The sequence below is a fragment of the Streptococcus panodentis genome (genome assembly GCF_017884005.1).
Lineage (GTDB): Bacteria > Bacillota > Bacilli > Lactobacillales > Streptococcaceae > Streptococcus > Streptococcus panodentis.
The window spans coordinates 1-57,671 of sequence record NZ_QFAY01000002.1 but is presented as its reverse complement, the minus strand read 5'-3'; the positions used below and the strand labels follow the sequence as shown (position 1 = coordinate 57,671).

The following is a 57,671-nucleotide window of genomic DNA, read 5'->3' as shown; positions in this document are numbered from 1 at the left end:
CCTACGGCGCAACCACTGCCTACAATCTGGATGGCGGCGGATCTTCTACCCTTTACTTTAATGGTCAGGTCATTAACAAGCCTACGACCAATGGAAATACTATCTCAGAAAGGTCGGTGAGTGACATTGTCTACATCGGTTACTAATCCCAGCAAAAAACGTTTCAGAAAAACAGCCATCGTTTACATCATTCTAAGCATTTTCTTCTTTGCTTTCAGCAGGATTTACGAATCCTTTAGCTTTGGCGAAACTTCTGTCCACATGCACTATCTCTTTGCAGTACCTGTGATTGGCGGCACCGTCCTGCTCCTGCTGCTGAAGCTGATTCCCAATCTGTCCCGTCTCAGCCTCAACCTCTGGAATTCAGCCGTAGCGGTCATTACAGCCGGCGTGCTCTTCCGCGGCATTGTCAACCTGTCCGGCCGCTCCACTACTCTGGACATGCCCTACTGGTATGTCGGTATCGCCTTTGCAGCTCTGGCCCTGCTAAGCATGCTCTTTACGCGCAGCGTGTGGAATGCAGAAGTACCTGCCCAGCCGGCTCCCAGCAAAAAAGAAGGTGAAAGACTAAGCCGGCGTGAAAGCTACAGTCAAGTATAAAGCAAAAAACCTCAGATTTTTTCTCTGAGGTTTTTAATGTAATGGTAATCCTTCTGACCATTCATTACTCTGAACAGTTAGGAAGATTTGCTTCTTCATTCACACTCATAGACACTGCCCGTCAGGGGATCGATGACCTGGACCAGCTTGAAATGGCCTTGATCATACTGGTAATGACAGATGGCACAGTTGCCAAAGCGGACCTTGGAATCCAGAGCCTGAGCCGCAACTTTGAGATAGAATGCCCACATGGCCCCGCCGTGGCTGACGACCAGAGTCGGCTCCTGCCGGTCGGCCTTGTCCATGACCTGAGTCAGAGTAAGCAGCATGCGCTCGCCAACCTGCTCTGCATCTTCTCCGCCGTAGGGGACAAAGAGATCTTCAAAGGACACCGCTCCCGGCCGAAATGTTGGCTGCAGGCGCTCAGGCTGGGCCTCAAAAAGGCCGAAATGCCATTCCTTGACCCCCTTGAGCCGGGTGTAGTCCGTCCGGCCCGAGACCAGCTCCAAAGTATCGCAGGCCCGCTCTTGGGTCGAAGAATAGAGCCGGCCAAAGCAAATACCGGCCTGCTCAAAGTAAGTCCGCGCTTGCTGTGCCTGCTCCGCTCCCAGCTCCGTCAGGGGCGAATCACAGGCCCCCTGCACCAAGCCTTCCTGATTGAAAAAAGTCTGGCCGTGCCGCATTAAATAAAGATCTTTCATTTTTCCTCCCAGCCGCTGAAATCATGGCCAATGGCCTCTACTAGATAAAACTGATTGTCTTCAAAAATAAACTTTAAAATACCGCAGTTGGTCATATGACCCAGACTGTCCAGCCGCCAGTTTTCCTGCCAGGCCCGGGCAAAATTGGCCATAGCCCCGCCGTGCGAGACCATGAGGACTGACTGACCGGGGGTCTCCTGCATAAGTTTCAAAATGGTGGCAGCCATCCGCTCCCGGACCTGAGTCTGAGACTCTCCGCCGTAAGTCACAAAGAAATCTTCGTAGGGCAGGGGCGGATTAAGGTCTTCGCTCTCGCCTTCAAAGGTACCGAAATTCCATTCTTTCAGCCCCTTGACCCGCTTGTAAGGCAGCTTGCCATCGGTCACCAGCTCCAAAGTATCGCAGGCCCGCTCCGAGGTCGAGCTGTAAGCATCGTCAAAAGTGATGCCAGCATCCTTGAAATACCGGCCGGCTACCTGAGCCTGATAGATGCCAAAAGGTGTCAGCGGCGCATCGCACCAGCCCTGAACCTTGTGCCTCAGATTGAAGAGTGTCTGACCGTGTCGCATCAGATAAAGTGTTTTTGCCATAGCGATTCCCTCTTATAACAGTTGTAGTTTTTCAAAAGCCTTGTACAGTCCGTCCTCAGTCACATCATCGGTCACCATATCGGCCATAGCCAGAATTTCCGGACCGCCATTGCCCATGGCCACACCGATCTGGCAGTAGTCCAGCATGGGAATATCGACCTTGGCATCGCCGAAGGCCAGAGTATCTTCCCGCTCGGCCCCCAAATGCTCCAGCAGCACATCAATGGCATGCGCCTTGTCAATATCCTTGACCCCCAAATCGCCAAAGAGAGCGTGCTCCCCCTTGCCGCCCCAGGTACCGGCCTTGAGATCCGGAAAGGCTTCCTTGGAGTCCAGATGGTCCTGATAGGAAGACAGGATAAAGCTGATTTTATTGAGATCGTCGCGATAGAGTTCTGCTCCGAAGACCAGACCGTGAAAGGCATCCTCCACTTTCAGATGAGCCGCTTCCTCCTGACTGGCTCCCTTGCCCAAGGCATAGGCTCGCATAGCCGGACCTGCCGCTTCACGAAAATTACGGCTGGCAAAGAGCCCGTTATTGCTTTCCAAATAAAATTCCAGCCCACGCGCCTCCAGCCAGTCCACCACCCGCTTTTCTAACTCGAAAGGAATCAGCTGGTGCATAATGATCTGACCGTCATGCTCCACATAGGAGCCGTTGCCGCCTATCATACCGTCAAAGCCAATATTCCAGATTTCCTCAGGCATTTCAGCCTTGCTGCGGCCGGTACAGACATAGACCAGATGGCCCTTTTCCCGCGCTCTGCGGATAGCCCTTACGGCCGATGCCGGAATGTGTCCTTCATAGTCCACAATGGTCCCATCCACATCTAAAAAGACTAGTTTCCTGCTCATTCTTGCTCTGCTCCTTTTTCATTCAACACAGATGCGCCATTGCTCTCAATGACTTCCTGATACCAATAGAAAGAATCCTTGCGGGAGCGGTCATAGGTGCCGTGCCCCTCATCATCCGCATCCACATAGATGAAGCCATAGCGCTTGCTCATTTCAGAAGTCGATGCGGACACCAGATCAATACAGCCCCAAGGCGTGTAGCCCATGAGCTCCACTCCGTCCTCAATGGCCTCATACATCTGCTCAATGTGGGCTTTCATATAGTCGATGCGGTAGCTGTCATGGATCGACCCGTCTGCTTCTACCTTGTCCAGCGCACCGAGGCCGTTTTCCACGATAAAGAGCGGTACCTGATAACGGTCATAGAGGTTGTTGAGCGTGATGCGCAGACCCACCGGATCAATCTGCCAGCCCCAGTCAGAGGCTTCTAGGTAAGGATTTTTCTCACCCAAAGAGAAGTTGCCGGCTGTCTTTTCGCCGGAGCCTTCAGAGGCCCTTGCCACTGAGCTCATATAATAGCTGAAGGACATGAAATCAACTGGATATTGAGCCAGCAGCTCCAAGTCGCCGTCCGCAATCTCCAGCTCAATGCCCTTTTCTTTAAAGAAACGCTTGGCATAGGCAGGGTATTTGCCTCTTACCTGCACATCGGAGAAGAAGAGGTTTTCATGGTCTTTTTTGATCTCTTCCATGACATCCAGCGGATTGCAGGTGGCAGGATAAGCCTGCATACGGGCCAGCATCATGCCGACCTGAAACTGAGGATTGATCTCCCGCGCAGCCTTGACTGCGAGGCTTGACGCCACAAACTGATGATGGGCCGCCTGATAGAGGTCTTGGAAATTCTGTTTGCCGTCTTCAAAGAGAAGGCCGCCGCCGACATAGCCCGAAATGCCCATAATATTGATTTCGTTAAAAGTCAGCCAGTATTTGACCTTGTCCTGATAGCGCTCAAAGACTGTCCGGGCGTACTTTTCAAAGAAGGCAATCACTCTTCGGTCTTTCCAGCCGCCGTATTCCAAAGCTAGATGAATCGGCGTTTCATAGTGGGAGAGGGTCACCAAGGGTTCAATGCCGTATTTGCCCAGCTCATCAAAAACCGCATCATAGAAGGCCAGACCTTCTTCATTGGGCTGGGCATCATCGCCATTTGGGAAAATCCGGCTCCAGGCAATCGAGAGGCGGAAGGTCTTAAAGCCCATTTCCGCAAAGAGGGCAATGTCTTCCTTGTAGCGGTGGTAAAAGTCCGTTCCCCAGCGCTTGGGATAGAGCCCCTCCTTGTCATGAAGGGCAAACTCGACTTTTTCCCGGGTCATCGCCGCTGAAAATCCTTCTAAGTTCTGACGTTCTTCAGGCCGGACTGCCTTGGCGGTATCCGATGTTGCCGGACCGCGGCCGCCCAGATCCCAGCCGCCTTCGTACTGGTTGGCTGCCGTAGCCCCGCCCCAGAGAAAGCCTTTTGGAAATTGTTTTTCTGCCATCAGCTTTACCTCACTTCTTTGCATTTTATACTATTATACTACTTTTTGAAAGCCTTTTCGTGTAGGATAATGAGAAATAATGATACTATTCTAACACAGAAAAATCCCCAATTTCTTGAGGATTTTATTTTTCTTATTGATTTACATTTTCCCATTTCCAGTTTTGAACTTCTGGAATGTCATCGCCGTTTTCACGGATATAGGCCGTGTGGTAAGCCACAGTTTCATCCATTTTTGCAGAAAAGTCCGCAGCTGCAGCGCCCAGAACAGCCTGAGCTGCATCCTGGGCCAGATGGAAGCGGTCCAGCTCAGACATGACCCGCATGTCAAATGGCGTGGTAATGTCTCCATTTTCACGGTAGCCGTGAGCCCGGAGCTGGTGATTGTGACGGTTAAAGAAGATGTCACGAATCATCCCTTCATAGCCGTGGAAGGCAAAGATGACTGGCTTGTCTGTTGTGAAGACTTTGTCAAACTCTTCATCGGAAAGGCCGCGCGCATCGACAGACGGATGGCGGAGTTTGAGGATGTCCACTACGTTGACAAAGCGGATTTTCAGCTCTGGAAAGGCCTTATGAAGAATGGATACTGCAGCCAATGCTTCTAAGTTTGGCTCCGTTCCTGCTGCCGCAAAGACAACATCCGGTTCTTCGTCCTTCGATACAGTGGAAGCCCAGTCGATGACTTTGTAGCCCTCACGGACCAGCTCCTCTGCTTCAGCTACAGAGTAGAATTGCGGCCGCGGATGCTTGGAAGCGACAATCAGATTGATCTTATCCTCTGCTTTGAAGGCCTTGTCCATCACAGCCAGCAGGCTGTTGGTATCAGCCGGCAGGTACTCCCGGATATACTCGGGAGTTTTCTCTGCCAAGTGGGTCAGGATCCCCGGATCTTGGTGGGTATAGCCATTATGGTCCTGCTGGAATACGGTCGAAGTCGCCAGCAGGTTCAGGGCCGGATAGTTCTTGCGCCAAGTTGTATGCGTCTTAGACTTGCGCAGCCATTTGAAATGCTGGGTTACCATCGAGTCCACTACCCGCAGGAATGACTCGTAGGAAGCAAAGAAGCCATGGCGGCCGGTCAGAACATAGCCTTCCAAGAGACCTTCTGCCTGGTGCTCAGATAATTGTGAGTCAATGACACGGCCTGCAGGACTCAGAGCCTCATCATAGTCGGGCTTCATGCGGCCCAGCCACTGACGGTTGGTACGGGTAAAGACTTCCTGCAGGCGGTTGGACTTGGTTTCATCCGGACCAAAGATACGGAAATTATCCGGATTGGCCTCTACCAAATCAGCCGCATACTTCCCAAACTCAATCATGTCCTGAGCCATAATGGCACCTGGACTTTCAATGGCAAAAGCATGCTTCTTCCAGTCTGCGGTATCCATTGGCTTAATGACACCCGCATTGGTGATTGGGTTCATGGCCATCCGACGGTCGCCCTGAGGCGCGATAGCCGCGATTTCCGGCAGAATCCTGCCATTTTCGTCAAAGAGTTCCTCTGGACGGTAGGACTGCAGCCAGTCCAGCAGAGCATCGACATGTTCCATGTGATGGGCATCTACCGGAATTGGGACTTGGTGAGCCCGGAAGCCGCCTTCAATCGGCGTCCCTTCCCAAGACTTCGGCCCCGTCCATCCCTTAGGAATGCGGGCAACCAAGACAGGGAAGAAAGCCTGACTGGCTTCTTCAGCCCGGCCCTTGCGCGCCTTAGCCTGCACAGCCTTGATTTCCTCAATGGCTTCATCCAATTTGGCCGCAAAGAGAGCATGAGCTGCTTCATGATTTTCAGACAGGGCCGTCACATCTGCAAAAATCGGCTTCCAGCCCAGCCCCTCAAAGAAGAGGGTTAATTCTTCGTCTGTTTTGCGCTCGAAAATGGTCGGATTATGGATCTTGCCGCCGTTGAGATAGAAAATCGGCAGGACAGCTCCGTCATTGACCGGATTGATAAAGGTATTGGACAGCCAGCCCGCCATCAAAGGACCCGTCTCCCCTTCACCGTCACCGATGACGGTCGCCGCAATGACATTCGGATTGTCCAAGACAGCTCCGGCAGCATGAGACAGCGCATAGCCCAGCTCACCGCCCTCATGGATAGAGCCCGGAGTTTCAGGCGCTGCGTGGGAGGCAATGCCGCCTGGGAAGGAGAAAATCTTACAGAGCTGCTTAAAGCCTTCTTCATTTTGCGGAATGTCTGGATTGAGCTCAGTATAGGAACCGTCAAGGTAAGAGTTGGATACCATGACCTGACCGCCGTGGCCCGGCCCTTCGATGTAAAACATATCCAAATCATACTTGTTTATCGCCCGGTTGAGGTGGGCATAGATAAAGTTCTGACCCGGAACGGTCCCCCAGTGGCCAATCGGATGGGCCTTGAGGTCATGCTCTGCTACTGAGCGTCTGAGCAGGGGATTGTCCTTCAGGTACATCTGTGCTGCTGAAATATAGTTAGCTGCCCGCCACCAGGCATCTACCTTGTCCAAATAAGCTTTTGAGCTGTAATCACTTGTCATATCTTCCTCACTTTACTATTGCGAAAGGGCAGACCGCCCTGGCGCTGATATCGTCATTTAGTTTATCTTTTATTACTTTGTTAGCTCGCCTTGCCGTACGCCAGTACTGTCTGCAGCTCGCTGCCTCGTACTAAAAGCAAACTAAAAGACTGTATTGCACTTCTATTATAACTTTCCTGTCCAGCCCCTAAAAGAGCAAATTTCACACAAAGGGGTGTTCATGCTTGGGCTGCTTAGGAAAATGGATGCCCTGCCAAAAGCAGAAAATCATCCTCTTTCCCAAAGAAAAATCAAAGGGTAATAAAACAGCTGCGATTTATTACTTTTTATATTTTATCATACTTTTCTGAGAATGCCGGCCTACCGGCTCAAAAAAGCAAAGAAAATCAGCAAGACAGGCCGCTCCCCTCCTGCTCTGATGAATCTTATACGGTATCTTCCAAAAGATCCATCCCTCTGTGGGTGAGGACACAGCCATCATGGGAGTCTGTCCCACCGCCTTTCACAATCTTCAGCAGCTTTCCAGCCGATTGGGACTGACCCAGTTTGCAGAGATTTTCCAAGAGCAGAAAGCTATAAGGAGGCACACTAGGCGCAAAAACCCCGAACAGCTGCAGCCGTTCGGAGCTTCCCTTATTTGTCAAAAAAGGTATGAGTCGCCTGATAGATATGGCGGGCGGTAGCCGAGTTATTCATGGTATAGAGATGAATGCCGGCCGCATCGTGAGTGACCAGGTCCACGATTTGATCGATGGCATAAGCCAGACCGGCCGCTCTGAGGGATTCTGGATCATGCTCATATTTATCCAGAATGGCCCGAAACTTTCTGGGCAGCTTGATATTCTCACAGGTCTTGAGCAGACGCAGGGCCTGATTGCGGTTGAGAATGGGCATAATCCCAGCATGAATCGGCACCTCAATCCCAGCCAAGGTGCACTTATCCTGAAAATCATAGAAGCGCTCATTGTCAAAGAAGAGCTGGGTCACAAGGCTGGAACAGCCGGCATCCACCTTCTTTTTCAGATTCTGAATATCAGAAATCTGATTGGGCGAATCCGGATGGCCTTCCGGATAGCAGGCACCGATAATGTCAAAATGCGGCGCTTCTTCCTTGATATAGGCAATCAAATCCGTCGCATATCGGAAGTCATCCTTAGGCGCCACATCAGGGAAAATATCTCCCCGCAGGGCCAAGACACTGTGAACGCCGACCCGATCCAGAGCCTGCAGCGTATGGGACACCCTGTCCTTGGTCAGATAAACCGCAGGCAGATGGGCAATGGTCGGAATCTTCAAATCATTGTAAATAAAGTCGGCCAAACGGACCGTGGTCTCCTCGATATTAAACTTATTATTGCTGGCCGTCACACTGATAAAATGGGGCGCAATATCCTGCATTTCCTTCAATGCCTGAAGAATTTTTTCATTGCCTACTGCCGGATTGGGAGGAAATACTTCAAATGAGAGACTGGGCGTTTGGCGATTCACCATTGCTTACAATTCCTTTCAAGCTCATTATTCAGGGCCGCAACCATCCTGCAAATGCAAATCTGCAGGATGGTTGGCTCTGATTGTTGGTTTTTATTTAGAAGGCGGTGGACAGCCTCTTTCAAAGCTTAGCGAAGACCCTGTCTTGCTGCCTTAGCCGCTTCTACCAAGCGGCTAAGGCTGGCCTTGGTTTCGCTGATACCGCGGGTCTTGAGTCCGCAGTCAGGGTTGATCCAGACCTTGCTGCTTGGCACCTTGGCCAAGATGGCTTCGATGGTATGGTCGATTTCCCCTTCATTTGGGACGCGCGGTGAGTGGATATCATAGACACCAGGACCGACTTCTGTCTGGAAGTTCTGTGCCTTGAGCTCGTCCAGGATTTCCAAGTTTGAGCGGCTGGCTTCAAAGGAAATCACGTCGGCATCCATGTTGTCGATAGCCGGGATGATATCGGTAAATTCTGAGTAGCACATGTGGGTATGGATCTGGGTATCTGGCGCCACAGTTGAGTGCACCAGACGGAAGGCCGGAATGGCCCAGTCCAGATAGTCTTCATACCAGTCGCTGCGGCGGAGCGGCAGTTTTTCCCGCAGAGCCGCTTCGTCAATCTGAATGATCTTGATTCCAGCTGCTTCCAGATCCAGCACCTCATCCTTGATGGCAAGGGCAATCTGCAGAGTAGAGTCTTTGATAGAGATGTCTTCACGCGGGAAGGACCAGTTGAGAATGGTCACCGGACCGGTCAGCATACCCTTCACCGGCTTGTCGGTGCGGCTTTGGGCATAGCTGGACCATTTGACTGTGATTGGATTGAGACGGGTGACATCACCCCAGATGATCGGCGGTTTTACCCCACGCATACCATAGGACTGCACCCAGCCGTTCTTGCTGAAGAGGTAGCCTGACAAGTTTTGACCAAAGTACTCTACCATGTCATTGCGCTCAAACTCGCCGTGCACCAGCACGTCAAAGCCGACTTCCTCCTGCCACTTGATCCAGTCGTCAATCTGCTCCGCCAAGAACTGGTCATAGTCTTCCTGAGACAGCTCGCCCTTGCGGAAGGCCAAGCGCTTGGCACGGACTTCCTTGGTCTGCGGGAAGGAGCCGATAGTGGTTGTTGGCAACGGCGGCAGATTGAGTGCCTTGTGCTGGATCTCTTCACGCTCTGCAAAGGCTGGCAGGCGGATGTAGTCTGCATCCGTCAGACCCGCCAGACGGGCTGCCAGTTCTGCATTTTGACCGACACGCTCTGCTGCAAAGAGAGCTTTATTGGCCGCCAAGGCTTCTGCACCGCCGCCCTTGCGGATAGCGTCCAGGTCACGGATTTCGTCCAATTTCTCCACCGCAAAGGCAAAGTGGTTCAAGATTGCTGGTTCAAATGCTTCATTAGCCGTTGTAAATGGCACATGGAGAAGGGAACATGAGCTTGTCAAAACAACATTTTCAGCTGAGACTTGCTCAAGCACTGCCAAGCTCTTTTCGTAGTTGTTGCGCCAGATGTTCTTCCCATTGACAATACCAGCATAAAGAGTCTTGTCAGCTGGGAAACCGCCTTTGACAAGTTCAAGTGTTTTCTTGCCTTCGACAAAGTCCAGACCGATGGCATCAACCGGCAGCTCAATCAGCTCTGCATAGATGTCACGCACATCCCCGAAGTAGGTCTGAATCAGGACTTCCAGGCCCTTCTTATCCGCCAGCAGCTTCTTGTAAAGGTCCAAGAAGAGTGCTTTTTCTGCTGCAGACAGGTCCTTGACCAGACTTGGCTCGTCCAGCTGGATACGCTCCGCGCCCAACTCGGCCAATTTGGCAAAGACTTCCTGATAGGCCGCAGCCAAGCTGTCAACAAAGTCAGCCGGTGCTACACCATCTTCAAAGTCAGAAACCTGTAAGAGTGTGAATGGGCCGACCACCACTGGGCGGGTTACCAAGCCCAGCTCCTTGGCTTCGGCAAATTCATCAAAAATTTTGCGGCCGGCCAGTTTGACCTCTGTCTCTTTTTCAAATTTGGGAACGATATAGTGGTAGTTGGTGTTGAACCATTTCTTCATCGGAAGCGCACGGACATCGCCTTTTTCGCCCTGATAGCCGCGAGCCAAGGCAAAGTAGCGCTCCAGATCAGTCAGATCCAGCCCCTGCACAGATGATGGCACCACGTTAAAGAGGAAAGCCGCATCCAAGACATTGTCATAGTGGGAAAAGTCATTTGACGGAATCTCAGTGATGCCTTTTTCCTTGACGATATTCCAGTGCTTGGCGCGCAGCTCCTTGGCTGCAGCCAGCAGCTCTTCTGCTGAGATTTCATGTCTAAAATACTTTTCCGTTGTAAATTTCAACTCGCGGAATTCACCCAAACGCGGGAAACCAATGATTGTCGTTGACATAATCGTCCTCCAAAAAAACTTGTTGACACTATCTTATCAGAAAATCTCACCCCTGTATAATTGGAATTTTTCAGAGTTTGTTATAGTCTAAAACTATAACCCATCTCGTCAACCAAGCCAAAATCCCCATTCTAGCAGCACCATTGCCTGAAAATATGGTTTGCTATAGGCGAAAGTTATGACCTTGGAAAGAAAAAAACAGCGAGAGGAAACTCGCTGGCAGCTATGATGATTTCACTTTCTCACTCTGTTTCATGATACAGCTTTCTAGCCCTTTCAATATCATAGTATTGATCAAATTCTTCTTTGGAACTGACTGTGTGTTCTTGTCCATCCATCGAAAGCTCTTTAGGTATCTTAGAATCTTTATAAAGATTATAATCGTTTGGTAAAAACTTTGAATAAACTGATGTAGCTCTATCAACGCTATCAAAGCTATTTTCGTTTAGTAAAACGATAACCTGTGAATCCTTTTTCTCTAAAATGCTCATTGCCTTTTTATCTGAACTTATTGGGGTATCTGCCCAATTCTCTGACTTGATTGTAAAATGATAACCCCATACATCGCTCTTTATTCCAAAGTTAGATATATTACCAAAATCCATAGTAGGATAGGGAAGACTTATATTTTCAATGGACTTCACTTCTTCAATTTTTCTTGTTTGGAGATTTAAAAATACTTTCTTCTTTTTCTCATTCTCATAGTCTTCCAAAGGTCTAATGTAAAGCGCCAACAAATCTTTCCCTTTATAAGAATAGACTGGACCAATATCATTTGAAATATAACCCTTTTTATATTCGTCTACGATAGCCAATAAGTCTATTTCAGGTTCTTCTTTCAACCTGTCTCCCTCTACTTTATAAAGCGATAAAGTCCAATAGGCGTCCCTTCTGACTGGTTCATATATTGCCGAAGGATGCTTGGGAAGCTTCATATTCTCTCTAAGAATATAGTTTTGAGAGGTGGGATTGCGCCATTCTGTAAACAATTGCTTGTTATACTTGCGCAGTTCTGTTTCTTCAGCCCGATCTACATCCCAATGTACAACAACCCCTTTGCCATCCGCAATAATTTGATAAGAATCTATTTTTCCTTTTCCAGTGTAATACTGGTAGCCTGTATATTTCTTAATCAAATACTCCTGATAAAGATAAAAACCTATACCAACTACTAAACCGATTCCTAAGAGAATAAGCGAAACACGAAAAAATTTCTTTCTAGTCATCTTCATTCTTTACCTCGTTACTGTTTGCTGTGAGCTCATGTCTTCAAGTTTAAATTTGTTTCCTTTATATTTCTCTCCTTTGCCGGGTATGGTTCCAGCGCATCCTTCTTGCCGCTGCGCTCCTCCTGGCCGTAGGTCAGCTGATAGGAGGTCGGCACCTGCCCCAGACCCAGACGGTAAGTTAGAAAGTCAAAGTACTAAAAGGAAAATGTCCTTGTTCTATTATACCATATGAGAACTAGGCTGGGGAAGGGGCATGAAGAATAAGAACGGAGAACAAAAGAAAACCACCTGAAAATGATTTCAGGTGGAATAACATAAAGCCATTTATTATTGACTTTTCTAGTCTATTCTTATCCGCGCCGGGAAGTGCGCTATCATATTTGCCTGGTTGGCTTGACGCTTCATTTCCAGCACTGGCATCCATAGGCGGTTGAGTATACATCTTATCCTTACCAATTGGCTTAACTTGTGTTTTAGTTGCTTGTGCTGGTCCAACCATCCCGTCTTCACGGTTCAAACGTTGTGCGATTCCTGTTGCAATAGCCGTATCCATCTCTACAAACGTGTCCGCTACACTATTGAGGTAAACATCCAAAGACTGCACTGTTTCTGTCAAAGATTCCATTGAACTTTTAACTTTTTCCGTTGCGGCCTGAAAATTTGCGGTCACTGGTGCTTCAATCAAGCTGTTTTCCGTACTTGTTGGAATTGTATCTGTATAAGCTTTAAAGGAGGCTTCAACACCTTTAATCGTTTGGGCGCTGATTCGTTTTTCACCCTCTTTGTTACTTGCCATCTTTTTCTCCTTTCTTACTCTGTTTCATGATACAGCTTTTTAGCCTTTTCAATATCATAGTATCGGTCAAACTCTTCTTTGGAGTTGACAATGTGTTCCTGGCTGTCAACAGACAGTTCTGGGGGAATCGTTGTATTTTTAAACGGATTAATACTTGGTAAAAATAAACTATAAATTCTTGCTTCTTTACTGTACTTCTCTGCACTATTTTGAGCGGTTAAAATATATGTCAATGTCTCTTTTTTGTCTAATAGCCTGTAAGCAGAAGTATTTTCCTCAAATTGAGAATTATCAAGAACCTTTTTATTTATAGAAAATTGATTACTACCAGGTATTGTATTAATACCACTCTCATTACTATACCAGTAGTTAAAGAGACTAACTTTTGGTAAAGGAAACTCGTCAGTCAAGCTTTTTATTTCCTCAATTTTTCTTGTTTTCAAATCAAGAAAAATAGTTTTTCTCCCTTGTCTATCATTTATATGGTGAACGTCTATTCCTAAGTATTCCTTACTATTCCAACGATAAAACCCTCTTAACTCTCTAGGGAGATAATCAGAATCATAGTTCTCTACAGTATCATAAAGATCTAGTTCATCCTCTTTTTGAAGCTTATTGCCATCAATATGATAAACACTGAGAGTCCAATAAGAACCGTCAGACTCGTGTACTTAAATACTTAGGATCGTCTTTTAATTTTACATTATGGTGCAAAATATAATTTGAACTTTTAGGATCCCCCCTCAGATAGGTAGTATAATTGCCAAACTCATTCATCTTTTTGTCTTCTTCCGGAGTCATTGAAGTCCAATGGACAATAGCGCCCGCACCATCCGCAATGATTTCATAATCATCAATCTTTGCTTTACCCGTATACTTATGGAATTGTCCGTAATATTGTTTATTGCAGTAGAGGTAGAGGGTCCAAGACAGCAAAGATGAGAGCAATACTACTCCCAAGGTAATAACTGTTTTTGTTTTAGTCCATTTCATAATCGGTCTCCTATTTCCGATTTGCCCTTTTCAGCTTTGCCTTCTTCCTTCTCCTCCACAAATTCCCGGAGCAGCCTGTATATCACCGCAAAGACAGGGGTGAAAAAGATCATGCCGACCAAGCCAAATAGGTTGCCGCCAATCAGGGCCGCAGCCAGGGTAAAGAGAGTCGGCAGGCCGACGGACTGGCCGACCACGCGCGGATAGATGACATTGCCCTCAATCAGCTGCACCGCCTGAAAAACGACAATGGACAGCAGAGCCTTCCAGGGGCTGTCGGTAAAGATAAAGATGGCGCCCAACGCACAGGCTGAGAAAGGCCCGATATAGGGGATGAAAGAGAGGACCCCTGTCAGAACGCCGGTCAGTGCTGCATAGGGCAGGCCCGTCAGGGAGTAAGCCGCAAAGACCAGCAGGCCGACGATAACCGCCTCAATCAGCTGGCCCATGAGAAATCTGTCATAGGTTTCCACAATGACCGTCCCGACATAGGAAAGCTTGCGAACGGCCTTTTCCGGCAGGAGCACCCGCATCAGTCGGCCCGTAATCCTCTGCAGATGCTCCTTGCTGGCCAAAATAGCAAACATGAGGAAAATAGACATAATGACTGAGAAGAAATTGCCGAAGACGGCGGAGATATTGCCGGTCAGACTGCCTAAAAGGGAAATAGCCCGATTGACAATATCACTGTTCTGCAGCTGCTTGGTCAGGTCTTGCAGCTGGCTGGAAGAAAGGAGACCTGACTGCTGCAGCCACTTGGCGACCTGCGGGGCCACCTTGCCGACCGTGCTGCTGAGCTGATTGACCGCTGTGGTCAGGGTCGGCACCACAATAGAGACAATGCCCGCCAGAATCAGAAGCAAAATCAGCACTTCTAAGAGCAGGGCCAAGGGCCGGTGCAGCTTTTGGGGCACCCGGCATTTGGTCAGCAGATTTTCCAGCTTTTTCATCGGGACATTGAAGACAAAGGCCAGAGCACCGCCCAGAATAATGGGAAAAAAGACTGCCGCCAGACTCTGCAGACCGGACCAGATACGCCCGATATAGAGCACCAGAGCCAGAGCAAGCGCCGCAAAGACGATCAGTTTATAGGATTCATTTATTTTTTTCATACAAGTTCCTTTACGCTTTTGTCATTTCCTTATTTTATCATACTTTTCCCGCTCTTTCGAGCAGGGAAAGTCCTCTATCCATTCTATTTGGCTTCCACAGTCTTTCTCTCAAGAGGAGTCTGTCCCACCGCCATACTGCTCGCTTTTAGCCAAAATATACTATTGATTATCCCGCCGCTGCTCCTGAAAATACAGTTTTCCCATCACTGTGCCGACTCCTTTCGCCAAGGTCTGTCATAGCGGTACCAGCGGTTGACACTGGGATTGGCCAGCTTGCTGAAAGGATAGACTGGCCTGCCTTCCCTAATCAGCATATCCTCCAGATAGTCCCGCAGCATCCAGACATGAGCCGGGTCGGGCCCCTGCATGTCAAGGACTGCTGCCAGCTCTTTGGCAGAAAGGCCCAGGTCAGCCCGCACCCGCTCCTCTGGATAGCCCAGCCGGCGGTAATTTTCCTGCAGTTCTGCAGCGGTATGCTGCCGCTCACTTCTATTTAGTATTCGTCTTCCTCACTTTCTGGATTTATTATAACAAAAGCAGCGGAACCTGTCTCCGATATGCTATACTGTTAGTATGCACAAGAAAACGGTTATTGATTTTAAGCAGTTGGGCAGACGCCTGATTTTTACAAATCCTGTCAAGGAGCTGAAAACGCGCCGCTTGGACCAAGTGAGGCCGCTCCTGAAAGAGATAGAGGACTGGCAGGAAAAAGGATACTATGCTGTCGGCTATGTCAGCTATGAGGCGGCGCCAGCCTTTGAGAGCAAATTTCAGGTTCATCCGGCTCCGCTCCTGAGCGAATACCTGCTCTACTTCAGCATTCACGACCGGGCGGAGGAAGCAGACTTTCCGCTGGACTATGAGGAGGCGGAGATGCCGGCAGCTTGGCAGAGCCTGACTTCTGAGAAAGAGTACCAGCAGGCCATCGAGACCATTCACCATCATATCCGCCAGGGCGATACCTATCAGGTCAACTACACGGTGCAGCTGGGCGCCGAGCTCAATCCTCAGGACAGCTGGGCCATTTACAGCCGGCTGGTCGTGGAGCAAAATGCCGCCTACAATGCCTGTGTCCAGCATGATGATCTGGCCGTCCTCTCCATCAGCCCCGAGCTCTTTTTTGAGGAGGAGCTGGGACATCTGCGGACCCGGCCTATGAAGGGCACGACCCAGCGGGGACTGACCTTGGAGCAGGATCGAGAGCAGGCCGCATGGCTGGCTCAGGACAGCAAGAATCGGGCGGAAAATATGATGATTGTCGATCTGCTGCGCAATGATATGAACCGCATCTCTCAGACCGGCAGCGAGCGGGTGGAGCGTCTCTGCAGCGTCGAGCAGTATTCGACGGTCTGGCAGATGACCTCGACCATTGAGAGCCGATTGCGGCCAGAGATTGGCCTCTGGGACATCTTTCAAGCCCTCTTTCCCTGCGGCTCCATCACCGGCGCCCCTAAGATTTCGACCATGGCCATCATCAGGCAGACGGAAAAAGCCGCCCGCGGGATCTACTGCGGGACAGTGGGGATCTGCCTGCCGGACCGGAGGCGGATTTTCAATGTTGCCATTCGTACCATTCAGCTGCGGGGCAGCCAGGCCATCTACGGAGTCGGCGGCGGCATCACCTGGGACAGCACTTGGGAGGGCGAATACCGGGAAACCCAGCAAAAATCTGCTGTCCTCTACCGCAAAAATCCCCGATTTGACTTGATTTCGACTGGCAGGGTGACGGATGGCAAACTGACCTTTCACGAGCAGCATCTGCAGAGACTGGCTGAAGCAGCCAGCTACTTTGCCTATCCCTTTGATGAAGAAAAACTGCGCAGACAGCTGACAGAAACACTAGCAGAGCTGGATCCGCAAATCGACTGCCGCCTGCGAATAAGCCTGAGCAGGGGCGGCCAAATTCAGCTGGAAAGGGCCGAGCTGGCCCCGCTGCCAGCCAGCTTCACCCAGGCCCGGCTGACCCTGCAGACGGCCGATTTGAAACAGCCTTTCACCTACTTCAAGACCAGCTATCGCCCCCACCTGACTGTGGAAGGACAGGAGCAGATTTACTATAACCCCCAAGGTCAGCTGCTGGAAACTTCTATCGGCAATCTGCTGCTGCAGCTGGACGGTCAGCTCTACACTCCGCCGGCAGAACTGGGACTTTTAAACGGCCTTTACAGGCAGGAATTGCTCGCAGCCAAGCAGGTTCAGGAAAAAATCCTGACCTTGGAAGACTTAGAAAAAGCCGAAAAAGTCTACGCCTGCAATGCAGTGAGAGGGATATATGAGCTGCAGCTGGAGGAGAAGAGATAGTCATTTAGTTTCTTTTTGACGTTGGCAGCCGGCCCTGATCAGCTCATCACAGAATCTCTGTTCAGTCTCGGGTTTCCCTATTATATAGGAGCGTTTTCTCAAAAACTTTAGAAATATTTTAGAAATTCTTGAGAAACATTTGAAGATTTTCCGCTATACTTAATAGTGAAAAGAGGATTCCTTGATGAGTCCTTCAGCATGCTGCCTGAAAAAGGCAAAGGAGTATCAACCATGGAAAATGTTTTGATTTTGCAGCAAGTCAGCAAGAAATTCGGCCGCCAGTACGCCCTGAGCGATGTCAGCCTGACCATCAAAAAAGGGGAGATTTACGGCCTGATCGGCCAGAACGGGGCCGGCAAGACGACCCTGATCAAGGTCATCACCCAGCTGCTGGAAGCAAGCAGCGGCAGCATCTCCCTCTTTGGCTCCAGCAGCCATGCGGAGTGGACTCAGGCCCTCAAGCGGGTCGGATCGGTCATCGAAACACCGGTCGCTCACAACCACCTGACGGCCTATGAAAATCTCAGTTACTACTGCAAGCTCCGCCATATCCCCCATGCGGACCAGGTCATCCGAGAAACCTTGGAGTACGTGGATCTGCAGGATACCGGCAAAAAGAAATTCCGAAACTTCTCACTGGGGATGAAACAGCGGATGGGGCTGGCCATTGCCCTCCTGTCCAAGCCCGATCTGATGATTCTGGATGAGCCCATCAATGGATTGGATCCGGTCGGCATCAAAGAATTCCGCCAGCTGATTCTGCGTCTCAATGAAGAGCTGGGCGTGACTTTTATCATCTCCAGCCATATCCTGTCTGAGCTTTATCTGGTAGGCACCAAGTTTGGCATTATCGAGCGCGGACGGCTGATCAAGGAAATTTCCAAGACGGAGTTTGAAGAGCAGAGCGAGGACTATATCGTCCTCAAAACCAGCAGCTTAGAGCAGGCCAGCCAGCTGATCCAAGACCAGCTGGGCTATCGGATCAAGGTGGTCAATGCGGACAATGAGATTCATATCTTTACCCACTCGCACGAGATCAACAGGATCGTGCAGGAAATGGCCGCTTCCAAGCTGGTCGTGCAGGAGATTTACTATGCACGACAAAACCTAGAAAACTTCTTTACAGATTTGGTCGATGAAGACCAGGGAGGCTTATCATGATGGATTTCATTCGAGCCGATTTTTACCGGCTCATGCGCTCAAAAGGCTTTTGGATTACTGAGTTTTTATTATTCTGTGTGATTATCTCAACAACCTTCTTCCATGCAAATATTCATTTTGGAGCAAATATCTCCAGAAATGCGGCTGCTAGTCAATCTCTAGGAAAATTAACCGGCCTTCAAGCTCTGGACTATTTTGCAGGCAATACAGACAGTCTGCTCTTTTTCACCATCATTGGTATCAGTATGGTCCTAGGAGTGGACCTGTCTCGGAAACTTTATAAAAACTGCCTGAGCTACGGCATCTCTAAGCTCAGCTATTATTTCTCTAAATTCTTTGTCTGCGTTAGCATCGCAGCCTTTCACTTCCTGCTGGTTTTATCTATCTCCTTTGTGACTGCTAGTCTGTCCAACGGAATTGGCAGCGCCCCCAGTTCTTTTTTGCCTCAGCTGGGAGCTGCTCTCTTCGTTCAATTTCTCAGCACGGTTTCATGGATTGCCATCATTTCTTTTGTACTCTATGCCAGCCACTCGATTGTATCTAGCTTTCTGACCTATTTCCTTTGCGGTACCTTACTGACTATTCCCCTCATCTTTTATCCGGACAATGAATGGCTGATCTATCTGACCCTGCGCTTTAACACAAATAGGGCAGCAGATGGCGGAGCTGTTATCAAGGCTATCCTGACAGTTGTAACGGTCACCCTAGTCTTTCTGATTAGCGGGCTGATGGTTTTCAAAAAGAAAAATTTATAAAAAGCAGAAATAATCTTAATCATTCAGAGGAGATTTCATGTTACATACCATTCAGGCGGAGCTCTACCAGCTTGTCCGCTCTAAGCTTTTTTGGCTAATAGAAGGGCTGCTCTTTTTTCTCATTTTCATCAACTCTCTTGGTGAACGCAATTTTAATTTTTATATCTCTACATCTTCTGATCCAGAAGAAATAGTCATCCAAGGTTGGACAGGATTTGAAGCTCTCGGGCAGCTTGCTAAAGAGTTCCTGCCCTTTGTCATGATTACTGTCCTTGTGCTCATCATCTCTCTGTTAGGTCGTGACCTGACTAGAAAACTATACAACAATATATTAGCTGGCGGGATTTCTCGGAAAGAATTTTACCTATCCAAAATAGCTGTTCTTATCACAATTATCATCTTGCAAATGGCGGCAGCCTTTGCTGTAGCCTTTATCTTTGGAAGCCTCTTCCACGGACTTGGGACTATGCCAAAGAACTTTTTATGGAGCTTTTCCTTGTCTTTCTTTCGCTCCTTTCTCTTTATTATGACCTGCAGTTCTGTAGTTACCTGTCTCCTCTACCTGACCCGCTCCACCCTAGCCAGCTATCTCGTCTTTTTCGCCCTGATCATGCTTCAGTCTAGCCTCGTCATCGTTTTCCCTCAGATAAATTCTGAACTATTTTTACTCTTTATCCTAGCTGGTTCTCTCTTAGGTGGTTACCAAGCCTTCCATCGCAAAGACTTATAAATCTAAGCAGTCAGCTCTTTGGCTGCTTTTTTATTGCTTTTGGATTGGTTCTGCATTTCTTTAGAAATATTTTAGAATTTCTTGAGAAATATTTGAAATTTAGTTTGTATACTAAAAGTATAAACAAAGGAATTAAAGGAGAAACAGCATGCAAAATGTTTTAGAAGTGAAAGGACTCACTAAAAAATACAGTGATCAATATGCTCTGAAAGATGTCAGTCTTTCCATCAAGAAAGGAGAGATCTACGGTCTCATTGGTAAAAACGGCGCTGGTAAGACCACGCTGATCAAAATCATCACGCAAGTCATCTATCCTAGCGGAGGGACCGTTTCGGTCCTAGGCTCTCAGAGCCAGCGCGAATGGACAGCTGCCCTCAGCCAGACAGGCTCAGTCATCGAGACACCGGTAGCCCACGCCCACATGTCAGCCTATGAAAACCTGCACTTTTACTGCACGGACCGCGGCATTGCCCATGCGGACAAGGTCATCCCGGAAACCCTGGCCTATGTCGGCCTGTCAGATACCAGCAAGAAGAAATTTCGCGACTTTTCTCTGGGTATGAAGCAGCGGCTGGGCATTGCCATCGCCATTCTGGCCCGGCCGGACCTGCTCATCCTAGACGAGCCCATCAATGGCCTGGACCCGCTGGGTATCCAGGAGTTCCGGACCATGGTCCAGCGGCTCAATCAAGAGCTGGATATGACCATCATCATTTCCAGCCATATCCTGTCTGAGCTCTATCTGGTGGCCACGCGCTTTGGCTTTATCGACCAAGGCCGGCTAATCAAGGAGCTGTCCAAGGAAGAATTTGACCGGGAAAGCGGCGACTACATCATCCTGCGGACAGACGACTTGGACAGGGCTGCCCGCATCCTTGAGGACAAGCTGGGCTGCCAGCTCAGAGAGACCGGCAGCAAGGACGAGCTGCACATTGTGGGTCAGGTCCAGGACATCCCTGAGCTTGCCAAGGGATTAGTCCTAGCCGACATTTCTATCGGAGAGATCTTCTACGCCCACAAAGACTTAGAAAAATACTTCACAGACTTAATCAACCAAGAAGGAGGAAAGACTCATGTTTAATAGTATCAAGGCGGATTACTACCGTATCTTCCGCTCCGTAGGATTCTGGGGAGTGCAGGCTTTCTGCATCTTTGGAATTCTCCTCGCCATTTTCACTTCCCAAGTCGCCATTTCCGACAACGGTATCTTTTTTGCCATAGATGTCGTCTCCTACAACATCGGCATGCTCTTTATTGCCTGCAATGTCATGACTAGCTTGCTTCTCGGTGTTGATCTCAATGACAAACTTTATCACAATAACCTGACTACAGGCAAGACTCGGACCCAGTATTACTTCTCTAAAGCACTGGTTATCGCTAGCTTACTTCCTATGCAGTTCATACTGCTCTACATTTTAGGTATTGTCATCGAATTTGTCCGAACCGGCGGTAATATGGGAACCCTGCCAGCTAATTTCTGGGGACAATTCGCAATACTCTTTGTCATGCAGGTCATCTGTACCTATGCTTGGTACTGCATTACCAGCTTTGTCCTCTATTTGACTCGAAACTATAGTGTCGTCTTTATCACCTATATCATGACCTACATCTTACTCGGTCTCCCTAGTCAAATGTTCGATGCCAATAATGAATGGTTCAAGGCTATTAAGATGGAGTTCTTCTACGGAGACGCTTCAATACCAGGTGTCATCACCAAAACAGCTATCTTTGCTCTCAGTCTGATCACAGTCTTTAGCTTAGCAGGACTGGCTACACTGAAGAAGAGAGATTTGTAAAATAAAAACTCAGCTAATCACTAAATTAGCTGAGTTTTTTTGAGCGGATTTCACTCCTTCTGGTCTAGCACCGCTTTATCGGCTTTCTCTCACTGCTTCCAATCTTGCTTTTTCAAGAACAGACTGATGCAGGCTCCTAGGATAAGGTAGAAAGTGACAAAGGAAAGGCTAGCTGCCAGACTGGTCGGATATGGAAAGATCTTGCCCAGAGGAAAAAGAACATTAGATAGAAATCCGAGGGGAACAAAGAGCAAGAATAAAATCAAGGCTAGCTTAACCTGAAAAGAAGGTCTTACCTCGGATAGATTGCGGCCCGTTCCCCACACCAGCAGCCCTACTCCCTGAACAATCAGCACCGGCGTTAGCAAGACACTAATCTTGAGAAAATCAGCTAGGATAATGGAGAGGATGATGCCCAGACCGATAAAGCCAAGAGAGAGCTGATAGCAAATATTGCTGGCTATTCTCCTGTACTTGATTGACTGCTCTTCCTCTTTCTGGACTACAGGCTCAATGCCCTTGAGCAGATAATCAGTCGTCACCTCAAAGTAGTCACTCATGGAAATGATCTTATCCAAATCCGGCATGCTCTGCTCACTTTCCCACTTGGAAACAGCCTGTCTGGACACACCGAGTTGGTCGGCTAGCCCCTCCTGCGAAATGCCCCGCGCTTTTCGCAGGTACTGGATTCTGTCTGATAGATTCATGGATTGTTTTACCTACTCTTTCTTATTTTTTATACTTTCTTTTATTGACACTTATTATAGCACAAGGCGGAGAGACTGCAAAGTCTGCCTGTCACCTTTTCATAAAATGCTAGATTTCTTCTTTAGACAGAAGTGCTTTTTCCTCCCTATCCGTCCGATACCAGAGATAGATACTATAAAGTGTCAGAAGAATCACACCGCCAAAGTAAAAGAAGGGATGGACTTGAGAGAAATCCAATTGATTGTTAGCTTGAGCTATGCCAACAAAAGTCGGGATGAGGGTGTTGGAGAGCGCATGAAAGATGTTACAAGCAAGGGCAGACTGGGTCTTCTTATACAGAGCTGCAAGCCAGAAGGAGAGAAGGATACTGAAAATGATAAAAACTGAGAAAAGATCATGGCTTCGATCATAAAAGCGATCGTAGAACCAGAGGGGAATATGCCAGATGGCCCAAATGATACCGGTCATCAAAGTAGAGACAAAGAAAGAAAACTTTTTCTCTAAGGCCGGCTGTAGAAAGCCACGCCAGCCGAATTCTTCAATCCCGCCCGATAGGACAATACAATAGATAAAAAACCAAGGAAAGCTTACCAAAGCGCCGTCTACCAGCTTGCCGCCAGAAGCTAGGGCATAGAAGGCAGTCAGACCGCCACCATAAATTAGCAAGTAGAGCCAGGTCTCTTTCTTGCCTGAAAAGAGATAGGAGCAAATGGCCTTGAAGCCTTTCTTTTTCAGTACAATCAGGCTGGCCAGCATAGGCCCAAACATAGCAATGCCATTTAGAATAGCTTCAAGAGCTAGATAGGCTGTAGGTGGACTGTCTGGCCAAAGGTTTTTGAGGATAATGTCCAGCAGCCAGAATCCCCATGTCCAGCCGAAGTTCCAAGCCAGGAACGGCAAAATTAGTTTGGGTTGTGGTTTGATAGTTGTTTCATTCATCATGAGACTTTCCTTTCATTTTTAGTTTTGAGTTTCTAGGAATATAAACATAATTTTCAAAGTTACAGCACCCACCACTGATAGAGGGACCAATAAAGAATATTGGCGACAACAGCCAGGGCGGACAGGCTGGTCAAGGCTGTCAGGAAAATTCGGCCCTTGCTCAGTCCTTTCCTAGTCTTGCTTACCAGCGGATAAAGCGTACAGCCGGCCAGTAACAAGCCCAGTCCGGCAAAGACCATGAAGCGCCAGCTGGCTAAAATGCTGGTATCAGTAGGCTGAGCAGTAAATAAGAGGGCAAGGTTAAGAACTACAGCCAAGACAGCCGCCGAGCTTACATAGGTCCAGACCCGCAGATTTTTCGGTGTTTTGGACGGACCTTTTTTGAAGACCAAGCGGAAGAGGTCCAGGCCGCCCCGCAGGAGGAAGGTCAGCAAGCTCACGACTGCTGCCATAGCAGCCAGGGCTAGCATGCCCCAGTCTTTCAAGAGATCACTGTCCTTGATTCTGAAGAAATCACCGTAGGCTGCCGTCACCTTGACCTGGTCTCCCTGACCACTGACGACCGCATAGTTCTGGGCCAAGAGCAGATTGTCCGCCGATTTCCCCACATATGGGGTAATGGCTCTGGAAATAGACAGAGGACCGCTGGCAAAATAGCGGGCTGACTGATAATAGCCGGGCTGGAAATTTTCAAAGGTAGCCTTATCCGTCTTTTTCTTGGGGCCAAAGACCAGCTCCGGCATCTCATAATTATAAACCTGCTCATTTTTTTGATTGGTCATGATGGTCATGCCGATGCCATTTTTCAGGTCCAGCAGGAGATAAGAGGAGAAGCCAAAAGAATTCCCGCCGTGGCCGACAACTGTCGTACCATACTCCTGGGTCCAGAAGCCGTGCAGATTGAGCGGCAGATCGGTCTCCGGATAGGTCGAGGTCGCTGTGTAAAGGGTGGTCCAAGTCTCAGAACGCTGGAAGAGCTTCTCTTTCTTCAAAAGCGCCTGAGCAAACTTCAGGAAATCTTCCATGGTGCCAGCTGCATCGCCAGCAGGATAGAGACCCATTTTCATGTAGTTGAGGCCCAGAGATTTCCCTTCTGTATCATAAGTCAGTTCTTCCTTGCGCTTTTCCTGCACATAGGCATTATCGGCAAAGTCGGGTAAGAGTGAGGTTTTATCCATGTCCAGCGGCTGGAAGATATGCTCATGAACATAGTCGGCGAAGCTCTGACTGGAAAGCCGCTCCACGATATAGGCAGCCAGGCCGGTAGACCAGTTAGAATAGCCCGTCATGGTACCGGGCTCAAAGATCTGGGCCGGCTGACCGACCGCCAAGATCTCCTCAAGAGTCTGACCTTTATTTTCCATAAAAGCATGAGAAGACTCCTCAAATCCTGCTTGGTGGTTCATCAGATCCAGCACAGTGATGGGCTTATCGTAGCGGAGGTTTTTGAGAAAGCCCTCCGGCAGATAGGTGCGGATGTCTTCTTCAAGGTCGATCTTGCCCTCTTCCCAGAGCTGCATGACAGAAACCCAGACGGTCAGCTTGGTAACGGAGCCCCACTCGAAAACACTATCGTCATCGGCTTTGACGCCCTTTTCCTTGTCCATGTAGCCGAAGTTGCCCCGGTAGATGCTGCCCTTGGTGTCGAAGACTGCCGTTTCCATACCGGCAGTCGTCTTTTCGTGTTCCTTGACAAAGTCCTCGATTTTCTGACTGATTTGACTGGCCGGCGTGCCTGACGGCAGCTGTACTTCTGCTGCCTGGACACTCTCGACTCTGAGCAGGCCCAGACTAAAGACTGTCAAGAGCCAGATAAAAATGGTTTTATTCATGGTTTCTCCTTTTTCCCAATCCATTATAGTGAAAGTGGGATTCTACAGCATTTTCCCTAACAAATTATAGTAAAAGCGAGGATTTTAAGCAATTTATCCTAATCATTTATAGCAAAAGCAAGGCTTCTAAAAACAATTTTGCACAAAATTTTAAGCATAGGCGGTTTCCTTTCTGTCTAACACTTCTTTCCTTTTATTATAAGGGTTAAATTTCAAATATTTCTCAAGCAATTCTAAAATATTTCTAAAGAATGAGAAATAAAATCTGATCGTTACTATTCTTTGTTACCATCAGACAGGTATTTCTCCTCCTTATCAGTCCGGTACCAGAGATAGATGCTGTAAAGGGTCAAAACGGCAATGCCGCCAAGGAAAAAGAGGGGATTGGCTTGAGAAAAATCAAGGTTATAAGCTTGACTAATACCAATAAAGAGAGCGACAAGGATGTCATAGAGTGCATGAAAAATATCACAGGCGATGACCGATTTGGTCTTCTTATACAATGCGGCCAGCCAGACGGATAAGATGATGCAGAAAACCATATAAATCAGAAAGGGGTCCTGGCTTCGGTCGGCAACTCGGTCATAGAACCAAAGAGGCAGATGCCAGACGGCCCAGATGATACCGGTAATGGCACTGGCCAGAGGAAAAGAAAACTTTTGCTCCAAGGCCGGCTGCAGGAAACCCCGCCAGCCCGGCTCTTCAATGCCGCCTGCCATAATCGTAAGGTAGAGAAAAGATCCGACAAATCCAGCCAAAATACTGCCCTCTATTCTGCCGCCAGCAGCCAAAGCGAAAGTCGCGGCCATCCCCCCGCTAAAGATGAGCAGGTAGAGCCAAGTTCCCTTCCTGCCTGAGAAGATAAAGGAAAAGATAGCATTAAAACCTTTCACTTTGAGCACAATCAGACTGGCTACTAGCGGGCCGAAAAAGGCCAGACTGGCCACGATACCTTCAAATACTAGGTAGGCTGTCGGAGGATTTTCCAGCCAGAGATTTTTGAGCAGGATGGCCGTCAGCAAAAAGCCCCAGGTCCAGCCGAAATTCCAGGCCAGGAAAGGCCAGATTAGTTTTGCTTGTGGTTTGATGATTGTTTCTTTAGTCATGAGTGATTTCCTCCCTATCCGTCTGATACCAGAGATAGATGCTGTAAAGGGTCAAAACGGCCACCCCGCCAAGTAAAAAGAGAAGATTGGCCTGCGAGAAGTCAAAATAATTCACCGCTTGGCCTATGCCAATAAAAACCACGAAAAGAGTGTTGAGCAGGGCGTGGAAGAGATTACAAAAGATAAGAGACTGGGTCTTCTTGTAGAGTGTGGCAAGGCAGATGGACCAGACAATACAGGTGAGCATAAAAATCAGGAAAGGCTGCTGGCTTCGATCCTGAAAGCGATCATAGAACCAGAGGGGGAGATGCCAGCTGGACCAGATGATACCCGTAATGGCACTGGCTAGCGGAAAGGAAAATTTTTTCTCCAAGGCTGGCTGCAGGAAACCACGCCAGCCCGGCTCCTCAAGGCCGCCGCCCAGGATAGTATTATAGACAAAAAACCACGGCAATGTAGCTAAGGCACCGTCCATTAGCCGGCCTCCAGAGGCCAAAGCAAAGGTCACTGTCAGACCGCCGCCAAAGATGAGAAGGTAGGGCCAAGTTCCTTTACGACTTGAGAAAATAAAGGACCAGATAGCCTTGAAATCTTTCTTTTTTAGTACAATCAGACTGGCCAGCAACGGCCCGAAGAAACCAAGGGTGTTCAGAGAGACTTCAAGGACCAAATAGGCTGTAGGCGGATTTCCTGGCCAGATGTTTTTGAGGACAATGGCCAGCAGCCAAAAGCCCCAGGTCCAGCCAAAGTTCCAGGCCAGGAAAGGCCAGATGAGTTTTGGTTCTGGTTTAAGAGTTGTTTCTTGTGTCATAAGAGATTTTTCCTCCTTTAAATTTAACTTAAGTCTTTTGACAGTGACTCAATCTTTCAAAAATCAAAGGCTTAAGTTCTGCTCCCAGAGTAACAAAAAATCCAGTTGCCTTTCTAGCGACTGGACATGGAATGAAGCAAAAAACCAGTTGCTTTTCCAGCTACTGGACTTGGAATCTCTGTCAACTGCCGGTTGCAAGTCAGTTATATCAAGGGTTTAGAGCAGTTGACTGATTTTTCACTTTGACTGGTAAAATGACCTCGCTGAGATGACTTGCTTTTCAGATCACAAAACAAAAAGGCATATTTATCATATCTTTCTTTGATTTAATCTAAAAATAAACCTCAGCCAATTCGAAAATTGGCTGAGGTTTATGAGCGGATTTTGAGCGGATTTTGAGCGGATTTTGAGCGGATTTTTAAGCTAACTGATAGACCCTATCCCGCGTTGTTCCACTTGTTTTCAGAAGACCGAATTCTACAAATATATTCAAATATCTACGGGTTGTAGCCTCGCTTAATCCTGTAATCTCTTGTACTTTTGCATTAGCTATTTGTGAATGTTCCTCCAAGTAAGCTTTTATCAGCTGATAAATTTCTAACTCTCTTGGCTTTAATGTCTTGTGAAGTATCCTGTCTGCATCTTCATCTGCTTTTTCTTGGTATTCTTCTAGTGTTTCTAGTATGGCCTGCAACATAAACTCGGTAAATACTGTAGAGTCATTGGTATCATTGCTGATGGTCAAGGCATCATAATACCCCTGCTGATGAGCATAAATAACTGATTCTACTGGTAGCCATTCAAAAATTGGATTCCATTGACTGAGAATCAGACTCTGCCATAGACGTCCCATTCGCCCATTACCATCTTCAAAAGGGTGAATAATCTCTAACTCAAAGTGAACGATACAGGACTTAACAATGGCCGAGACCTCGCTTTGCTCTGCCCATTTGAATAAATCCTTGACCAAATTGGGGACAAACTGTGGTCTAGCCCCAACATGAACTACTCTCCCCTCGCCATCATAGACTCCAACATCCCCTAGCCGAAACTGTCCCGACCGCTTGACTAAATCCTTAGTCAGCAAGCCATGTGCTAGGAGAAAATCATCCAGACTATAAGGGTTGAGCCTGAACACTCGCTCATAGGCTTCATAGGCATTTTGCACCTCATGAATATCTTTTAACGGACCAAGTACACGCCTGCCTTCAATGATGTCCGTTACCTGTTCTAGTGATAAGCTATTATTCTCAATAGCAAGTGATGATTGAATAGATCGGATTCGGTTTTCCTTCCGCAAATACAGCTTACGTTTTTCAATCGAAAGTTGAGTCGTCAGTTCAGATATTTTCTGAACTAGGTTTAATATCTTCTCTGTAATACGATAATTCGGTTGCATTTCACTCCTTTAAAAAAGTATTTTCACTCATCATACACTATCCTCTACAAAGTCACAACCAGTTCAAACCAGTCGTCCTCGGCTTTCATTGTCAAGTCCCCGCCTAGGATTTCGACTAACTGCTGGGTGATGTAAAGCCCCAGACCAGAAGACTCCTCGCTGCTGGATAGGTTTTCTGAGTAAAAGCGATTGGTCAGCTTATCCAGATATTGGATAGGCTGTTGGACGATATTTTTGACGGTAAAGATACAATGCTCGCCCTCTTTTTTCAGAGAAATGCTGGCAGCCTTACGGCCATGCTTGAGGACATTGCTTATCATATTTTGGACAATGCGCTCTAGAATTTCTGGGTCTGTCTCTAACTCTAGACCTTCAGCCAGCTCTACCTGCAGGTCAATCTGGGCTTTCTGAAAGGCGTCATAATAAGTAAAAAGCTGCTGGGTTACCAGCTGGGATATGTCTGTCGGCTGGACATTGGCCCGTATGGCTCCCTCCATCAGCCGGCGATACTCCATCAAGGCTTCCAGCCGTTTGGACACCATTCCCAGACTATCTGCAATTTTGACTAATTGCTGACTTTCCTGACTATCATCCTTCAGCAGCTGCTGGGTGTAGCCGCTGGCAATGGTCAGAGGAGTGCGGATATCATGGGCGATATTACTGATAGCCATATCCAGCGTCTTCTTTTCCTGCTGGGCCACAAAGGCCGTCTTGTCAATCTCTGCAAAGAGCCGCTCTGCCTCATCGGTCAGCTCTACCAGACTGGCCGAATGGTCCCTGGAAGTCAGGCGCAGCTGGCTGCCAGACTGGCGTTTCTCTGCTATCTGCCTGGTCAGACCGCGGATGGCCGAGCGATAGCGGATGAGCTGGACCAGCAGGCCCAAAGCGAGGAGCAAAGCTAAAATCGTCCAAATCATGGTCAGTCCTCCTTGAGCCGCACGCCCAGCCCCCAGATGGTTTCGATATAGTCTGTCTCAGGATCAAGCTGGGCCAGCTTCTTGCGGAGGTTGCTGAGGTGGGTATTGAGGGTATTGTCTCCCGTCATATAGAGCTCCTCCCAGACTTGCTCAAAGAGCTCTTCCTTGGTGAAAATCTTCTTAGGATGATCCAGCAAAAGCTGGAAGATTTGATACTCCCGCCGGCTCAGGCGGACACTCTTCTGGCCGCAGAAGACCTCAAAGCGGTCCGGCTGCAGGAGGATATTTTTAAAGCTCCGCACGCTTTCCTGTATTTCCGGCGGCTGCTGGCTGCGCAGCTGCACGGTCACGCGGGCAGAGACCTCGTCCAGATTAAAGGGTTTGACGATATAGTCATTGGCCCCGTCCAGCAGGTACTGGCTGACCAGAGCCTTTTCCCCCAGCGCCGTCAGCATGACCACCGGCACCTGACTGTCCTTGCGGATCTCCCGCAGAACTTCATCGCCGTTCTTGCCCGGCAGCATGATGTCCAAAAGCACCAAATCAATCTTTTCCCGCCCAAAAAGCACCAGCCCCTCTGTCCCCGAATAGGCGGAATAAACCGTGTGTTCCTTCTGAAAAAGATCTTTTAGAATTTCATGAATATCACTATTGTCTTCGATTAATAAAATATTGGCCATAGCTAGTCCCATCCTGACAAATTTCCTACCACTAGTGTAGCAAGGATGGCAGGTTAAGTCAATGAAAGACCGAGCCTATTTCCAATCGAAAGACGTAGATTTCAAAAACTTTAGAAATATTTGAGAATTGCTTGATAAATATTTGAAATTTGCCCGGTATACTAAAGTTAAGAAAAATCTCCGACAGGCCATAAAATCGCCTGCCTCGCTCAGAAAGGAGCCCCGCATGTTCAGCCTCATCTTTAGAATCCTCTTCCGAACCATCAGCTATGCTATTTTCGGATAAGTTGCCTTTATAAAACACTCAAAAAGCGGCCGACTGGCCGCTTTTGCTGTTTTATTTTACTGAAGCCCCGTTAGTCGCGATGACTTCTTTATACCAGTCAAAGGATTTCTTCTTGGAACGGGCCAGCGTTCCATTTCCTTCATTGTCCCGGTCCACGTAGATAAAGCCATAGCGCTTCTTCATCTCGCCAGTGCCGGCTGATACTAGGTCGATACAGCCCCAGGTCGTGTAGCCCCAAAGCACCACGCCGTCTTCATTGATAGCCTCCCGCATGGCCTTGACATGGGCCGCCAAGTAGTCAATCCGGTAGTCATCAGCCACATAGCCATTTTCATACGGAGTGTCCACTGCGCCCAGACCATTCTCCACGATAAACATAGGCTTTTGATAGCGATCCCAGATGGTATTAAGCGTAATGCGTAAGCCCAGAGGATCAATCTGCCAGCCCCACTCAGAGGCCTCCAAATAAGGGTTCTTGAGAGAAGCAAAGATATTGCCCTCGGTCAGCTCATTGACCTTAGGGTCGCCCGAAGCCACTCGGCTAGAGTAGTATGAGAAGGAAATGAAGTCCACCGTGTAGGTTTTCAGCAGTTCCAAGTCTTCCTCAGTCATGTCCAGCTCAATGCCCTCACGCTCCCATTTTTTCTTGGCATAGTTAGGGTACTCGCCGCGCGCCTGTACGTCGATAAAGAAGTAGCTCTCCCGGTCCTCCTGCATGGCAGCCCAGTAGTCAGCCGGGTGAGCGGTATTAGGATAATACTGACCTGCCGCCAGCATACAGCCGACCTTGTTTTCGGGGTCAATCTCATGGGCCAGCTTGGTGGCAATAGCTGATGCGACCAGCTCATGATGGGCTGCCTGATACTTGACCTGTTCCTCATTTTCCCCCTCTTCAAAGCAGAGGCCCGCTCCCATGAAGGGCGCATGGAGGATCATGTTGATCTCATTGAAGGTCAGCCAGTACTTGACCAAGCCCTTGTAGCGGGTGAAAAGCGTCCGGCAGAGCCGCTCGTAAAATTCCAGCATCTTACGGCTGCGCCAGCCGCCATATTCTTCAATCAAGTGCATGGGACAGTCAAAGTGGGTGATGGTCACCAGAGGCTCAATGCCGTACTTGTGGCATTCCTTGAAAAGATCTTCATAGAACTGCAGCCCCGCTTCATTGGGCTCCAGCTCATCCCCCTTAGGGAAAATCCGGCTCCAGGCAATGGACAGCCGATAGGTCTTGAAACCCATTTCACCAAAGAGAGCAATATCTTCTTTGAAACGATGGTACATGTCGATAGACTCCTTAGCCGGATAGAAATAGCCGTCCTCGAAGTCAACCATTTTTTTCTTTCCGGTAATGATTGCCAAACGATCCTCGCCAGTCGGTACTACATCCACATTGGCCAGACCGCGGCCGTCCGCATCATAAGCCCCTTCGCACTGGTTGGCAGCGGTCGCCCCGCCCCAGAGAAATCCATCTGGAAAAGTCAGTTTTTCAGTCATCTTTTTGCCTCCTTATAAATCAAACGCTTTCTTATATTATAACAAACAATCAGCAGATAAACTTCTAATATCCTGCGAAAAAACGATACTATTCTTTTGCCATCCAGCCGCTCAGGTGAGAAAATCAAGTTTCCGGCCTGCCATTCTTTTGTAAAGCTGCGATAGATTTTCCTTATCAGTGCGATAAAAAATACATATTACTAAAGGTCTGTTATCTATGCTAAACTAGGAACATCAAGTGTTGAAGGAGTGAGCGCCGTGAATTGGGACGTCGTCAGTGATTACTATCCCCTCTATCAAGAAGCCTTTATCCTGACCATGGTCATCGCCTTTTGGGGGATTTTGGGCTCGATTGCTGTCGGATTTCTGGTCAGTCTGATTCGCTTTTACAAGATTCCGGTCTTGAGACAGCTGGCCACGGCCTATATCGAGTTTTCCCGCAATACACCGTTGCTGCTGCAGCTGTTCTTCCTCTACTTTGGGCTGCCGCGCATCGGCATCGTCCTGTCCTCTGAGGTTTGCGCAACGGTCGGCCTGATCTTTCTGGGCGGCTCTTACATGGCGGAGTCTTTCCGAAGCGGGCTTGAGGCCGTCAGCCAGACACAGAGAGAAGTGGGTCTCTCTATCGGCCTGCGGCCGGCACAGGTCTTCTGCTATGTCATCCTGCCTCAGGCTGCAGCCATTGCCCTGCCCTCTTTCAGCGCCAATGTCATCTTTCTGATCAAGGAAACCTCGGTCTTTTCAGCCGTTGCCTTGGCAGACCTCATGTTTGTGGCCAAGGACCTGATCGGCCTCTACTACGAGACCGATACAGCCCTGCTCATGCTGGTTATTGCTTATCTCTTGATTTTGCTGCCAATCTCACTTGGCTTCAGCTGGATAGAAAGGAGGCTGCGCCGTGCAGGATTCGGGCATTCAGGTTCTCTTTCAGGGGAATAACTTCTTACGTACCTTACAGGGACTGGGTGTCACCATAGGCATTTCCATCCTCTCTGTCATCATTTCTCTTATCCTAGGGACCCTTTTTGGCATCATCATGACCTCCCGCTCAAAGGCCGTGCGCTTCCTGTCCAGAGCCTATCTGGAGTTTATCCGCGTCATGCCTCAGCTGGTCCTGCTCTTTCTGGTCTACTTCGGCCTCGCCAGAAATTTTGACATCAATATCTCTGGTGAGCTGTCAGCCATCATCGTCTTCTCCCTTTGGGGAACGGCGGAGATGGGAGACTTGGTGCGGGGAGCTATCACTTCTCTGCCCAAGCATCAGTTTGAGAGCGGTCAGGCACTGGGACTGTCCCAGCGGCAGCTCTATCTCTACATCATCATCCCGCAGGTGCTGCGGCGGCTCCTGCCCCAAGCGATAAACTTGATTACACGGATGATTAAGACCACTTCGCTGATTGTCCTCATCGGAGTCATCGAGGTCGTCAAGGTCGGCCAGCAGATTATTGACAGCAATCGCCTGTCCATCCCTTCTGCTGCTTTTTGGATCTATGGCTGCATTCTGCTGCTTTACTTCGCAGTCTGCTTTCCCATTTCCAAGCTGTCCTCTTATTTGGAAACCATCTGGAAGGAGTAACGGACACCATGTCGGACATCATTTTAGAATTACAGGACATTCACAAGTCTTTCGGCAGCCATGCCATTCTCAAAGGGCTGTCTCTCTCTGTCCAAAAAGGTGAGGTGGTGGTCATTCTGGGCTCATCCGGCTGCGGAAAATCAACCCTGCTGCGCTGTATCAACGGTCTGGAAAGCATCCAGTCCGGCGATATTTTGCTGGACGGCCAGTCCATCCTCAGCCCGCAAAAGGATTTTCATCTGGTTCGGCAAAAGATTGGCATGGTCTTTCAGAGTTACGAACTATTTCCCCATCTGGATGTCCTGCAAAACCTGACCCTTGGACCCGTCAAGGCGCAGGGTCGCAAAAAGGACGAGGTCATCAGGGAAGCCGAAAGCCTGCTGGAGCGGGTTGGCCTGGCTGATAAGAAGCACAGCTTTGCCCGTCAGCTGTCCGGCGGCCAGAAGCAGCGGGTGGCCATCATCCGCTCCCTCCTCATGCATCCGGAAATCATCCTTTTTGATGAAGTGACTGCTTCGCTCGACCCCGAAATGGTCCGCGAAGTGCTGGAACTCATCCATGATCTGGCAGAGGAAGGACGGACCATGCTGATCGTGACCCACGAAATGCAGTTTGCCCATGCCATTGCTGACCGGATCATCTTCATGGACCAAGGCAGGATCCTTGAGGAAAATACCGCCCAGCAATTTTTCAGCCAGCCCAAGACCCAGCGGGCTCAGGAATTTCTCAATGTCTTTGACTTCAGCCATCTGGGCTGACAGGCATTCGCCCCTCGTCACCGATGCTGCTGCCTCTGGATCTTTCTGCCTTTCCTTCACGCTCATATCTTATCAACTGCATTCGGGCTGAAAACTTTGAAAAAAAAGACGATGCTGCTTTGAAGCAGCCGCTTCGGCGGCCGATTTCCTACTTTTTCCGCCTTTTCTTCACGCCCTCATATCTTATCAAGGAGTCTCTTATGAAATTATCTAAAACAATCTTTGCTTTGACAACCCTTACTCTGGCCTTCTTCTTAGTGGCCTGCGGCAGCTCCGGCAAAAAGGATGCTGCTAATAAAGACGCAACTTCCAGCAAAACAGTCAAGGCCCGCAGCCTGGAGGAGATCAAAAAAAGCGGCAAGCTCCGTATCGCAGTTTTCAGCGACAAGAAGCCTTTTGGCTATGTGGACAACGACGGCCACTACCAAGGCTATGACATTTATCTGGGCGACCAGCTGGCCAAGGACCTAGGCGTTAAGCCGGAGTATGTGCCGGTAGATGCCGCCAACCGGGCTGAATACCTGATTTCCAACAAGGTCGACATCACTCTGGCCAACTTCACCGTCACTGACGAGCGGAAAAAACAAGTCGACTTTGCCCTGCCTTATATGAAGGTCTCTCTCGGAGTCGTGTCGCCAAAGAATGCTGTCATCACCAAGCCTGAGCAGCTGGAGGGCAAGACCCTGATCATCACCAAGGGAACTACAGCTGAGACCTACTTTGAAAAGAACTATCCAAAGATCAAGCTGCAGAAGTACGACCAGTACAGCGATGCTTACCAAGCCCTGCTGGACGGCCGCGGCGATGCTTTTTCTACGGACAATACCGAGGTCCTAGCCTGGGCGCTGGAAAACAAGGGCTTTGAAGTCGGCATTACCTCTCTGGGGGATCCCGACACCATCGCCCCAGCTGTGCAGAAAGGCAATACCGAGCTGCTCAACTACATCAACGATGAAATCAAGAAACTCGGCCAGGAAAACTTCTTCCACAAGGCCTACGAAGAAACCCTCCACCCAACTTACGGCGACGCTGCCAAGGCAGATGACTTAGTCGTTGAAGGCGGAGAAGTGAACTAGTCCCAGCTCTAACATCAAAAGCCTCGGAACAGCTAATCCGAGGCTTTTGATGTTAGAGTTCTTCTTTATTGCCGGAACAGGATGACGCAAAGGTCAACAGACTGATCTAAAAGCGCAATCCCCTGTCTTCTCCGGCCCCGAATTGTTACTCTTCGAAATCTCTTCAAACCATGTCAGCGCCGCCTTGCTCCAACAATCCGGAAGGACTGTGAGAGCAGCCTGACACTTCCTAGCGGAAGCTCCATCCACCGACTCAAAGAGGCTGGCATTTTGCTGCCGCTGGCAGGGATTCTTTATTGTGGCTGACGGGTAGTCGGCGTCAGACCGCGTTCACCGGCTGATGAAGCCCCCTGCACATCCCCGACAAAGAGGCGGATCTGAGCTTTGAAGCGTTCTACTTCAGCCCGGTCTTCCATGAAGTCTACAAATTCTTTCATGTTGGCATTTTTATATTCCCAGATAGGCTTGACACCGGCAGGCGTCACATCCGTCCGGACACTCCACTGGAAGATATTATTTTCCTGAGTTTCCTTGTCTAATAGCCAGTTTTCAAATAATTTTGCACCCGCTGGATGTTTGGCATCTTTCAGGATAGCCATCCGCTGTGCCCAGGCCACAAAACCGTCTTTTTCCGGGATGGCCAGATGAGACTCAGCAGAGGCATCCAGCAGACCGGCTGTTCCCAAAGTAACCGCATAATCTCCTGCAGCAACCTTGTCACCCGGCTCTTGTGTACCGCGGACAAACTTAGGATCTTGCTTCATGAGATTTTCCATCCAGCCCCATCCATGCTTGTCAATCATCTGCTTGTACCAGAAGAGTACGGCATCATCATCATTCGGATAAGTGGAAATCATCTTGCCTTTGAGCTCTGGATTGAGCAGGTCCTGCCCTGTCTTAGGCTCAGGAATGCTGCCCAAAGCCTTGCTATTGACTACATTTCCAAAGGCCAAGACATAGCCGCCAACCCAGGCACCGTCTGGATCCTTGAAATCTTTATAGATTTTATCCCAGGCTGCAGGCTTGTATTCCAGCAGTTTGCCCTGCTTCTTCCAGTAGGTGAAATCATTCAGGGTTTGAAGCTGAACAACATCGGCCACGACATTATCGGTGGCCATTTGGTATTCCAGACGGCCGTCATGGACCTTGCTGTAGTCTGTGACTACTTCCAGCTTCATACCGGGGAATTTCTTTTCAAAAGCGGCTTTTGTATCGTCATTTTGCTCTGCAGTATCTCCGCCGGCATAGTAGACGACCGTTCCGCCTTCTTTCAGCGCCTCCTGGTACAGGGTATCCAGACTCTTGGTCTCGACAGCCACTCCCTTATCAGAAGCGGCTTTGTCATCTTTTTTAGCAGTGCTGCAGGCAGCAAGGACCGTTACAGCAGTGAGGGCCAGCAGCGAAGCGGCCATTGTTTTTTTAGTGAATTTCATCTATTCTCTTTTCTAATCTTTTCTTTTTGCAGAGGCCGGAGCGGGTTTGCAGCCGGCAGAGTGACGGACGACAGACTGAAGAGCCGGGCAATGCTTTTCAAAAATCAAAACCTCCGCCGGAGTTTGTTGATACTTCCCAGCGGAAGCCTCATCTGCAGGTTCTGATTTCGATCTTCATTGAGCAGTTCCTTGTAGCTAAACGCTAAGAAATGCAGCTCTTCTTTTTGTTTAAAATTCTTGTTAGAATTTATAAGAGAATTATAAACCAAGTGTGAAAGACTGTCAACGATTTGAACTCACTTTTTTCTTCCTTACTTTTGGCCTTCAATTGCCGTTTTCAGGACAGACGTCTTCTTCTGCTGAAAATTGGGAAAAGAAAAAGGCGGTATTAAAAATCCCGCTCCTGCTCCATGATGCCCTGAATAATCTTTTGCTCCAAATTTTTTGAAAAATAGTCAAACACCTCTACAAAATGATGAGAGTATTTCTCAGCCGTCTCAGCCAGGGCCTGATCCTCAAGCTCTATATAGGGCTGCAGGAGTTCATCAGCCGCTGCCTTGCCCTTCTCTGTAAGAAGGATTTCCAGCTCCCGCCGCGTCTTAGGGACTGACCGCAGTTCGACAAAGCCCTCCTCTTCTGCCTTCTTTACAATGGCATTCAATGTAGAGCGGGGAATCATCCAATCCTTTGACAGCTGCTTTTGGCTGTGGGCTTGCCCATCGTCCAGCACATAAAAGAGCCAGCCCAGCTTTCCTTTTTCTCCCAAAGACTTTTGAATGGCCTCAAAGACAAATTCTACACGATTGACCGACTTCATTAAACTTCTAAATTCCTGACGCATGGCATTCTCCTTTGTTATAAATCCGATTTGGAACTTTAAACCATTGTAATGCCATTTAGAATGTTTGTCAAGAGCAAATGCCCCCTTTTTATGCGGTATTTTCCAAAAGCTGCCTCCCTCTGCGGGTGAGGATGCAGCCATCATGGGAGTCTGTCCCACCGGACATCCAAAAGAGCAGCTGACGACCGGGCTGCTGCTCTTTCTCATATAAGAGAATTATTGTCGACTATTTTCTTATTTGAGAAAACAGCATTTTCCCATTTTTCAATGTTACAATAGGGGAGGAAAACATGTTGGAGGTAATCTTTATGTTGACATTCGTCTCTTCTGTCGCAGTTTTTCCTTTGGCTTTTATCTTTATTCGGCCCTTTTTATTCGGTCATTTTTAAGCTAAACATTACACTGATTGTCAGGAGGTGAAATCCATGTTCTTATTGTCTATTTTCAATCCCAATCAAGGCTTTGTCTTTATTCGGCCATTTGGCTAAAATGAGCTGATTCTAAAAAAACCGTCCGGCAAAGGGCGGTTTTCTCTTGTTCAGACAATCATACGCAAAGAAAATCCAAGCATTTCAATTAGAGCGAGGGCAAGTAGATACCTGTATAAAGGGCTCCAAGTTGGCTTCCAGATGCTGGGCTAATTGGCTATTTCCCAGCTTTCTGACCATGGCGATATACTCTTTTATCTGCAGCAGCTCCTCAAACTGACCGGATTTGATATAGGTCAGCAGCAATTTAAAGAAATTCAAAAAAGTAATAATCAGCATGTCCTCATAATCCACAGAATCCTCTAAAATATCCAAAAAATAGGTGACATAGTCGAATTCTCTGCGCTCAATCAGCACAAAAATCAGGTTGGATAAGGTTAGCTTAGCAGCAGTTTGGTGGGTCGGAATAGAGCGGTAAAACTTGTCCCGCTTGACAAACTCCTTGCCCAAGAACACTAAGTCACTGTTGGACAGCAGGGACAGGGTATTGCCAAAAAGAAAAATCTCATACTCTGTCCACTCATCAATCCCATAAAGATAGCTGGTCAGAAACTCCACTTCCTCTTTTTTTATCTCAAAACTCCTGTCTAAAAAGTGGATGTTTTCCTTGACAATCAGCAGGTTCAGATTATCATAGACCTTTTTGTCTTCCTTGCTTTCAAGCACCTTTAAAAGCCTTTTCAGGCCCTCAATATCCTGCCTTGCATGCAGCTGCGCAATCTGATCTCCCAGCTTGAAAAAAGCCCTGTCTTCATAGTTATTAAAGGCATGTCCAAACTCCATCAGGGTCATATTAATGCCTTCAATAGCTACAAAAAGCTTATCAGCCGACAGCATGGACTGGCCGTTTTCAAACTTGGAGAGCTGAGAAATAGAAAGATTGTCACTGGCTACATCCTTTAATTTCAGCCCTCTGGCCATTCTCAGCTCTTTATAAAGCTCCCCTAACTCCATCAAATTTTGCATGGTCTTCCCCTTACTGTTTCTGTTTTTTCCAGAATAGCATAAGACCATGACCAAAATAATAGCATTCGATGACTTATTTTAAATTTGCATTTTATTTATATTACATTTTTCCTTGCAGAATCTATAAATACCCCTGCAAAACTTTTGACAGGGCGGCGTAGCCGGCTATGGTCAGATGCACTCCATCGCTGGTGAAATCCTGACGCAGCTGGCCCTGACTGTCCAGAAAGACATCGTAGACATTGAGATACTGGACATTCATATAGGCTGCGGCCAAGTCACGGTAGCCTTGATTGAGGGCCTGAATCTTGGCATTGGTGCGGACATAAACCGTCCCCTTGTAGCTGTCGGACTCATTGACCGGCAGGACGGACAGCAGCTGGAGCTGAGCCAGCGGGTAGCTCCTCGATATTTCCTGAATAATAGCCTCCACATTGGCCAGCGTATCTGCCTGCGGCATTTCCTTGCCAATATCATTGGTGCCGATAAGAAGAAAAATCTTGTCCAGCGCAGAGCCAAAGAGATGAGCATCCAGATGCTGCAGGAGCAGGTCGGACTTGTAGCCGCGAATACCGCGGTTGACCAGTGCTTTGGAGGTCTGCAGCAGCTCCTGCAGAGGGTAATACTCGACAATCGAATCTCCTATAAAAATGATGTCCGGTTCCCTGACCGAGATGGCATTAAGCTCCCGATAGTTGGTCCGGATTTTGGCCTGCTCCTTGAGCAGCCACTCTTCCAATAACTGAACTGCCATTATCTTTCTCCTTCTTCTAAAAAGCTTTCCAGCACCTGCAGCACGCCAGCCTGACTATTGGCCGGCGCCATATGCTGGGCCGCCTGCTTGACCTTGTCCTCGCCATTGGCCATGGCATAGGAAATCCCTGCCAGCTCCAGCATTTCCAAGTCATTTTCACTGTCGCCGAAGGCCATAATCTCCTCTGCCTGAATGCCCCAGCGCTGCATCAGCTGCCTGAGGCCCCAGGCCTTGTGGACACCGCTTTGGAGGATATCAATAGCGCCATAGCCGCTGGTGACAGCAGACAGACGGCCGGCAAAGTGCCGGTTGATCCGCCGGGTCTGCTCAGCTGCCGCTGTTTCCTCTACCATCATACTCATTTTGAGAACATCCGTAAAAGCGTGCTCCTGCAGACGGGGCAGAAAGTGCATCCGCCGGTAAAAAAGCTGGGCCATGTCCTTGGTCATGACCTTTTCGATCAGGGGAAACTGGGTTCCCTCCTGCACAAAGCCGCCCTGGGAGGTCGTCACCACCAGATGAAGCTCCTGCTCCCGGCCGGCAAAGTATTCCAGACTCTCGTCGACCAGCTCAGGCGCCCAAAAACTGCCTGCAATCAGTTGATTTTTATGGAAAATCCGGGCGCCATTGGCTACGACCAGCGTCAACCGCTCGGTCAGATCTCCCAAGAGCAGGCGCATACGAGGCATTTCATTGCCAGTCGCAATCACAAAGCGAATCTGCCGCTCCTCCAGCCGGTCTATCGCCGCAGTCAGGCGCGGCAGGTCCAGCTGACCGTTTTGACCCAGCAGGGTCCCGTCCATATCTGTCGCAATCAGTTTTACTGCCATGCTTGCTTCATTTCCTTTCTCCTTCTGCAGCCTGCAAGGTCCACTGGCCGCTCTGTTCGTAATGGTGGATGACCCTTCTGGCAGCCTCAGTAAGCTCCGCTGGATAATCCAGGCTTTCCAGCGTATTGACCGCATTCTTGGTCAGGGCGCTGCCTGGCTTGATCTGATAGTCAAAGACAATCTCACCCTTGATGTACTGGCTGTCAAAATGGTACTGCTCATTGAGTCCGCCGGAGGCTCCTACCAGCTCGACATCATGGCTGGAGACCATATAGAGACAGGGACGCTGAGCCAGCCAGCGGATAATGCCCAGACCAGCCCCAATCCGCTCAACCGTATTGGTCCCCTTAAACAGCTCGTCAATGAAAAAGTAATGCAGGCCCCCCTCCTCCAAGGAGTCCAGCATACGCAGGATTGCCCTGCTCTCTGCGATAAAGTAGCTGTCGCCGCTTCCTATGTCATCACTGACATCCATAGCTGTCAGGACGTGACCGTACTGCAGCCGCAGCTGACGGCCGCAGGCAAAGCCCAGAGCCTGCGCCAAGACAGCATTGATCGCTACTGTCCGCAGATAGGTGGACTTGCCCGAAGCATTGTCACCGCTAATCATCACATTGCCGGAGAACTGCACATCGTTGCTGACAGGCTGGCTCAGCAGGGGATGATAGAGCTCCCTGCCCACCAGACCGCCTTCTTCTGAAAATTCCGGCCGGGCATAAAAAGGCAGGCTTTCCTTGTAATTGAGGATAGCAATGGCTGCCTCTAAGCGGCCCAGCAGTTCCAGCACGGTCCGCGCTTCCTGATTGTAGCGGACCAGCCGCTTGGAGATATAGGCCTGGGCCAGATGGGGAAGGAGCAGGACAGAGTTAATATAGAGGAAAAATATCTCTAATTCGGACACACCGGACTGAGGCCGAAAGACCGGACCGAAAAGCTTGGCCCGGCTGAAAGCTTTGCTCGCTTTTTTCAGGGAATCCTGCCCAGGCAGATCCATGCGGGCAATCTTGCCCCCTACATAAAAGACCCTTACCAGATAGCCCATACTGTCCAGACGCATATCCAGCGACCAGCGCGTCAGCAGATAGAAAAAAATATTAAAGGTCATGCTCAGCAGGGGCAGCAGATAGCCCAAAGGAGGGCTGACAAAGAAGAACAGAGGGGACAGCAGCGGCAGCAGAGCCAGCAGCAGATAGAGGCCCCCTCGGTGATTGGCCGGCGCCGGCCGGCAGACGATTTTCTTGGCCTGATTGTGATTTTTCCTGCCGATTTGGCCAAAGAGCAGCTGCAGCTGGAAACGCTCCTGCGGATGCTGGCTCAGATAGCACTGCAGGGCCTCCAAGTCCTGATCAGGCTCAAACCGCAGCAGACGCAGGCGGCTGTAAAGATACTCTGAGCCCAGACTGGACTGGGACGCGGTATCGATCTCTTCAAAAATCTGATGAAAATCCAAATCCTCCCAAGTCTGGTCATCCACCAAGCTGTCGTAGGACTGCTCCTCCCTGTCCAGCAGAAAGGACTCATACAGACTGGCCTGACTGTCAGGCCGCTGACCGACCCGCTCGCGGCTGCCCCAAGCAGCAGCCAGCCGCTTTTTCAAGCGAAGCTTGCTCCGAATGCCAGAGACAATGACAAGCAGCAGCACTGCCAGAATCCCCAGAAACACCACCATAAACTGTGACATGACTATGCTCATCCTTTCCAGAAAAACCCGACTTTTAGACATATTATACTACTTAAAATAGCAAAAAGAAAGACCGTGCAGGCGGATAAGGCTGAGAAAAATTTCCGCAGCTTTTACAAGCCTCATTTTTAATTCTGCTCTCTCCCCCTCTTTTCAATCTCTCATTTTTATATTATAATCATAGCTATACTCTCTTAGGAATTGGAGGCAGCCATGGCTCATCTCAGTAAAAAAGAAGTTTCTTTCCCGCGCTACCAGCAGATTGCTGTGGCAATCGCCGAGCGAATCGTTGACGGCAAGTACCCTGTCGGCAGTAAAATTTATGCCCGCTCTACTCTGGCCAGCAATTTCAATGTTTCGCCGGAGACAGCCCGCAAGGCTATCAATGTGCTGGTTGATCTGGAGATTATGGAAGTCCGGCATGGCAGCGGAGCTTTCATTTCTTCCAAGGAAAAGGCCCAGCAGTTTCTGGAAACTTATAAGGATGTCAACTCTCTGCAGGATTTGAAAAGCAAGCTCCAGCAGAGCATTCAGCGCCAGGAGGAAGAATTTGCCAACTTTTCCCAGCTGCTCAGCCAGCTGTTGGGACGGACCAAGGATATCCAGCAGCGCTTCCCCTTCAATCCTTATGAACTGCAGCTGACAGCAGAAGCCATCAATCTGGAAAAATCCATCAATGAACTGAATGTCTGGCACTCAACCGGTGCCACCATTGTAGCTGTCCAGCAGGGAGACCAGCTCCTCATCTCGCCCGGCCCCTATACCAAGCTTCAGGCCGGCGATATGATCTACTTTGTCGGCAATGAGCTCTCGGTCGGACTCATGCATAATTTATTTTTTAATGAAAATGAAACAAACAAGTGACAATGCGCTTGTTTTTTCTTCTGCTCCCAAGCGCTTTTCCGCTGCTCAGGCGGATTGTTATGGGCCTGCGGGGAATAGCTGCTTTTCAGAAAAAGGCGGAAAACTGCTCCATTTTCATTTCAAAAGTCCCCGCGGCCGCCTTCTCCGGTTTGACAAAGTGACCACACAATGGTATACTTAGGTGGTCTTTTAAGTGACAACTCTATAAAATTTATATGTAGTCACTTTTGCAAAAGGAGAAATAAAGTGAATAAACTTGAAGTACAGCATTTGACCAAAATATTTGGGAAAAAGCAAAAACAGGCACTGGACATGGTCCGGCAGGCCAAAAGCAAGACAGAAATTTTGGAGAAAACCGGAGCAACTGTCGGGGTTTACGATGTGAACTTTGAGGTCCAGGCCGGCGAAATCTTTGTCATCATGGGGCTGTCCGGCAGCGGTAAGTCCACCCTGATCCGCCTGCTCAACCGGCTGATTGACCCGACCTCGGGCGATATTTATATCGACGGTCAGGACGTGGCCAAGATGGATGAGGAAGAACTGCGCGAAGTGCGCCGCCACAAGCTCAATATGGTCTTCCAAAACTTCGGACTCTTTCCCCATCGGACCATTCTCGAAAATACCGAATTCGGACTGGAAGTCCGGGGAGTTGAAAAGGAAGAGCGGACCCGGCTGGCCGAGCAGGCTTTGAACAATGCCGGCCTGCTCAGCTTTAAGGACCAATATCCGGAACAGCTGTCCGGCGGTATGCAGCAGCGGGTCGGTCTGGCCCGTGCTTTGGCCAACAATCCGGACATTCTGCTCATGGACGAGGCCTTCTCAGCCCTTGACCCCCTCATCCGCCGGGAAATGCAGGATGAGCTGCTGGATTTGCAGGCGGAGCAGGAAAGGACCATTATCTTTATCACCCACGACCTCAATGAAGCCCTGCGGATCGGCGATCGCATTGCCATTATGGCTGACGGTCAGATTATGCAGATTGGCACCGGTGAGGACATTCTGACCAATCCAGCCAATGATTTTGTGCGGGAATTCGTCGAAGATGTGGACCGCTCCAAGGTCCTGACAGCGCAGAACATTATGACAACGCCGTTGACGACCAATATTGACATTGACGGGCCGACTGTGGCGCTCAACCGCATGAAAAAAGAAGAGGTCAGCATGCTCCTGGCTGTGGACAGAAAGCGCCGCCTCAAGGGCAGCCTGACAGCCGAAGCTGCCCGCGATGCCCGCAAGCAGCACCAGCCGCTGGCTGAAGTGATTGATAAAAACGTCCGCAAGGTGACGCAGGAAACCCTGATTACAGATATTTTCCCGCTGATTTATGATTCACCGGCGCCCCTGGCTGTGGTCAACGATCAGGACAAACTAGTCGGCGTTATTATCAAGGGCCGGGTTATCGAGGCCCTGGCCAATACCAACGAATCTGAAGAATAAGGGAGGTTCTTGTTTTGAATATTTTACAGCAGCCAATCCCCGTTTCCCAATGGGTGGAGGCTTTCACCAACTGGGTGACCGATACCTTCTCCGGCCTCTTTTCTGTCCTGCAGGCTATCGGAAGCGCTCTGATGAACGGGATGACAGACACCCTGCTCTTTATCCCGCCCCTGCTCTTTATCGCAGTCATCACTGTCTTTACCTATTTGATTTCCAACCGCAAGCTGGGCCTGCCCCTGCTGACTTTCCTAGGCCTGCTCTTTGTCTACAATCAAGGACTCTGGGAAAATCTCATGAATACGGTGACGCTGGTCATTGTGTCCAGTCTGATCTCCATCATTATCGGGATTCCGCTGGGGATTTGGATGGCCAAGAGCAATCGGGTCGAAGCCATTGTCAAGCCCCTGCTGGACTTCATGCAGACCATGCCGGCCTTTGTCTATCTGATACCGGCCGTTGCCTTCTTCGGTATCGGCATGGTGCCAGGGGTCTTTGCCTCTGTCATCTTTGCCCTGCCGCCCACTGTCCGCTTTACCAATCTGGCTATCCGGCAGATCCCGACCGAGCTGATAGAAGCTTCGGATTCCTTTGGAGGAACCGCCAAGCAGAAGCTCTTTAAGGTGGAGCTGCCGCTGGCCAAGAATACCATTTTGGCCGGGGTCAATCAGACCATCATGCTGGCCCTGTCCATGGTCGTGACGGCTTCCATGATTGGGGCGCCCGGCTTGGGACGCGGTGTCCTCTCTGCCCTGCAGCACGCAGACATCGGTTCTGGCTTTGTCAACGGGGTATCTCTGGTCATTCTGGCTATCGTCATCGACCGGCTGACCCAAAAGCTCAATCAGCCGCTGGCTAAAAAAGCGCCGGTTACAGCCAAGGAAAAACGCAAAAAAGTCATGCTCTGGTCTGCTCTGGCCGCTGTTCTCCTCACCGCCTTTGTCGGCAATCAGGTGACCAAGCTGCAGGGAGGCAAGAAGGAAGCTGTCAATCTGGCTTATGTCGAGTGGGATTCAGAAGTGGCTTCCACCAATGTCGTGGCTGAGGTGCTCAAGGAAATGGGCTATGATGTCACCATCACTCCGCTGGACAATGCCGTCATGTGGAAATCCGTTGCCAATAGTGAAGCTGATGCTATGGTCTCAGCTTGGCTGCCGACCACTCATGCCTCTCTCTATGAGGAATACAAGGACAAGATTGTGGACTTGGGACCCAACCTAGAGGGCGTCAAAGTCGGTCTGGTCGTGCCAGCCTACACCGATGCCAATTCTATCGAGGATCTGACCAATCAGGCCAAACAAACGATTACAGGAATTGAGCCCGGTGCCGGCGTCATGGCCGCAGCCGAAAAAACCATGAAAGAATACAGCAATCTCAGCGGCTGGAATCTTTCTTCTTCCTCAACAGGAGCCATGACCACAGCGCTGGATCAAGCGATTAAAAATAAGGAAGATATTATCATTACCGGCTGGTCGCCTCACTGGATGTTCTCCAAGTATGATCTTAAATATCTGGAGGATCCGAAAGGGACCATGGGCGGCAAAGAAGCCATTCACACCATTACCCGCCAAAATCTGGACAAAGATCTGCCAGAAGTCAATAAGGTCCTGGACAACTTCAACTGGACCCAGAAAGACATGGAAGAGGTCATGCTCAAGATCAACGAAGGTACTTCGCCAGAAGCCGCTGCCAAGGAATGGATCAAAAACCACCAAAAAGAAGTGGACAGTTGGAAGAAGTAAGCTCCCGCAAAGAGCTGCCCATCAAAACAATCAAGACCGAGACAGTATCGCCTCGGTCTTTTCTTATGTTATCATCCTTTCGTTTGTCTTTTATAACGTATGACTTCGTTATTTCGCCCTGCCGTACTGTTGAGACTTCCTCACGGTCTTTTATCCGCAAGCTCAAAGCAGCGCTTTGAACAGCTGACACTTCTTAGCGGAAGCTCCTTCACCGCCTCAAAGAGGCTGAGACAGACTCCCATGATGGCTGCGCCCTCACCCACAGAGGGATGGATCTTTTAGAAGATACCGTATAAAAAGTCCTTCAGTCTCGCTTTGTTTTGGTAAAAAACTCTTGACGCGGTAGCTGATTGCTCAAAAGCTCCAGTGGAGCTTTTGAGGTTATAAATAGAGCTTCCGAGAGGAAGCAACAAAAGCACTGCTTTGAGGTTGCGGATAGGACTTGCGAAGCAAGTCTCAACTTTGTTCGTCTTTTAGACTCCAAAAAGCTCCTACATTGAGGAAAACTCTGTTTTCCTCATCCCCAACCTCTCACAGTCCACCCGGACTGTGAGAGCCTCGCGGGCTGGGAGTGAAAAGGTTTGGGGAACCTTTTCAGCCTGAGCTTAGAAACAAAAGGCGGTGGGACAGAACTAAATTTTTCCAAAATTTAGTTCTGTCCCACCGCCTTTTGACACTTCCTAAAGGAAAAGACTATACAGAGCTGCAAGCTTTACTCTCCATCATTTTGAATGGCCTCATCAAATCGGCTATTAGCATAGTGACTTTGTGCATAAGTCGCATCATCCATAGATAAGAGCAGGTAGCGGTTTTCTTTTTTATTGGCATCACCATCGGTATCATTCCAGGTGACATCCAAGGCCAGCCACTGGCCATCTACCTTGGCATAGTTCCAGGCATGCCGGTCAAAGTCTGGTGTATTCCCTTTTACATACATGGTTTCCAGACCAGCTTCCTGAGCCAGCGCCTGGAAGGTCACAGCATAAGCATTACAGACTCCCTTGCCCTCTAAGAGCGGACCTGTGATGTTGTAGCTGGATTCCATGTCATCTAATTTTTTACGCGCTTTTGAGATTTCCTCTTCAGAGCTGTTCTGATTCTCAATAGTAGCTTCGTAAGCCTTGCCGGCTTCATAGGCAGGGTGATCATAGCTGGTGTGATCAATTAGATATCGATTGATGGCCTCGATTTTTTCCCGATCGCTCATCTGGTCTGTGATAATCTCTTTGACGATTTCTTTAACCTTCTTGCGGGCCTTCTCATATTTGGCAGCTTCTTTCGCATCATACTTGAAGTGCACCACATGCTGCTTGCCATCGATATAAGGCAGCACTCCTTGCTGAGCCGTTGGATTTTGCTCCAAAACCTCAATGATTATTTCACTGACATCTCCCTCACTGAGCTCGGGAAATTCACTGTAGTCCACATATTCGGCATCGGACAGAAGGGCCTTGGCAAAATATTCTTCCGCCGCACTTTTGGCTGTTACTTTGTCCTCAATAGAACTCACATCGCGAACGACTGTTTTGCCATTGAGATCCAAGTCAGCCTGCTCGACGCTGATATATTTGTCATAGGCACCAGACCTGCTCTCAGCTTTATTGGCCGCTTCATTGTGCTGATCTGCCGCAGACTGGACCTCTTCTACACTGGCTTGCTGGACGATAAAGTCCGTTTTGACAGTCGGCATGCCCTTGATAGAGACCAGACATCTGACATCTCGGCCGGATTTTTCAAGCTTTTCATAGACAATCGGAAAGTTCTGGATCTGACCATCCATCATCTGCAGCGGAGCTTCTGCAGGGATATTGCCCTGCTGCCTCAGGGCTGAAATCTGATCAGAGAAGGTCCGAAAATCAATCTGACTAGGCATGAGCTTGGCAAAGCTGTCAGAAGAAATAGGATTGCTGATGGAGCCAAGAGCTTCCTGGCCTTTGAGAGGGACGACAAACAGATCATAGGGCTTCTGCTCTGCCTTTCTGCTGCTGTAATCCTGGTCAAAAGCCTGCAGCAGCCTTTGCCGCTCCATCACAGGATCATCGCCCGAACGGCCGCCGTTGCGGGTGTCGTAAGTCGTCGGCAGGTCTGTCCGGTAGACGGTCGAAGTAACCCGATCTACCTCTTTATAGTTATAAAGACCCGTATTGCTGTCACTTCCAGGGAGGGTGACATACTCTCTTTTGACAATGGAATAGGAGTCTGCCCCCGGCACATCCGTCCATTCCAGCTGCAGACGGCCATCGCTGAGCAGGCTGCTGTTGGCTCTCAGAGCCAGCTTGTCTCGGCCTTTTTTATCAATCTTGACCACCCACAGTTTGGGCTTTTTGAGCTTTTTGCCTGTATGCTCATCATCTCTTTGCAGCAGATAGAGGGTATCAAAGACGCCCCAGCTCTCGCCCTGCTTGGCCAGACCGTATTCCGTACGGTCTTTATTGGCTTCCACACGGGTAGCGGAGAAATGATAGGCCGGTTCAATTTCTACCTCCCTATCCTCATTCAGCTTAAAATCCGCTCCTAAAAGACCTTGCAAATTGCTGTCTCCGTAGAGCTCAAAGGAAGAAAGCAGTTCGGTCTGTCCTTCGTGAGGCAGGGTCTCAAAGTCATTCATCTTCCCCACTTCTGTCGGAAAGGCAATAGACTCATTTTCCTTGATATGGATGACCTTATCCTGCACATCATAGGGAGTGTTTTTGCTGTATTTTTCCCTCAGTTTGCGCACACTTTCCGAAAACTGCTCTCCCTGACCTGCACCATTTCTCTGAAAAAGGCTGCAGCCCGACAGAAAAGAAAGCAGCAGAACAGACAGTAAAATGACACGAATCCTTCTATTCATAGTATGTTCCTCCTGAAAATACATTCCTTAGAATATTATACCATATTTTATTTTAGCTCTCGCTTTATTATAAATTCTTTTATACTAAATTCCTTATCCTAAAACAGGCGGCCTACATATATTATATCACTGTTTGTTTTAGGGATCTTATTTTTTGTAATTTTTTTAATTTTGAAGAAGGAGTGTTTGCTTATAGCCAAAGAAAATCAAAAGTACTGCCTTGGGCCTACGGATAAAGCTACCGTAAAGAAGGGCTATTTCTGATCTTGTTTTAGTATCCTTTGACCCTAGAATGGAAACGTCTTACCCAAAATCAACAAAGGCGCGACTCCGAAAAATGAATCAAAAATCACCAAAAAAGCAGACAGTTGGAAGAGGTAACAGACTCCCCAGCAAATTATACTTAAAGAGGCTCTGAGAACATGGTCATTCACAGAGCCTTTTGGAAAAAGTCTTATTTTAACTTTTCACGGTATTGGTAATCCATATAGTGGCTTTCCAGGTATTTGGCATCGTCCATTGACAGGAGCAGGAACTGATTCGGATCCTTGTCATCATCATTCCAGGTCACGTCCACGACCAGCCACTGGCCGTCAATCTTGACCAGGTTCCAGGCGTGTTTATCACCGGTATTGACATCGCCAGAGACATAGAGCGAATTCAGACCGGCTTCCTGAGCCAGGGCATTGAAGGCCACCGCATAGGACTGGCAGACTCCTGTCCCCTCCAGCAGGACACCAGAAGCATCCCAGGCAGAGGCATATTTGCCGTTGAGATCATTTTGGACGATATCTCCCATCTGCTTGGTTTCCTCGTCACTGCGAGGATTTTTACTCCTCAGTCTGTCCACTTCCTTGGACTTGGCATAGGCCGCATCATTATAAGTCGCATGGTCGACCAGATACTGGTTGATAGCTTGGACCTTTTCCCGATCGCTCATGCCGTCCTTGATAATCTCCTTGGCCACTTCTTTGACCTTGGCTTCCACCTTCTTGGATGAAGCCAAATCCTTGTCATTATAGATGAATTTGACCACATTCTGGGACTCATCCACCTGGTAGTCAAAGTGCTGAGGCAGGGTTGGGTTATCTTCCTTGACCTCCTGGATGACCTTGGCAAGAGAGCTGTAGTCCAGCTCAGGAAAGGCACTGTAATCCACATACTCTGAACCGTTAGCCAGGGCCTTGGCAAAGTATTCGGTCATGGCGCTTCTGCCCTTGACCCGAGCCTCAATATCAGAGACATCCTTGACGACCTTTTGTCCCTTGAGATCCAAATCGGCCTTTTCCACACTGACATAAGGCTGGTAGACTCCTGATTTAGAGCGGCTTTCCAGATTCTTATTGTTTTCATTGGCTAGGGTCTGCACTTCTTCTGCTGACTTGCCTTGTGTGTAGACTTCATCCTTGATACTTGGCATTCCCTTGATGGAAACGGCGCAGCGGACACTGTTGCCGGCAGCCGGAGCCACCTGTTCATAGACGATTGGGAAATAGTGGATACTGCCGTCCATCATCAGGAGCGGCGCCTCAGTCGGCAGCTGGCCTTGGGCCCGTAATTCCTTGCTTTTAGCAAGGAAGGTGGTAGAGTCAATCTGATCCGGCATGCTGGAAGCAAAGCCGTCAGATAACAGGGGATTGCTCAGCGAACCCATGGGGCTGTGATCCTTGAGCGGAATCACGACCAAATCATACGGAGCTGCCTCAAGCTCATCCTTACTGTCGGTGTAATGGCTCTCATAGGCCCGGAACTTACGCTGGGACTGAGAAGCTTCTTTGCTGGCTGACAAGGTATCCATAGGCGGATCAGACCGGTAAACGGTAGACTCCAGCCGATCGATTTCCACAAAGTCATAGTAGCCTGGGTCACCTTCAGACAAGCCCTTCTTCAGCTGACGCTTGACGATGGAATAGCTGTCCGCTCCAGGAACTGCCGTCCATTCCAGCTGCAGGCGGCCGTCCTCCAGCAGGCTGGCCTTGGCCTTGAGCGAGATTTTATCCCGATCCTCCTTATCAATCTTGACCACCCAGAGCTTGGGCTTGGCCAGAGCCTTGCCGGTCTCAGCATCATCCCGCTGGAGCAGAAAGAGGGTGTCGTAAACGCCCCAGGATTCATTGTTTCTGACCAGCTCATAGGACTGCCGGTCCCCGGCCGGTGCGACCTGGTAGCCTGAAAAGTTATGGCCTGGCTTGAGCTGCAGTTTTCCATCTTCCAGGACAAAATCCGAGGTCAGCATAATCTTAAGGTCGCTGTCTGCATAGATTTCAAAAGAAGAGTTAAGCTCCTGGTCCTTCTTAAGACTTTCCATCTCTCCCAACTTACTAATCTTAGTCGGGAAGGCCAAGGCTTCATTCTCCTTGACATGGACGACCTGGTCCTGCATCTCATAGGGAGCATCCTTATTGTACTTTTCCTTGAGCTTTTTCATGCTTTCTGATAGTTCTGTCTTGGCACCGTCTGGTCCCGAAGTATGTGGCAACAAAGCACATCCCGGCAGAAAACAAACCAAAAGAATAAGCAGTATAGAGAAACGAATTTTCCTGCTCATAATTTTTCCCTCCTGAAAAATATATTATTTAAATATTATATCATAGTTTATTTTAGCTCTCGCTTTATTATAAATTCTTTTATTGCTAGTTTCTATTCTAAAAAATAGATGTTCTACACATATTATACCACAGTTTGTTTTAGTAGTCGCATATTTTTGTAAATTTTTTCACAATTTTATAAACAGCAAAGCCAGGGCATCTTTGTCCTGACTTGCTTGTCTTATAAGGAGCTGGTTTAAATGGTCAGTTCGATTTGGTTTCCTTCAAAAGCCTGGATACAGCTCTCGTAGTAGCCGTCTCCGGTCACTCTGGGGCCGCTCAAGACAGGATAGCCATCTCTTTCCAGGCGGGCCGTCAGTCGATTCACCTCTTCCTGACTGCCTAGGGCGAAAGCCAAGTGATGATAGCCTGTTTGGTACAAATCCTCTTTGGCATCTGCCAAATCATGCTCTCGTGTCATGATTTCCAGACGCGCTCCAGATGCAAAGGTCAGAAAGTAAGAGGAAAAACCAGTTTTAGGATTATGATAAAGGGAGTTGCTTGCCGCCTGAAAATAATCCTGAAAGAACTGTCTAGCGCCTTCTAAATCACGGACATACAGCCCTACATGCTCAATCTTCATCTAAACTCCCTCCATTCGTCGCAATGACTTCCTTGTACCAGTCGAAGGATTTCTTCTTGTAGCGAGCCAGACTGCCCGTACCGTCATCGTTGCGGTCCACATAGATAAATCCGTAACGCTTGCTCAGTTCTGCCGTTCCTGCAGAAACCAAATCAATACAGCCCCAAGTCGTGTAGCCCAGAAGGTCTACGCCGTCTTCAACAGCCTCTCCTACCTGCCGCAAATGCTGCTTGAGATAGTCGATGCGGTAGTCATCTTCTACGGTCGGGCCATTAGGGCCGTCTACCAAGACATCCTTGGCCCCCAGACCATTTTCCACGATAAAGAGTGGCAGCTGATAGCGGTCATAAAAGGCATTCAGCACCAGACGCAGGCCGACTGGGTCAATCTGCCAGCCCCACTCAGAGCTAGCCAGATGCGGATTCTGCAGCCCGCCCAGCACATTGCCGCGGCCGGAAGAATAGTTTTCTGGATCGTGAGCCGCTACCACACTCATGTAGTAAGAGAAGGAGATAAAGTCTACTGTATTTTCAGCCAGCAATTCCTTATCACCCGGTGCAAACTGAATCTCGATACCTTTCTCCTTAAAGAAACGGTTGATATAGGCAGGGTATTTGCCGCGTGCATGGATATCAGAGAAGAGATAGTTTTGATTTTCAAACTCACGCGCAGCCAGAACATCTTCGGGCTTCGGTGTCATTGGATAGGCCGGCATAGCCAGGACCATACAGCCAATCTTAAATTCAGGATTGATTTCATGACCGATTTTGGTCGCCAGAGCTGATGCGACCAGCTCATGATGGACAGCCTGATAGAGGTCCTGCTTGGACAGCTCCTCAACAGGTGTCGCAATGCCGCCGCTCATAAAAGGCGCATGAAGGACCGAATTGATTTCATTGAAAGTCAGCCAATACTTGACCTTGTCCTTGTAGCGGGTAAAAACCGTGCGGACATAGCGCTCATAAAAGCCAATCAAATCACGGTTGGCCCAGCCATTGTACTGACGTGCCAAGTGCAGGGGCGTTTCATAGTGGGATAGGGTAATCAAAGGCTCAATGCCGTACTTCGCCAGCTCATCAAACAGATCATCGTAAAACTGAAGACCGGCTTCATTAGGCTCCGTTTCATCCCCATTCGGGAAAATCCGTGACCAAGCGATAGAGGTGCGGTAAACCTTGAAGCCCATTTCTGCAAAGAGCGCAATATCCTCTTTGTAGCGATGGTAGAAGTCAATCCCCTCCAGCTTGAGATTGTCAGGAGTCGGAGCTTCGGTAATCACAGGATTGTGGTCAGTCGGACTGGCAGGAACTCCGCCCTTAGGCGTCACATCCTGAACAGACAAGCCTTTTCCATCGACATTGTAGGCACCTTCATACTGATTGGCCGCAGTGGCGCCTCCCCAAAGAAAACCTTTTGGAAATTTACTCATTTGCATTTTTCCTCTTTCGTTTTTTTTATAATTATATTATAATAGTTGTCAAACAAGATTTCCAACACAATTATCTTAAGAACTGATATTATTCTACGAAAGGACATGGACATGATTGATTTAGGGCAACTTCACAAAAACACCATTTACAAAAACCAAGGCACTCCCTACTCACTGACCCGGACGATTACGGAAAATGGACATCCCGATATTCTTTTCCACTGGCATACCGATGTCGAGATTATCTATGTCCATGAAGGAACAGCTCAGTTTCATATTGATGACGACTATTTCAACAGCGAGCAGGGTGATATTATCCTTATCCGGCCCAATGCCCTCCACTCCATTCACCCTATTGAGGACAAGCGCCACTATATGGATGCCATCAACTTTCATCTGGATTTGATGGGCTATTCAGCCATGGATCAGGCCAGTATCAACTACCTGCAGCCGCTCTATAACGGCCAGCTGGACTTTTCCCATGTCATCAAGTCCAAGGATGCCGCCTACCCTCAAATCCGCAAATGCCTGCTGGAGGCTATGGAGACCGGCTACTATCGAAAGCCTTATTTTGAGTTTCAGCTCAAGGCTCAGCTTAATCAGCTGTTCTTCCTGCTCTTTGAAAATGACTACATCGTCTCCAAAGACCTGTCACCCGAGGGCTACCGCAAGGAGGAGAAAATCCGCTCCATCATTGATTTTATCAATGCTCACTATCAGGAAGACCTCAACATTGACCAGCTGGCCAAGATTTGCGGCTACAGCTCGACTCATTTTATGAATTTCTTCAAAAAACATCTGGGCGTTTCCTGCATTGAATACCTGATTCAATTCCGCCTGCGCAAGGCGGCTGAGCTCCTGCAGCATTCCACTCTGTCAGTCCTTGAAATCTCCAGCCAGTCCGGCTTCAACAACCTTTCCAACTTCAACCGCCAGTTCAAAAAATACTACCAGATGACCCCCAGCCAGTATCGGAAGAAATGAAAAAGACCCGTCCACACTATAGGACGGGTCTTTTATCCGTAATTCCTACTTTGTAAAATAGCCATCCTGTCTATCTGCATGACGAACAGCGGGAATCACCAGCTGCTCTAGCCAAAAAACGGCAAAAAAGTCAGCATTACCGCCAAGATCAGAGCCGGCAGCATATTGGCCACCTTGAGGAGTTTGCCCCAGATGAGATTGATGCCAACGCAAAAAATCAAGATAGAGCCAATCATGGAGAGATTATCCAAGGCAGCTGCTGTCATAATGGGAGCCAGAAAATGCGCCAAGAGCGTGAGACTGCCCTGAAACAGCAGGATGGGTACAGCCGCAAACAGGGCACCCTTCCCCTTTGAAACTGTCAAGATTAGGACAATGATAGCATCCAGCACAGCCTTAGCCAAAAGGATTGAATAGTCGCCCCTCAGACCATCCTGAATGGAGCCCACCACAGCCATAGCTCCAATACAAATCGTCAGAGAGGCGGTCACAAAGGCATCTACAAAAGTCGTATCCCTCTCATTTTTGGTCACTCTTTTCAGCCATTTGCCAAAGTCCTCAAAGGCCTGCTCAATATTGAGCGCTTCACCTATCAGGGTCCCCACAGTCAGACTGATAATGACCAGCATAGAGCCCCGACTGACGAGCTGTCCCTGACTGACCTGCAGCATTTGCTCTAGCGCCCCCGCCAAACCCAGAAACAGCACCGCCAGCCCTGTCGCTTTCATCAAAGAATCCTGCAGCCCATGCGGCAGCCGGCTGCCAATCAGCAGCCCCAAGAAACCACCCGCTACCACACCAGCAGCATTCACCAAGGTCCCTAAACCAAACATAATACTCTCTTTTCTATTTCATCTATTTTATATCAATCCCCCCTATTATACCATATGGGAGAGTCCGACCTGATACAATGTTAAACTTCTTTATCTAACTATTGATTCTCCAATCTAGCATCTAATAAAACAAATCCTTTTTATTATAGTAAGGTTTCAGATTTTAAAATAGCAAGAACCGGACGAACAGAAATAATCCGGTTCAAAATTCTGCCGAAAGATGAGTTTATCATTCCCAATCCAAATGCACATGCTCTTTCATCTCCTGATAGGCGGTGTCAATCCGTGCTCTGGTCTCCTGATCCAGCCTGTCTCGGTACTTCCCGCCTTCGATAAAGTCATCCAAAATCAAGGTTTGGTAGGTATAAAGGGGATAGCCTTCGGGGGAAATCCCTTCCTTTTCGGCTCGGCTGACCCAGCTAGGGTGAGCCTGGGCGCTTTTTATCTGCGTGCCCGAGGCTGTCTTTTCAATCGTGACATCCATCAGCACCCCGCGCTCGGTCCATTGAGCATTGTCAATGCCCTCCATAGTCTCGAGGCGCTGATTGGAGATAAAGTTCCCCATCGAATACATGATCAGCTTCTTCTGACCGCCTTTATCTAAAACCTCCGACGGCTGCACCACATGCGGATGGCCGCCAAAGATGATATCTGCTCCCCAGTCGACCATCTTATGATAGAGAGCCACTTGCTCCTCTGTCGGCTGCAGCTGGTACTCTACCCCCATCTGGGGCATAACGACGGTGATGTCCGCTTCCTTTTCCGCTCGCTCTATCTCAGATCGCATCTTTTCCTCATTCAAATCAGACAGGCGCTTGTCATAATCTTCCTGACTGAGCAGGCCCTCCATGCCATTGTAGCCATAGGAGTAAGCCAGCAGCGCGATCTTAATGCCCTTGACTTCCTTGATCAAAATAGGTGCCTGACTGCGGCTTTCGCGTGGATAGACACCGATAGGCTGGATGCCCTGCTTTTCAAAAGCCTGAGCTGTGGTAAAAATCCCCTCCAAACCCGAATCCAAAATGTGATTGTGGGCCAAATCCATCACCTGATAGCCAGCATCCTTGATAGCCGGAGCCACTGCTTCTGGAGCATTGAAGAGCGGATAGCCATTCAGGGGGTAATCCGGCCGAATCGTACCCTCAAAGTCTCCCAAGACTAAATCGCCCTGATGGAGCCATTCCTTGGCATAGCGGAAATTCTCGGAAAAATCATAAGAGCCATCCTCTTTCAGAGCACTCATATAAAGCCCATCGTGATAAAGCAGGTCACCGCTCGCCAGGATGCGGACTGTCTGGTACGCTTTAGTCCCCGTCTGCTGCTCAAGATTGGATTTTCCATCCGACAGAAAGGACAGACCCTGCAGATGCTCCGCCAGCAAAATCATACCAGCTGACAGTCCGACCGCAGTCAGAAGAACCCCGACAAACTGCCGATTGGTAAGCTGCTTTTGAAAGACCTTGGCTCGAGCGATTGGAAATCCCCGAAGCCAGTCCCGCCAAGCATAGTATATATCTGCCAGCAGATGGTGCTCCTCCGTAAAAGCAGTCAGCTTCTTCCAAAACTTCTGAAAACATTTTCGGATCTTCTCCCACAGAAATTATTTATCCATAGCCTCTCTCCGCTCTTTCCTGTCCCATGACAGCAGACTGATATTTACTATATTATACTATTTTTATGGACAAAAGAAAATGAAAAACAGGAGTTGGGAAAAGAATTTGGCTCTCTCCCAATCTCCTGATTCGGTTTCTATTGCCTTAATTCCAGCAGTTGGTCGCCAAGCCGAACATTTCCTTCAGCCAGGATCTCAATCTGGTCATAGTTGGCTGTATTCGTCACGATAACTGGTGTCGTCACTGGATAGCCCGCCTCTTTTATCGCTTGGATATCAAAGGTCAATAGGAGCTGGCCTTTCTTGACCTTGGATCCTTGAACGACATGCGCTGTAAAACCTTGGCCTTCCAGGGCTACAGTATCCATGCCGACATGGATAAGCAGCTCTGCTCCATCATCTGTCGCAAGCCCAATGGCATGGTTGGTCGGGAAGAGCAGACGAATGACCCCGTCCGCAGGTGCTACCACTTCACCGACACTGGGCTCAATGGCTACTCCCCGCCCCATAGCACCGCTGGCAAAGACAGCATCCGGAGTGTCTTCCAGAGCGACGATTGTCCCCTCAAGCGGGCTGGTCACGGTTTGGTCTGCCACTTTGACAGAGGCTGCTTCTTTTGCTGTATCCAAAGAGTCTGGGACAAAAAGGCTTCAAAAAAAGCAACGACTAGAAAACAGCCGTTGCTTTTTGCATTCTAAAGATAAATT

At 48.8% G+C, this 57,671-nt stretch carries 51 protein-coding genes and 1 pseudogene (1 of these 52 running past the window's edge); 16 read left to right on the top strand and 36 right to left on the bottom strand.

All coding sequences use genetic code 11. The features are described 5' to 3' along the window. Together DHL47_RS01280 and DHL47_RS01275 are read left to right on the top strand one after the other, a co-directional pair. Positions 1 to 146: the end of a phosphodiester glycosidase family protein gene (locus DHL47_RS01280; protein ID WP_128834490.1), read on the top strand. The gene continues 766 nt to the left of window position 1, outside the view; the window shows 146 of its 912 coding nt (coding positions 767–912); the start codon falls outside the window, past its left edge; it ends in the stop codon at positions 144 to 146. Then, entirely contained in the window at positions 127 to 600 is a 474-nt protein-coding gene (locus DHL47_RS01275) for a hypothetical protein (RefSeq protein ID WP_164828330.1), read from the top strand. Before DHL47_RS01280 ends, DHL47_RS01275 begins: the two co-directional genes overlap by 20 nt. A gap of 95 nt (positions 601 to 695) precedes the next feature. Here the strand turns inward: DHL47_RS01275 and DHL47_RS01270 are convergent, their stop codons facing one another. The 14 genes from DHL47_RS01270 to DHL47_RS01210 form a co-directional block, all read right to left on the bottom strand. Beyond that, positions 696 to 1,301: a histidine phosphatase family protein gene (locus DHL47_RS01270; protein ID WP_209550638.1), complete on the bottom strand. Its 606-nt coding sequence runs from the start codon at positions 1,299 to 1,301 to the stop codon at positions 696 to 698. Further along, positions 1,298 to 1,891, bottom strand: a complete 594-nt coding sequence (locus tag DHL47_RS01265; RefSeq protein WP_209550637.1) for a histidine phosphatase family protein — start codon at positions 1,889 to 1,891, stop codon at positions 1,298 to 1,300. Before DHL47_RS01265 ends, DHL47_RS01270 begins: the two co-directional genes overlap by 4 nt. 12 nt (positions 1,892 to 1,903) lie before the next feature. Continuing rightward, positions 1,904 to 2,746, bottom strand: coding sequence for an HAD family hydrolase (locus DHL47_RS01260; RefSeq protein ID WP_209550636.1), 843 nt, complete (start codon positions 2,744 to 2,746; stop codon positions 1,904 to 1,906). Next, complete coding sequence (locus tag DHL47_RS01255) at positions 2,743 to 4,227, bottom strand: glycoside hydrolase family 1 protein (RefSeq protein ID WP_209550635.1); 1,485 nt, start codon at positions 4,225 to 4,227, stop codon at positions 2,743 to 2,745. Before DHL47_RS01255 ends, DHL47_RS01260 begins: the two co-directional genes overlap by 4 nt. A 133-nt stretch (positions 4,228 to 4,360) precedes the next feature. Further along, positions 4,361 to 6,745, bottom strand: a complete 2,385-nt coding sequence (locus DHL47_RS01250) for a phosphoketolase family protein (RefSeq protein ID WP_209550634.1) — start codon at positions 6,743 to 6,745, stop codon at positions 4,361 to 4,363. A 425-nt stretch (positions 6,746 to 7,170) separates the two neighbouring features. Continuing rightward, positions 7,171 to 7,389: a hypothetical protein gene (locus DHL47_RS01245; RefSeq protein WP_209550633.1), complete on the bottom strand. Its 219-nt coding sequence runs from the start codon at positions 7,387 to 7,389 to the stop codon at positions 7,171 to 7,173. After that, positions 7,379 to 8,236, bottom strand: coding sequence for a methylenetetrahydrofolate reductase [NAD(P)H] (metF, locus tag DHL47_RS01240; RefSeq protein ID WP_128834503.1), 858 nt, complete (start codon positions 8,234 to 8,236; stop codon positions 7,379 to 7,381). Before metF ends, DHL47_RS01245 begins: the two co-directional genes overlap by 11 nt. A gap of 125 nt (positions 8,237 to 8,361) precedes the next feature. Further along, on the bottom strand, positions 8,362 to 10,614 hold the full coding sequence (gene metE, locus DHL47_RS01235; RefSeq protein ID WP_209550632.1) for a 5-methyltetrahydropteroyltriglutamate--homocysteine S-methyltransferase: 2,253 nt from the start codon (positions 10,612 to 10,614) through the stop codon (positions 8,362 to 8,364). A 242-nt stretch (positions 10,615 to 10,856) separates the two neighbouring features. Then, the gene (locus DHL47_RS01230; RefSeq protein ID WP_245335508.1) at positions 10,857 to 11,840 is read right to left on the bottom strand and encodes a hypothetical protein; all 984 of its coding nucleotides are present in this window, start codon (positions 11,838 to 11,840) and stop codon (positions 10,857 to 10,859) included. Positions 11,841 to 12,078: 238 nt separating this feature from the next. Further along, positions 12,079 to 12,639, bottom strand: a complete 561-nt coding sequence (locus tag DHL47_RS01225; RefSeq protein WP_209550630.1) for a hypothetical protein — start codon at positions 12,637 to 12,639, stop codon at positions 12,079 to 12,081. A 14-nt stretch (positions 12,640 to 12,653) separates the two neighbouring features. Next, positions 12,654 to 13,049 (bottom strand): hypothetical protein, encoded by a 396-nt coding sequence (locus tag DHL47_RS13285; protein ID WP_245335507.1) that lies wholly within the window; start codon positions 13,047 to 13,049, stop codon positions 12,654 to 12,656. Between the two features lie 247 nt (positions 13,050 to 13,296). Continuing rightward, positions 13,297 to 13,632 (bottom strand): hypothetical protein, encoded by a 336-nt coding sequence (locus tag DHL47_RS13280; RefSeq protein ID WP_245335506.1) that lies wholly within the window; start codon positions 13,630 to 13,632, stop codon positions 13,297 to 13,299. Beyond that, entirely contained in the window at positions 13,629 to 14,744 is a 1,116-nt protein-coding gene (locus tag DHL47_RS01215; protein ID WP_209550629.1) for an AI-2E family transporter, read from the bottom strand. The genes DHL47_RS13280 and DHL47_RS01215 overlap by 4 nt, the downstream gene beginning before the upstream one ends. 203 nt (positions 14,745 to 14,947) lie before the next feature. Next, positions 14,948 to 15,244: a DUF2316 family protein gene (locus tag DHL47_RS01210; RefSeq protein WP_128834516.1), complete on the bottom strand. Its 297-nt coding sequence runs from the start codon at positions 15,242 to 15,244 to the stop codon at positions 14,948 to 14,950. 73 nt (positions 15,245 to 15,317) lie between these two features. Between DHL47_RS01210 and pabB the strand changes: the two genes are divergently transcribed. The 6 genes from pabB to DHL47_RS01180 all read left to right on the top strand — a co-directional run bounded on the left by pabB (position 15,318) and on the right by DHL47_RS01180 (position 21,487). Beyond that, positions 15,318 to 17,045 carry an aminodeoxychorismate synthase component I gene (pabB, locus tag DHL47_RS01205; RefSeq protein WP_209550628.1) on the top strand — a complete coding sequence of 576 codons (1,728 nt, stop codon included), beginning with the start codon at positions 15,318 to 15,320 and terminating at the stop codon, positions 17,043 to 17,045. A 231-nt stretch (positions 17,046 to 17,276) separates the two neighbouring features. Beyond that, positions 17,277 to 18,206 carry an ABC transporter ATP-binding protein gene (locus DHL47_RS01200; protein ID WP_209550627.1) on the top strand — a complete coding sequence of 310 codons (930 nt, stop codon included), beginning with the start codon at positions 17,277 to 17,279 and terminating at the stop codon, positions 18,204 to 18,206. Beyond that, positions 18,203 to 18,961 (top strand): ABC transporter permease, encoded by a 759-nt coding sequence (locus tag DHL47_RS01195; protein WP_209550626.1) that lies wholly within the window; start codon positions 18,203 to 18,205, stop codon positions 18,959 to 18,961. Before DHL47_RS01200 ends, DHL47_RS01195 begins: the two co-directional genes overlap by 4 nt. A gap of 37 nt (positions 18,962 to 18,998) precedes the next feature. Beyond that, positions 18,999 to 19,691 carry an ABC transporter permease gene (locus tag DHL47_RS01190; protein WP_128834525.1) on the top strand — a complete coding sequence of 231 codons (693 nt, stop codon included), beginning with the start codon at positions 18,999 to 19,001 and terminating at the stop codon, positions 19,689 to 19,691. Between the two features lie 148 nt (positions 19,692 to 19,839). Continuing rightward, a complete protein-coding gene (locus DHL47_RS01185) occupies positions 19,840 to 20,772 on the top strand; it encodes an ABC transporter ATP-binding protein (RefSeq protein WP_209550625.1) in 933 nt (310 codons plus the stop codon). After that, positions 20,765 to 21,487: a lantibiotic ABC transporter permease gene (locus DHL47_RS01180; protein WP_209550624.1), complete on the top strand. Its 723-nt coding sequence runs from the start codon at positions 20,765 to 20,767 to the stop codon at positions 21,485 to 21,487. Before DHL47_RS01185 ends, DHL47_RS01180 begins: the two co-directional genes overlap by 8 nt. Before the next feature lie 89 nt (positions 21,488 to 21,576). Here DHL47_RS01180 and DHL47_RS01175 read toward each other — a convergent pair whose 3' ends face one another. The 9 genes from DHL47_RS01175 to DHL47_RS01135 form a co-directional block, all read right to left on the bottom strand. Beyond that, positions 21,577 to 22,194, bottom strand: coding sequence for a helix-turn-helix domain-containing protein (locus tag DHL47_RS01175; protein ID WP_209550623.1), 618 nt, complete (start codon positions 22,192 to 22,194; stop codon positions 21,577 to 21,579). A 109-nt stretch (positions 22,195 to 22,303) separates the two neighbouring features. Next, complete coding sequence (locus DHL47_RS01170) at positions 22,304 to 23,137, bottom strand: CPBP family intramembrane glutamic endopeptidase (protein WP_209550622.1); 834 nt, start codon at positions 23,135 to 23,137, stop codon at positions 22,304 to 22,306. A 59-nt stretch (positions 23,138 to 23,196) separates the two neighbouring features. Continuing rightward, complete coding sequence (locus tag DHL47_RS01165; RefSeq protein WP_209550621.1) at positions 23,197 to 24,969, bottom strand: serine hydrolase domain-containing protein; 1,773 nt, start codon at positions 24,967 to 24,969, stop codon at positions 23,197 to 23,199. Between the two features lie 275 nt (positions 24,970 to 25,244). After that, complete coding sequence (locus tag DHL47_RS01160) at positions 25,245 to 26,075, bottom strand: CPBP family intramembrane glutamic endopeptidase (RefSeq protein WP_209550620.1); 831 nt, start codon at positions 26,073 to 26,075, stop codon at positions 25,245 to 25,247. Then, positions 26,068 to 26,886: a CPBP family intramembrane glutamic endopeptidase gene (locus tag DHL47_RS01155; RefSeq protein ID WP_209550619.1), complete on the bottom strand. Its 819-nt coding sequence runs from the start codon at positions 26,884 to 26,886 to the stop codon at positions 26,068 to 26,070. Before DHL47_RS01155 ends, DHL47_RS01160 begins: the two co-directional genes overlap by 8 nt. A gap of 418 nt (positions 26,887 to 27,304) precedes the next feature. Beyond that, positions 27,305 to 28,285 (bottom strand): Fic family protein, encoded by a 981-nt coding sequence (locus DHL47_RS01150; RefSeq protein ID WP_209550618.1) that lies wholly within the window; start codon positions 28,283 to 28,285, stop codon positions 27,305 to 27,307. A gap of 44 nt (positions 28,286 to 28,329) precedes the next feature. Then, positions 28,330 to 29,202: a sensor histidine kinase gene (locus DHL47_RS01145; protein ID WP_209550617.1), complete on the bottom strand. Its 873-nt coding sequence runs from the start codon at positions 29,200 to 29,202 to the stop codon at positions 28,330 to 28,332. 2 nt (positions 29,203 to 29,204) lie between these two features. Further along, positions 29,205 to 29,882, bottom strand: a complete 678-nt coding sequence (locus DHL47_RS01140; protein WP_209550699.1) for a response regulator transcription factor — start codon at positions 29,880 to 29,882, stop codon at positions 29,205 to 29,207. A gap of 337 nt (positions 29,883 to 30,219) precedes the next feature. Then, complete coding sequence (locus DHL47_RS01135; protein WP_209550616.1) at positions 30,220 to 31,659, bottom strand: 6-phospho-beta-glucosidase; 1,440 nt, start codon at positions 31,657 to 31,659, stop codon at positions 30,220 to 30,222. 258 nt (positions 31,660 to 31,917) lie between these two features. Here DHL47_RS01135 and DHL47_RS01130 point away from each other — a divergent pair, with 258 nt between their 5' ends. The 4 genes from DHL47_RS01130 (at position 31,918) to DHL47_RS01115 (ending at position 35,069) form a co-directional block, all read left to right on the top strand. Continuing rightward, positions 31,918 to 32,598: an amino acid ABC transporter permease gene (locus tag DHL47_RS01130; RefSeq protein WP_128834548.1), complete on the top strand. Its 681-nt coding sequence runs from the start codon at positions 31,918 to 31,920 to the stop codon at positions 32,596 to 32,598. Then, positions 32,558 to 33,235 (top strand): amino acid ABC transporter permease, encoded by a 678-nt coding sequence (locus tag DHL47_RS01125; protein WP_209550615.1) that lies wholly within the window; start codon positions 32,558 to 32,560, stop codon positions 33,233 to 33,235. The genes DHL47_RS01130 and DHL47_RS01125 overlap by 41 nt, the downstream gene beginning before the upstream one ends. 8 nt (positions 33,236 to 33,243) lie before the next feature. Next, positions 33,244 to 33,993 (top strand): amino acid ABC transporter ATP-binding protein, encoded by a 750-nt coding sequence (locus tag DHL47_RS01120; RefSeq protein WP_128834553.1) that lies wholly within the window; start codon positions 33,244 to 33,246, stop codon positions 33,991 to 33,993. A 200-nt stretch (positions 33,994 to 34,193) separates the two neighbouring features. Further along, positions 34,194 to 35,069 (top strand): cysteine ABC transporter substrate-binding protein, encoded by an 876-nt coding sequence (locus DHL47_RS01115; RefSeq protein WP_209550614.1) that lies wholly within the window; start codon positions 34,194 to 34,196, stop codon positions 35,067 to 35,069. A gap of 293 nt (positions 35,070 to 35,362) precedes the next feature. Here the strand turns inward: DHL47_RS01115 and DHL47_RS01110 are convergent, their stop codons facing one another. The 6 genes from DHL47_RS01110 to DHL47_RS01085 form a co-directional block, all read right to left on the bottom strand. Then, positions 35,363 to 36,502, bottom strand: a complete 1,140-nt coding sequence (locus DHL47_RS01110) for an ABC transporter substrate-binding protein (RefSeq protein WP_209550613.1) — start codon at positions 36,500 to 36,502, stop codon at positions 35,363 to 35,365. Between the two features lie 388 nt (positions 36,503 to 36,890). Next, the gene (locus DHL47_RS01105) at positions 36,891 to 37,343 is read right to left on the bottom strand and encodes a MarR family winged helix-turn-helix transcriptional regulator (protein ID WP_209550612.1); all 453 of its coding nucleotides are present in this window, start codon (positions 37,341 to 37,343) and stop codon (positions 36,891 to 36,893) included. A gap of 572 nt (positions 37,344 to 37,915) precedes the next feature. Then, positions 37,916 to 38,797, bottom strand: coding sequence for a helix-turn-helix domain-containing protein (locus DHL47_RS01100; RefSeq protein WP_209550611.1), 882 nt, complete (start codon positions 38,795 to 38,797; stop codon positions 37,916 to 37,918). A gap of 121 nt (positions 38,798 to 38,918) precedes the next feature. Beyond that, positions 38,919 to 39,551, bottom strand: coding sequence for an SGNH/GDSL hydrolase family protein (locus DHL47_RS01095; RefSeq protein ID WP_128834565.1), 633 nt, complete (start codon positions 39,549 to 39,551; stop codon positions 38,919 to 38,921). Then, positions 39,551 to 40,381, bottom strand: a complete 831-nt coding sequence (locus DHL47_RS01090; RefSeq protein WP_209550610.1) for a Cof-type HAD-IIB family hydrolase — start codon at positions 40,379 to 40,381, stop codon at positions 39,551 to 39,553. Before DHL47_RS01090 ends, DHL47_RS01095 begins: the two co-directional genes overlap by 1 nt. A gap of 7 nt (positions 40,382 to 40,388) precedes the next feature. Beyond that, on the bottom strand, positions 40,389 to 42,062 hold the full coding sequence (locus tag DHL47_RS01085) for a MutS-related protein (RefSeq protein ID WP_209550609.1): 1,674 nt from the start codon (positions 42,060 to 42,062) through the stop codon (positions 40,389 to 40,391). 213 nt (positions 42,063 to 42,275) lie between these two features. Here DHL47_RS01085 and DHL47_RS01080 point away from each other — a divergent pair, with 213 nt between their 5' ends. The 3 genes from DHL47_RS01080 to DHL47_RS01070 all read left to right on the top strand — a co-directional run bounded on the left by DHL47_RS01080 (position 42,276) and on the right by DHL47_RS01070 (position 46,102). Further along, complete coding sequence (locus DHL47_RS01080; protein WP_128834572.1) at positions 42,276 to 42,926, top strand: GntR family transcriptional regulator; 651 nt, start codon at positions 42,276 to 42,278, stop codon at positions 42,924 to 42,926. A 246-nt stretch (positions 42,927 to 43,172) separates the two neighbouring features. After that, positions 43,173 to 44,363, top strand: a complete 1,191-nt coding sequence (locus tag DHL47_RS01075) for a quaternary amine ABC transporter ATP-binding protein (protein WP_209550608.1) — start codon at positions 43,173 to 43,175, stop codon at positions 44,361 to 44,363. Positions 44,364 to 44,377: 14 nt separating this feature from the next. Further along, a complete protein-coding gene (locus tag DHL47_RS01070; protein WP_209550607.1) occupies positions 44,378 to 46,102 on the top strand; it encodes an ABC transporter permease/substrate binding protein in 1,725 nt (574 codons plus the stop codon). Positions 46,103 to 46,814: 712 nt separating this feature from the next. Here DHL47_RS01070 and DHL47_RS01065 read toward each other — a convergent pair. From DHL47_RS01065 to DHL47_RS01050, 4 genes are all read right to left on the bottom strand, one after another. After that, positions 46,815 to 48,935, bottom strand: a complete 2,121-nt coding sequence (locus tag DHL47_RS01065) for a transglutaminase domain-containing protein (RefSeq protein ID WP_209550606.1) — start codon at positions 48,933 to 48,935, stop codon at positions 46,815 to 46,817. Between the two features lie 454 nt (positions 48,936 to 49,389). Further along, positions 49,390 to 51,483, bottom strand: coding sequence for a transglutaminase domain-containing protein (locus DHL47_RS01060; RefSeq protein ID WP_209550605.1), 2,094 nt, complete (start codon positions 51,481 to 51,483; stop codon positions 49,390 to 49,392). A gap of 236 nt (positions 51,484 to 51,719) precedes the next feature. Further along, entirely contained in the window at positions 51,720 to 52,106 is a 387-nt protein-coding gene (locus DHL47_RS01055; protein ID WP_209550604.1) for a VOC family protein, read from the bottom strand. Continuing rightward, positions 52,096 to 53,541: a glycoside hydrolase family 1 protein gene (locus DHL47_RS01050; RefSeq protein WP_275945936.1), complete on the bottom strand. Its 1,446-nt coding sequence runs from the start codon at positions 53,539 to 53,541 to the stop codon at positions 52,096 to 52,098. The genes DHL47_RS01055 and DHL47_RS01050 overlap by 11 nt, the downstream gene beginning before the upstream one ends. Positions 53,542 to 53,646: 105 nt before the next feature. Here DHL47_RS01050 and DHL47_RS01045 point away from each other — a divergent pair, with 105 nt between their 5' ends. After that, on the top strand, positions 53,647 to 54,519 hold the full coding sequence (locus DHL47_RS01045; protein ID WP_209550602.1) for an AraC family transcriptional regulator: 873 nt from the start codon (positions 53,647 to 53,649) through the stop codon (positions 54,517 to 54,519). A 107-nt stretch (positions 54,520 to 54,626) separates the two neighbouring features. Here the strand turns inward: DHL47_RS01045 and DHL47_RS01040 are convergent, their stop codons facing one another. The 3 genes and pseudogenes from DHL47_RS01040 to DHL47_RS01030 all read right to left on the bottom strand — a co-directional run. Continuing rightward, positions 54,627 to 55,352: a DUF554 domain-containing protein gene (locus DHL47_RS01040; RefSeq protein ID WP_209550601.1), complete on the bottom strand. Its 726-nt coding sequence runs from the start codon at positions 55,350 to 55,352 to the stop codon at positions 54,627 to 54,629. Between the two features lie 229 nt (positions 55,353 to 55,581). Next, entirely contained in the window at positions 55,582 to 56,949 is a 1,368-nt protein-coding gene (locus DHL47_RS01035) for a CapA family protein (protein ID WP_245335511.1), read from the bottom strand. A 152-nt stretch (positions 56,950 to 57,101) separates the two neighbouring features. Next, positions 57,102 to 57,578: pseudogene (locus tag DHL47_RS01030) on the bottom strand (PTS sugar transporter subunit IIA); the annotation flags it as partial. Between the last annotated feature and the right edge of the window lie 93 nt (positions 57,579 to 57,671).

Bases quoted from the DNA above. Each gene is read 5' to 3' on its own strand.
- DHL47_RS13280 (WP_245335506.1), bottom strand. From the start codon at position 13,632: ATGAAATGGACTAAAACAAAAACAGTTATTACCTTGGGAGTAGTATTG.
- DHL47_RS01155 (WP_209550619.1), bottom strand. From the start codon at position 26,886: ATGACACAAGAAACAACTCTTAAACCAGAACCAAAACTCATCTGGCCT.
- DHL47_RS01230 (WP_245335508.1), bottom strand. From the start codon at position 11,840: ATGACTAGAAAGAAATTTTTTCGTGTTTCGCTTATTCTCTTAGGAATC.
- DHL47_RS01105 (WP_209550612.1), bottom strand. From the start codon at position 37,343: ATGCGTCAGGAATTTAGAAGTTTAATGAAGTCGGTCAATCGTGTAGAA.
- DHL47_RS01085 (WP_209550609.1), bottom strand. From the start codon at position 42,062: ATGTCACAGTTTATGGTGGTGTTTCTGGGGATTCTGGCAGTGCTGCTG.
- DHL47_RS01270 (WP_209550638.1), bottom strand. From the start codon at position 1,301: ATGAAAGATCTTTATTTAATGCGGCACGGCCAGACTTTTTTCAATCAG.
- DHL47_RS01250 (WP_209550634.1), bottom strand. From the start codon at position 6,745: ATGACAAGTGATTACAGCTCAAAAGCTTATTTGGACAAGGTAGATGCC.
- DHL47_RS01255 (WP_209550635.1), bottom strand. From the start codon at position 4,227: ATGGCAGAAAAACAATTTCCAAAAGGCTTTCTCTGGGGCGGGGCTACG.
- DHL47_RS01260 (WP_209550636.1), bottom strand. From the start codon at position 2,746: ATGAGCAGGAAACTAGTCTTTTTAGATGTGGATGGGACCATTGTGGAC.
- DHL47_RS01180 (WP_209550624.1), top strand. From the start codon at position 20,765: ATGTTTAATAGTATCAAGGCGGATTACTACCGTATCTTCCGCTCCGTA.
- DHL47_RS01110 (WP_209550613.1), bottom strand. From the start codon at position 36,502: ATGAAATTCACTAAAAAAACAATGGCCGCTTCGCTGCTGGCCCTCACT.
- DHL47_RS01195 (WP_209550626.1), top strand. From the start codon at position 18,203: ATGATGGATTTCATTCGAGCCGATTTTTACCGGCTCATGCGCTCAAAA.
- DHL47_RS01265 (WP_209550637.1), bottom strand. From the start codon at position 1,891: ATGGCAAAAACACTTTATCTGATGCGACACGGTCAGACACTCTTCAAT.
- metF (WP_128834503.1), bottom strand. From the start codon at position 8,236: ATGGTGAATCGCCAAACGCCCAGTCTCTCATTTGAAGTATTTCCTCCC.
- DHL47_RS01200 (WP_209550627.1), top strand. From the start codon at position 17,277: ATGGAAAATGTTTTGATTTTGCAGCAAGTCAGCAAGAAATTCGGCCGC.
- DHL47_RS01120 (WP_128834553.1), top strand. From the start codon at position 33,244: ATGTCGGACATCATTTTAGAATTACAGGACATTCACAAGTCTTTCGGC.
- DHL47_RS01045 (WP_209550602.1), top strand. From the start codon at position 53,647: ATGATTGATTTAGGGCAACTTCACAAAAACACCATTTACAAAAACCAA.
- DHL47_RS01175 (WP_209550623.1), bottom strand. From the start codon at position 22,194: ATGAATCTATCAGACAGAATCCAGTACCTGCGAAAAGCGCGGGGCATT.
- DHL47_RS01225 (WP_209550630.1), bottom strand. From the start codon at position 12,639: ATGGCAAGTAACAAAGAGGGTGAAAAACGAATCAGCGCCCAAACGATT.
- pabB (WP_209550628.1), top strand. From the start codon at position 15,318: ATGCACAAGAAAACGGTTATTGATTTTAAGCAGTTGGGCAGACGCCTG.
- DHL47_RS01215 (WP_209550629.1), bottom strand. From the start codon at position 14,744: ATGAAAAAAATAAATGAATCCTATAAACTGATCGTCTTTGCGGCGCTT.
- DHL47_RS01145 (WP_209550617.1), bottom strand. From the start codon at position 29,202: ATGATTTGGACGATTTTAGCTTTGCTCCTCGCTTTGGGCCTGCTGGTC.
- DHL47_RS01165 (WP_209550621.1), bottom strand. From the start codon at position 24,969: ATGAATAAAACCATTTTTATCTGGCTCTTGACAGTCTTTAGTCTGGGC.
- DHL47_RS01100 (WP_209550611.1), bottom strand. From the start codon at position 38,797: ATGCAAAATTTGATGGAGTTAGGGGAGCTTTATAAAGAGCTGAGAATG.
- DHL47_RS01055 (WP_209550604.1), bottom strand. From the start codon at position 52,106: ATGAAGATTGAGCATGTAGGGCTGTATGTCCGTGATTTAGAAGGCGCT.
- DHL47_RS01080 (WP_128834572.1), top strand. From the start codon at position 42,276: ATGGCTCATCTCAGTAAAAAAGAAGTTTCTTTCCCGCGCTACCAGCAG.
- DHL47_RS01090 (WP_209550610.1), bottom strand. From the start codon at position 40,381: ATGGCAGTAAAACTGATTGCGACAGATATGGACGGGACCCTGCTGGGT.
- DHL47_RS01040 (WP_209550601.1), bottom strand. From the start codon at position 55,352: ATGTTTGGTTTAGGGACCTTGGTGAATGCTGCTGGTGTGGTAGCGGGT.
- metE (WP_209550632.1), bottom strand. From the start codon at position 10,614: ATGTCAACGACAATCATTGGTTTCCCGCGTTTGGGTGAATTCCGCGAG.
- DHL47_RS01140 (WP_209550699.1), bottom strand. From the start codon at position 29,882: ATGGCCAATATTTTATTAATCGAAGACAATAGTGATATTCATGAAATT.
- DHL47_RS01185 (WP_209550625.1), top strand. From the start codon at position 19,840: ATGCAAAATGTTTTAGAAGTGAAAGGACTCACTAAAAAATACAGTGAT.
- DHL47_RS01190 (WP_128834525.1), top strand. From the start codon at position 18,999: ATGTTACATACCATTCAGGCGGAGCTCTACCAGCTTGTCCGCTCTAAG.
- DHL47_RS01150 (WP_209550618.1), bottom strand. From the start codon at position 28,285: ATGCAACCGAATTATCGTATTACAGAGAAGATATTAAACCTAGTTCAG.
- DHL47_RS01050 (WP_275945936.1), bottom strand. From the start codon at position 53,541: ATGCAAATGAGTAAATTTCCAAAAGGTTTTCTTTGGGGAGGCGCCACT.
- DHL47_RS01170 (WP_209550622.1), bottom strand. From the start codon at position 23,137: ATGATGAATGAAACAACTATCAAACCACAACCCAAACTAATTTTGCCG.
- DHL47_RS01135 (WP_209550616.1), bottom strand. From the start codon at position 31,659: ATGACTGAAAAACTGACTTTTCCAGATGGATTTCTCTGGGGCGGGGCG.
- DHL47_RS01065 (WP_209550606.1), bottom strand. From the start codon at position 48,935: ATGAATAGAAGGATTCGTGTCATTTTACTGTCTGTTCTGCTGCTTTCT.
- DHL47_RS01160 (WP_209550620.1), bottom strand. From the start codon at position 26,075: ATGACTAAAGAAACAATCATCAAACCACAAGCAAAACTAATCTGGCCT.
- DHL47_RS01095 (WP_128834565.1), bottom strand. From the start codon at position 39,551: ATGGCAGTTCAGTTATTGGAAGAGTGGCTGCTCAAGGAGCAGGCCAAA.
- DHL47_RS01060 (WP_209550605.1), bottom strand. From the start codon at position 51,483: ATGAGCAGGAAAATTCGTTTCTCTATACTGCTTATTCTTTTGGTTTGT.
- DHL47_RS01115 (WP_209550614.1), top strand. From the start codon at position 34,194: ATGAAATTATCTAAAACAATCTTTGCTTTGACAACCCTTACTCTGGCC.